Raw genomic sequence first — 57,671 nt, forward strand, 5'->3', positions numbered from 1 at the left:
CCGATTCCAAGGGCCCACAGCCAGGACGCCATCTCGGCCGGCGAAGCGCCCGCGGCGCGCGCCGCCTCAAAAACAATGGCCGCTGAACTCGTGTACCCGACCAGCACGGCAATAAAGCCGGCCGATACGTGCGCGGGCGAGAACCAGCTCGCGATGCGATTGCCCACCATTGGCTCCTCTGTTGTAATCTTCCACCGTGCGCTATGACGCACGGTGAAAGATTAGCAGATGGGCGTTATAACGCACGCTCAGGCGTTGGGAGAAGCCGTCATGACCGCAGAGCCCGCAGTGGATGACCCGCCTGGTCCGCACGAGATCGGTCGGACCGTGGCCACGCGGTTGCGTGAATTGCGCAAGCAGCGCGGCTGGAGTCTTGACCGTGCCGCGCTCCAGACCGGAGTGAGCAAGGCCATGCTCGGGCAGATTGAACGCGGGGAGTCGAGCCCAACGGTCGCGACGTTGTGGAAGATTGCGGGGGGATTTGCCTGCTCCCTGACGAGCTTTCTTGTTGACGCGGCCGAGCCCTGGGCTGACAGTCATGTGCGCAATGCCGCCGCTGCGCGCGCGAAGCCGGCCAGCGACGACATGCTCGTGGCCCCGATCTTTGCCTACGACCCGCGGTTTGCATTCGAATTGCTCGAGCTCACGTTGTTGCCCGGGTACGTCCGCCACTCCGAACCGCATACGGCTGGCGTGACGGAGCACGTGATCGTTCTGCAGGGACGCATGGATGTGATGTTTGCCGGGCAATGGACATCGCTTGCGCCCGGCGACGCCGTCCGGTTTGCCGCTGACAGGCCCCATGGCTATCGCAATCTCGGCGACTCAGCCGCTGTTTGCCTCAATCTCATCCATTACGCCGTCACCGCACCGCACCCAAGCCACGGAGGACCATCGGCGCCTGCACAACCATGAGGCCACTGCGGCGCGGCGACACGCCGGCCTGCCCAAAGGCAGATTCAGGCGTCGACCGGAGCACCCACGCCGATGCTGCAGCGGCACGGCATCAAGGTTGTGCGTGGCGCGATCAAAATTCGGTCGGGTCCACGTCGATGGCCCAGCGAACGCGCGCCTTGCTTTCCAGCAGGGATGCGCGCCACTGCGTGAGAAAACCCTGCAACGCTGCGCGGCTCGCGCCTTCCACCAGGATGTGCTGCCGGTGGACCCCGGCCACGCGGGCCAGGCTTGCAGGCACCGGCGGGTAGACCATCAGGCCCGCCGCCTGTGCCGGCGCAGCCGCCAAGTCGGTGGCCAGAAGCAGGAAGGCCTCGAGAGTCTCGGGCCGTTTGTGCTCGGCGCGCAGCAGCGCCTGGTACGAAAAAGGCGGCATCCCCGCCCGCCGGCGCTCGACCAGCTCCTGCGCAGCAAAACTGCGGTAGTCGTGAGCCCGCAGCGTCTGGTACACCATATGCTCGGGGTATGCGGTTTGCACCAGCATCTCCGCGGCGTGGACGGGCGCCGCAGCGGAACCGTCGGTGTCAGCAGTACCGGCGGTGGGCACCGTGTTTGCACCCGGCTCGCCACTGGCGCGCCCGGCTCGTCCGGCTGCCTGCATGATTTGGGCGAACAGGCGCTCTGGACCGCGCACGTCGTGGGTGAACAGACCGGCGTCGGGGTTGAGTGCGGCCACGAGGGTGACGCGCTGAAAGTCATGCCCCTTGGTAATCATCTGGGTACCCACGAGGATGTCGACCTCACCCGAATGGACCTTGGCGAATCCGCTTTGCGCAGCGCCTCTGCGCCGCACGCTGTCGGCGTCAATGCGCGCAATGCGCGCCTGGGGGAACAGCGCCACCAGCGCCTCTTCCACGCGCTGGGTCCCGCGCCCCAGGGGCTGAAGGTCAAGACTTCCGCAATCCGGACAGGCACGTGGAACCGGGGTGCGATGACCGCAGTGGTGGCAGCGCAGTGTTCGGTCGGTGCGATGGAAGACAAGGTGCGCGTCGCAATGCGGGCAATCCGATAGCCAGCCGCAATCCGGACAGCGCAGCACTGGCGCGTAGCCGCGCCGATTGATGAAAAGCAGGCATTGCTCGCCGCGCGCCAGACGCTGCAGGATGGCCTCCTGCAGTGCGGCGCCAACCAGTCCGCCAGTGCGCAGCAGCGGGTCTTGCCTCGCGTGCAGCAGGCGCACTTCGGGCAAGCGGCCCGCGGCACGCTCAGGCAGCTCCAACAAGCGGTACCGCCCCCGTTGGGCCGCGTGCCAGCTCTCAAGCGCGGGTGTGGCCGAGCCCAGCACCACGGGCACGCCGCGCTGGCGGGCACGCCAAACCGCCAAGTCGCGTGCGGAATAACGCGCGCCTTCCTGCTGCTTGTACGAGGGATCGTGCTCCTCGTCCACAATGATCAGGGCCAGGCGTGGCAGACTGGCCAGCGCCGCCAGACGGGTGCCCAGCACGATGCGCGCCTCGCCGCTGTGCGCCGCGCGCCAATGGTCGAAGCGCTCGGCCTCTGCAAGACCACTGTGCAACAAGGCGATCGACTCCTGCGGAAACCGCTCGGCCAGGCGCGTTGCCAGCGGTGGCGTCAGGTTGATTTCGGGGGTGAGCACCAAAACCTGCGTGCGTGGATCCTTCGCCAGCGCATGCGCCACGATGCGCAGATAGACCTCGGTCTTTCCGCTGCCGGTGACTCCGAAAAGCAGGAAAGGTGCGAAGCCCTGGGCCTCGCACACCGCGCTCACGGCGGCCTGCTGCGCCGCCTGCAGGACGTGAGGCGGCCTGGCCTCCGCGGGTAACCCGGGGTCATCCGGCATGCGCGCCGCCGGCGCCGGCACAGGCTCCACCCAGCCCTGGGCAGTCCAGTCGCGCAAGAGCGCCGCAGCCTTCGGATGAAGCCGGCGCGCAGCGGCGAGCGCCAGAGGCGGTGTGGCGCGTGTCTCGGCGGCGCTCGCGCCCTCCTCCAATGGTGCAAGCCCGAGCGCGGAGGTCAAGCGCGCAAGGGCGGCATGGCGGGGGACGATCGCGGCGCGCAGCCCCAGCTGCCCGGCCGGGGTCAGCCGAAAGGCTGCGCGCTCCCGGCGTGCGCGCTGTGCCGCCACGCGCGCCGCCACAGCGGCCGCACTGCGGCTGCGAAGCCAGCCGGGCAAGGCCGCCCCCATCAGCTCGCCCAGTGGCCGCTGGTAATAGCTCGCGGCAAAGCGCAGGAGGGCCAGCCAGTCCGCACCGAGCGGCGGCAACGCGTCCACAACCTCGGTCACCGCGCGCAACGTTGCCGACGCCGCGCGCGCTGGCCCGGCTGCATCCAGCACAACCCCTCCCACCGTCTGGCGCCCGAGCGGCACGCGCACCAGCGTGCCGGGTACCAAGGCTTCGGTGTGCGTGTAATCCAGGACGTCCCAAAGCGGTGCATCCACCGCGATGTGAAGCACAACCACGGGCGGATTCCCGACTGTCGGCCTTTGCGCTGGGTCAGGGTTTTCCACGAGATGGGGTCGCGAGGGAGAGAATTAAGTGAGTGTTGACTCGCACGCAGCCGCCCGATTTTTCAGGCCGTGGACAAACGGAAAAAAGTCAAGTCTGCTTGTGAATAACTTTGTGCATAGGCTGCGTCTTATGCGAAATCAAGCTTGTGGATAACAATGTGAGTATCTTTTCACGCAGTTGCACAAACCTGAGATAGGCTTTTTAAATCAAAAGGTTAGTCAGGTGAACTTCAAGTCAAGCCTGTGATTTTCATGCTGCACTGCATATCATCCCAAAATGTGCATAAGCACGCACCGTTCTTGACCTGAACGCACGTTTGTGGTGGGCTATGCGCACCGCCACGGGTCTAGACGCGCAGTGTTCGACTATGCCCGTGCACGGCCTCGACCAGCGCGGCCACATGCTCGGGCGGCGTGAATTGCGAGATGCCGTGCCCGAGATTGAAGACATGCCCCACAGCCGCGTTCGCCGTCACGGGACCAAAACTCTCAAGAACCGTGCGCGCCTGCGCCGCGATGCGGTCCGGTGGCGCGAACAGTATGGCGGGATCGAGATTGCCCTGAAGTGCCACACGGTGGCCAACCTGCGCCCGCGCGGCACCGAGATTGACCGTCCAGTCCACGCCCAAGGCGTCGGCGCCGCTATGGCTCATGGCTTCGAGCCACGGACCGCCACCCTTGGCAAACAAAATGACCGGCACCCGCCTGCCCTCATGCTCCCGCTTGAGCTGGGAAATGACGCGCTGGCTGTAACCCAGCGAAAACTCCTGAAAGGCGCCGTCCGCCAGGGCACCGCCCCAGGAGTCGAAGATCATGGCCGCCTGCGCGCCGGCATCGATCTGCGCGTTGAGGTACGCGGCAACGGCGTCGGCGTTCACGGCCAGGATGCGGTGCATCAAATCAGGGCGTGAATACAAAAGCGTCTTGGTGAGGCGCCAGTCATCGCTGCCGTGTCCCTCCACCATGTAACACGCCAATGTCCACGGGCTTCCGGAAAAGCCAATGAGCGGCACACGCTGGGTGTCGCCCTGCTGCAGCGCCCGGCGGATTTGTGCCACCGCGTCGAAGACATAGCGAAGCTGGTCAAGATCTGGCGGGCGCAACGCCAGAACGTCCGCCTCGGTGCGCAGCGGGCGCTCGAAGCGTGGCCCTTCGCCTGCCGCGAACTGCAGGCCAAGGCCCATCGCATCTGGCACGGTGAGGATGTCGGAAAACAAGATCGCCGCGTCCAGAGGGAAGCGATCCACCGGCTGCAGCGTGACCTCGGTTGCGAAATCCGGATTCTGGGCCAGGGCCAGAAAGCTGCCGGCGCGCGCGCGTGTGGCGTTGTACTCGGGCAGGTAGCGCCCGGCCTGGCGCATCAGCCACACTGGCGTGTAGTCAGTCGGCTGACGCAGAAGGGCGCGAAGAAAAGTGTCGTTCGAGAGGGCGGTCATCGGGGTATTGTCGCAAACCCCGGATGCCCGACCTCCAGCGCCCCATCCTTGCAGCGGCTAAACCTTCCGTAATCGATTGAGCTGTTGCAACTCGTATTGCACGCGCACTTTGGAAGCGTTGACCTTCGCCACCGTCTCCTCGATCCCCTTCACCGCACGTCCGGCTGTGGGCGCGTACCAAAAATGGGTGATGACCGTTGCATTGGGCGTGGCGTAGCGCCCCTGAAGGCGCAGCGTGTTGAACGTTCCCGCGGGCACCTGCACCGATTCCTCCGCTTCAACCGTCACCTGGACCTCGATGGACGCATGCAACTCCCACTCCGGTTGGCTTTGAATGATGGTCTCGCTCCAGCTCTCGCCCGGCGCCATGGGAAAGCGGAATTGCGGAAAGGCCGGGCTGTAGGTCACGGCCTCCCCCGGGACCATTTCACGCGAAACCAAGTCAAACTGGTCACTGTAGATATTCTTCAACCACGTGGCGTCCGTCTTGTCCCCGTTGTTGACCTCGATTTGAATATGCCCGCCGTCGAGCAGGGCCACGACCCGGCTGCGCATGAGCAAGCCGGCGTCCCGGTGATCGCTGTCGTCCAGCGTGCGTGTGAGGAACAGCCACTCATCGCCGACGCGAATATCGGGGCGAAGCAGCCTGCTGAAGGACTGCGCAGAAGGGGTCGAAGATGCGGTGAGCGAAGTCGTGTCCATGCGCGGTGCTCCAAGCGTGTCTTGAGCCGCAGAGCATATCCGGCATGGATATCCGGCATTGCATGCGGTGGAATATTGCGAAGGTTGCCGCGCCCGGCGACCCTGCCGCGCTGCGGAGCAGGGATGTGCAGATGGAACCAACCGAAAGCATCATCACAGCGCCCCAACGACGCCCGTGGCCGCCCGGAAGTGCCCTACCAGGAGTGGCGCGACAGCGCTTGACAGTCTATTGCAACTCAGTTGCAATAGATCCGTGATAGGAGGACGCCCGGTGGGGCTATTGACTCCGATTGGCCCCTTCTCCCTCCGATCCAGAACCCCATGCGTTCAAACCCGTTGGCTGCGCTCGGCCTATGGCTGTTTTCAGCGATATTCGCCTGCGCCCAGGCGGCGCCGGTCCCGGTCGTGGCCGCGGAAAGCACATACGGCACCATCGCCCAAGCCATTGGCGGGCCCCATGTGCGGGTCAACAGCATCATCCAAAACCCGAACGTGGATCCCCACCAATTCGAGGCCTCACCGCAGACAGCCCTCGCGGTGGCACAGGCTGCGTTGGTGATCATGAACGGTCTGGGCTATGACGACTGGATGCGCAGGATGCTGGCTGCCAACCCCAAGCCTGGCCGGGTTGTGATGATTGCAGCGCAGCTGGGGGCAGCCATCGTGATGCCCAACAAGAATCCGCACGTGTTCTACGACCCGCGCGTCGGCCTGTTGGTGGCCCAGCGATTGGCACGCCAGCTGGAGGCCCTCGACCCGGCACATGCGGACGATTTCCGGCGCAATTTGCAGGTCTTCGCACAGAGTCTGCAGCCGGTCGACGCCGCGATTGCCCAGCTTCGTGCGCAGCACCCGCATCTTGCCGTGACGGCCACGGAGCCGCTTTTCGATTACATGCTGGGCCTGCTGGACTGGAAAAGCCTTGGCGAGACTTTCCAGTTGAACGTGATGAATGGCACCGAGCCAACACCAGGGGTGGTTGTGCGCTATGAGGACAATCTTCGCCACCGCCGTGTGGCGCTCTTGATCTATAACCGGCAAGTGAGCGATCCGCTGACTCAACGCATGCGCGATATCGCGCGCGCGAGCGGCATTCCCACCGTAGGACTCGATGAATTCGCGCCACCCGGTACGGGTTACGCGCAATGGTTGCTGGCCAGCTTGCGCAACGTGCAGCTGGCGCTGCACAAGGAGGCGCAATGAGCGCTGTGCAGCGCGGCGCGACCCTTGGCGGCCGCGATCCCGGTGCTGCGGCCGCGACGCCATCAGCCTGGGCCGTCCGTGCCAATGCCCTGACGTGCAGGCGCGCGGCACGCGCGGTAATCGAAACGCTGGATCTGCGCATCGCCCCTGGCCAGTTGGTCGGCGTATTCGGGAGTAACGGATCGGGCAAGACCACACTGCTGCAAACCCTGGCCGGCATTTTGCCTGTCGGTGGGGGCGAGCTCGCATTGCTCGGAGAAGAGCCCGCGCAGGCACGCACGCGCGTTGGTTACGTTGCCCAGAGCGTCCCCGAAGGCGCATACGGTCGCGTGGCTGTGGCCAGCTTCGTCGGCGCCGCCTGGCAGGGTGAGCGCTGGGGCCTGGGCCTGGTTGGGGCGAGCAGGCGAAGCCAAGCCCTGCAGCGGGCGCTGCGCAGCGTGGATGCGCTGCACCTGGCCGCTCGGCCAATGGCAGGGCTTTCGGGCGGCGAGCGCCAGCGCGTGTGCATCGCGCAGGCGCTGGTCAATCCGGTGCGTCTTCTTCTTCTGGACGAGCCGCTGTCGAACCTCGACCCGCGCGCCCAACAAAGCGTTCTGCTGCTGGTGAACAGACTGTGCCGTGACGAAGGCCTGACGGTGTTACTGACCGCGCATGACATCAATCCCTTGCTGCCCGTGATGGATCAAGTGCTCTATCTTGCTGGCAAACGCGGTCGCATGGGCACGGTCGACGAAGTGGTCAACGCCGAGTCGCTCAGTGCGCTGTATGGCCTGCCCATGTCCGTGGCGCGGCATGACGGCTACATGTTCATTCACCCGACACATGGTTTCATGCCCGAGGTCTCACCCCATTGTGGCCATGCGCACACGCACACCGACCTCACCTCCGGGAGCCCGCCGTGATCCTCGGTTTGGACTATGGCTTCATGCGCCATGCGCTCTTGGCTGCCAGCAGCATCGCCGTGGCCAGCGCGGCGATCGGCTACTTCGTCACGCTACGGCGACAAGCCTTTGCCGCTCATGCGCTGTCGCACGTCGGCTTCACCGGCGCAGCAGGCGCCATTTTGCTGGGACTGAGCCCCTATCTCGGCCTGTTTGCCTTCACGCTGGCGGCTGCGCTGGCGCTGGGCCTGGCCGGCGGCAGGCTGCGCGAGCGCGATATCGGCATCGGCATGGTGCTGATGTTCGCGCTTGGCCTGGGCGTGCTGTTCCTTAACCTGTACACGGCCAACGCGCAGGCTGCCATGAGCATCCTGTTCGGCAGCATCGTCGGGATCACGGCGCAGCAGGCCGCCTTGTCGCTCGGCGTGGCACTCGCCTGCCTGCTGGCGCTTGCGGGCATCTACCGCCCGCTGGCTTTCGCCAGCCTCAACCCCGAGGCCGCGCGCGCGCGCGGTGTGCCGGTGCGCGCTCTGGATCTTCTGTTTATCGCCGTGGTGGCTGCGGTGGTGGCCATTGCCGTGCCGGTGATCGGCGCACTGCTGATTTTCGCTTTCCTCATCGGCCCAGCCGCTGCAGCGCAGGCGCTGACGCGCGGCATGGCGCGCGGCGTGCTGTTGGCCATGGCTCTTGCCCTCCTCCTCACCTGGGCCGGGCTCGCGGCAGCGTATTACATCGGCTATCCGTCCAGCACCTGGATTGCTTCGCTGAGTTTCGCACTCTACCTCGCAGCGCAATTCATGCGTCCCGCCGATGCGCCAGACGTCGCCTCCTGAATCCCTCGTGCGGGCCTCGGCACGAATGGAGCAATTGGCCCAGACGCTGCGCCGGCACGGATTGCGTGCCACGCCGGCCGCGCTGGCAGTCCTGCATGCGCTCGATCAAGCGGCTGCGCCACTTGCACACGATGCCATCGCAGCCCGGCTGGCCACATCGTCGCCCGTCGATCGCGTCACGCTTTACCGAATCCTCGACCGCATGACCTGCGCCGGCTTGATCCATCGCTTTCAGGGCCCGGACCGCACCTGGCGCTTCAGCTCGAATGCCAGCGGCAGCACGGCCAGCATATTTGCCTGCACGCGCTGCCACAGCGTGGCCCCGCTTCCTGCCGCTCCCGACTTACCGAAGGCGCTGGCCCAGGTGCAGGACAAACTGCGCCAGCAAGGACTGACGAGCCTGGCGACCGAAATTACCGTGCACGGACTGTGCCCGCGTTGCCAGGGTTGACCCAAGCCCGCTGCGTCAAAGGTGTGAAGCGGCGGTGCCCGCAAGCCACGACACGGCGCTGGCCAAGAGGAAAATGAGAAACTTCGTGTTGGACGCGAGCCCGATGTTCTCGAAAAGGCGTCGCAGCCACCACACCGCCACCGGGTAGGAAATGAAGGATACGGCCAAGCCAAACATGGGTCACAGCGGACAGGTTCGCGTATGGCCCGCATTATCGGCAGGGTCGCCTCGACGCACTGTGTGCGCCTGTAACAGGAAACGCCGTCACCTCCTCACGCGGAGGCTTTCGTGCCGGGCGTCGCGGAGCCCTGGGCCGTTGCCGACCAAGGCCAGAGCGTGGGATCGGCAAAACAGTCCTTCAGATAGTCCACCCACAGCCGCAGGCGCAACGGCATGTGCTTGCGTTGCGCAAATACGGCGTGAATGCCCACGGGAGGCGCGCAGAAGTCGGCAAGGACCTCCACCAAACGTCCGGCTGCCAAGTCTTCGCCCACTTCCCACATCGAGCGCCAAGCCAGGCCGTGACCCTCCAGGCACCACTGATGGAGCACCGCCCCGTCGGTGCAGTCAAGGGGACCGCTCACGCGCAAGTGCTGCAGTTCGCCATCAATTTGAAAGACCCATCCGCGGGGCTGGCTTGCCACCGAGGAATAGGCCAGGCAGCGGTGACGCGATAGATCCTGCGGCGTGTGCGGCGCCCCATGGCGGCCGATGTAGGCTGCCGAGGCCACGCAGGCACGACGGCTTTCACCCAAGCGAACGCCAATCAGCGACGAGTCAGCTAGCGCGCTCACGCGCACGGCGCAATCGTAGCCTTCGTTGACCAGGTCAACGAGGCGGTCGGTCAGGTCCAGCGACAAGGTGACGTCGGGATTGCGCTCGCGGAACGCAGGCACCAGCGGCGCGACATGCTTGCGGCCAAACCCGGCGGGTGCGGTAATGCGCAGGTGACCGCTGGCCTTGACCCCGCCGGCTGTCACGCTGGCTTCCGCGCTTTGCAGGTCGGCAAGCAGCCGCTGGCAGTCTTCCAGGAAGGACACGCCTTCGTGCGTGAGCGTGATGCGCCGGGTGGTGCGCACCAGCAACTTGACCCCCAAGCGGGCCTCCAGCCCGTCGATGCGTCGCCCAATGATTGCGGGCGCCACGCCCTCGGCATTTGCCGCGGCCGTCAGGCTTCCGCGGCTGGCTACGGCGACGAACGTTTCCATCTGCTTGAGTCGATCCATGTTGGTGGGCTTCCTGATTCGGGTGTGCAGGCGAGGGACCCTTTCAAATTTCATGGGTATCCAGACCGCGATTCGGCCTTATTACCGCCATTCATGTCAAGACTGTCTTACGCTGGCACGGCCACGGCGCGCCCCGATCGACCTACACTTTGCAGTGCAGCATAAAAAATAGCTTTCGCGCCAAGAGCGACATGTCCAATTGACGCACCGCATCATTTTTTAGTTCTGAAAAGCCGTTCACAGGAGATTCGCATGCAATCCATAGACCTGCCCCAGGGCATCAGCATCACCGCTCCCCACAACCCGGCGTTCGACGGCGTGCTTACGCCGCAGGCGCTGAGCTTCGTGGCGACGCTACACCGGGCCTTTGAGCCACGCCGCCAAGCGCTCCTGGCCGAACGCGCGGCACGCACGAAGCGGCTCGATGCAGGCGAGCGCCCTGACTTTCTCCCCGACACACTTGCCATCCGTGAGGGGAATTGGAGCATTGCCGCGCTGCCGAAGCCGCTCGTGAAGCGGCGCGTGGAGATCACCGGTCCAGTGGATCGCAAGATGGTCATCAACGCCTTCAACTCAGGCGCCGACAGTTACATGGCGGACTTCGAGGATGCGAATACCCCGAACTGGGACAATCAGATCCAGGGTCAGATCAACCTGTCGGAAGCCATACGCCGCACCATCGTGCTTGAGCAGGGCGGCAAAACCTACAAGCTGAACGACCAGATCGCCACGCTGCAGGTGCGCCCGCGTGGCTGGCATCTGGACGAGAAGCACATGCGCGTGGACGGCCAGCGCGTGAGCGGCTCCTTGTTTGATTTCGGCCTTTATCTCTTTCACAACGCGAAAGAGCTCATCGGGCGCGGCGCGGGGCCCTACTTCTATCTGCCGAAGCTGGAAAGTCATCTGGAGGCCCGCCTGTGGAATGACGTGTTTGTGATGGCCCAGGACACACTTGGCATTCCACGGGGCACCATCAAGGCCACGGTGCTGGTGGAGACGATCCTGGCCGCGTTCGAAATGGATGAAATCCTCTACGAACTTCGCGAACACAGTGCTGGCCTGAACGCAGGGCGCTGGGACTACATCTTCAGCGCCATCAAGAAGTTCAAAGTCGACCGCAACTTTTGCCTGGCCGACCGCGCGCAGATCACCATGAACGTGCCCTTCATGCGGGCCTACGCGCTCCTTCTGCTCAAAACCTGCCATCGCCGTGGCGCGCCAGCCATTGGTGGCATGAGCGCGTTAATCCCCATCAAGAATGATCCGGAGAAAAATGCCCGCGCCATGGAGGGCATCCGCGCTGACAAGCGGCGCGATGCAACCGACGGCTATGACGGCGGCTGGGTCGCCCACCCGGGGTTGGTTGCCTCCGCGATGGAGGAGTTTGTTGCCGTCCTTGGCAACAAGCCGAATCAGATCGAAAAGACGCGCGATGACGTGACCGTCACGGCTGCCGATTTGCTCAACTTCGTGCCTGAACAGCCGATTACGGAAGCGGGCGTGCGCAACAACATCAACGTCGGCATCCATTACCTCGGTGCATGGCTTTCCGGCAGCGGTGCCGTGCCCATTCACAACTTGATGGAAGACGCCGCCACGGCTGAAATCTCACGCAGCCAAGTGTGGCAGTGGATCCAGTCTCCAAAGGGCGTGCTTGACGACGGGCGCAAGGTCACGGCCGACATGGTGCGTGCGCTCATACCCGAAGAGCTTGCCCGTGTGAAGGCAACCGGCGCCCATGGGCAGTTCGACAAGGCTGCGCAGATTTTCGAGCGTATGGCCACCGGTCAGGAATTCACGGAATTCCTGACGTTGCCGCTGTATGAAGAATTGGGCTGAGCGACGCCCCCGCAGCAGTCCTTGCTGCTGCCTTGCGCGGGTTGGGTCAGGTCTTGGGCAAGGAGTCGATCTCCAGTCCATGGGCTGCGACCCCGCACTGCGCGACGGCGTGCCGCGTTTTTTCACACTGATGCTTCGCAAGAAGGGCGACGATGTCCGAAGTGCGCCCTTCCAATCCCCGATCCACGATGGCATCGATGTAACCAGCCTCACCTGGATATCCCTGGGGCGGCGGGATCCTTCAGGGAACACAGTGCGGAGATGCCCAACGGTTTGCGTGCAGGCGCCACGATCCAAGCCTAGCCCGCATCGGCAATCTTGAGTCGGTCCTGCATTGCGCCGGTCGAGCAGGGCAGGGAGATGGCGCCGGCTCGTCGGGCAATGCTGAGAGTCATCGAGGCGGCTCGACCAAATGGCTGGGTTTCGTCGCAGCAAATCCAGCACTTAGGCTGGGTGCTCGGCACACCGCACACGCACCCGTTGTCAAGCGCCGGGAAAATCAGGTGGTGGTGCCGGGGGCTGCCCCGGGCACCTCTGCAGGGCTTGGGCTATCGTTTGCAGCACTACCGCCCTGGGCATCGCCCGAAGTCGGGTGATCGTCCGGCTTGTGCGCCTTGCGCTGGAGCTTTTCCTGCTTCTTGCGCTGCTTGGCGAGTTCCTTCTGGCGTTTTTCGTAGGAGTAATTCGGCTTGGCCAATGGTTATCCTGATGAAGTGAGAAAGGGTGAAAGCACGCGGCGGCGAACCGATCGGACGCGCCGCGCCGTTTTCGCTGTGAAAGCGGCCTCGATTATTGCCCATCCAATGACGACGCGTGACTCGATTTCCACGCGAACCGCCACCGACAGCATCCACTCGACGTTGCCCGTGAAGAAATCACACCGTGAAACGGCGGTGGTTCAGCTTAGCACTTCGTCGAGCCAGCCGGGGGCGAATCAACAGGATGTGCCGATCTCGCTGTGACCCGGCGCTCTCTCACTTCGATTTTGCAGCCACTGATCCCCCGCGCGCATGCTCCCGGTCACCCGTTCGTCTGCGTGCGGATCAATCAGGCATTGCCGCGGACAGCTATGGCCATCTTCGGGCCCATGCTGCCGATCGAAGCAATTCGCTTGAGCTGCACGCAGGGCGGCGATCCGAAAAAGGGCTCGACTGGAGAGGAAGATCCTTGGGTTTCTCAGCTTATGCGTGGCCGCGTCCCACGCGGCGGATGCACTTGACCTCGCGCCCGAAATTGTTAGGACATGCATGCCTGCTGGGTCGTGCATGTTGCCCCGGAAGTCGATTGGCGCGCTCTGCGCGACCCTTGTGGTCACGCCTTGGTGCGGCAGCGTACAGACGCATGCTGTTCGCGCCACCAAAGTGCAGTGGGCCCGTTCACCTGTATCTCGATAGGAAACCATCATGGGTTACTCAACATCCGCTGTGGCGCGGCTGGAGATCTGGCGCTTGGAGCTTGTGCAGGTCCGCTGGGGCCCCAAGGCAACCCGCGCAAGACGGAAATGCACGGGATGACCGGCGATGTCGGCGTGAAGGGAACTTGAGCAAGGAGTGGCGGCACCCTCGTTGTCGTCCGACCGCCGCACGCGCCTGTCGCGCAGCAGGCGGGCGGTTTATGTGAATGCTGCGATCAGCCGCCGTGCAACACCATGTCCGAATCAGCACATCGACTCGGCCAGTCTGCAATCACTGCTTCGCGCCCAGAGAAGGTCTTGCGCACTGATCAACATCTGTTGTCCCGTTGGCTTTCGTTGCTGCCGACAACGATCGCATGAGCACGTGGCGTGTGTTGCAGCCGTTCGTCCGGCTGCGTACGGAAACCCAGAGCCATGAAAACACCCACACTTTCGACCGATTTGCTGCAGCGCATGGACGCCTACTGGCGTGCCGCCAATTACCTGGCGGTCGGCCAGATTTTCCTGTGTGACAACCCGCTGCTGAAACGACCGCTGGCGCTGGCGGACGTGAAACACATGCTGCTCGGCCACTGGGGCACCACGCCAGGGCAGAACTTTATCTACGTCCACCTGAACCGGCTCATCAAGCAATACGACCTCGACATGATCTATGTCTCCGGCCCCGGCCATGGGGGCCCGGCTGTGGTTGGCAACACCTATCTGGAAGGCACGTACAGCGAGATCTATCCCGATATCAGCCAGGACGAAGCGGGACTGCAAAAGCTGTTCAAGCAGTTTTCGTTTCCCGGCGGCATTCCCAGCCACGCCTCGCCGGAGTGCCCCGGCTCAATCCACGAAGGCGGCGAACTGGGCTACTCGCTCAGCCACTCGTTCGGCGCGGTGTTCGACAACCCCGGCCTGATCGTCGCATGTGTCATTGGCGATGGCGAAGCCGAGACGGGGGCGCTGGCCACCTCGTGGCACTCGAACAAGTTTCTCGATGCGGCGACAGACGGCGCGGTGCTGCCAATCCTGCATCTGAACGGCTACAAGATTTCCAACCCCACCGTGCTCGCGCGCATCAGTCACGAGGAGCTGGAGCAGTTGCTGCGCGGCTATGGCTGGGCGCCGATCTTCGTCGAAGGGCACGAGCCGGCGCTGATGCACGCGGCGATGGCGACCGCGCTCGACGCGGCGCTGGAGCAGATCAGGTCGATCCAGCGCGACGCCCGTGAGCATGGCAATTTCACGCGGGCGCGCTGGCCGATGATCGTTCTCAGGTCGCCCAAGGGCTGGACCGGGCCGAAGGTGGTCGATGGCCTGCAGATCGAAGGCACCTTCCGGGCGCATCAGGTGCCCATCGCGATATCGGCCTCCTCGCCGCCCGAACATCTGCAGCAGCTGGAAGCCTGGCTGAAGAGCTACCACCCCGAGGAACTGTTCGACTCCCACGGCCGCTTGCGGCCGGAGCTGGCCGAACTGGCGCCCACAGGCACGCGTCGCATGGGAGCCAATCCGCATGCCAACGGCGGCATCCTGCTGCGCGACCTGCGCATGCCCGATTTCCGCGACTACGCCGGCGCCGTGCCGCAACCGGGTGCGCCCGGTTGCGGCGATACCCACGTGCTCGGCCCATTTCTGCGCGACGTGGCGAGAAACAATGGCGCGCAGCGGAATTTCCGCGTGTTCGGCCCGGACGAGACGCTCTCCAACGGGCTGGAGTCCCTGTTCGAGGTCACAATGCGCCAGTGGGACGCAGCCACCTTGGCGAACGACGAATGGCTGGCTCCCAGCGGCCGGGTGATGGAAATGCTCAGCGAACACCAGTGCGAAGGCTGGCTGGAAGGCTATCTGCTGACAGGGCGGCACGGCCTGTTCAATTGCTACGAGGCGTTCGTTCACATCGTCGATTCGATGTTCAACCAGCACGCCAAGTGGCTGCAAGTCAGCTCGCACCTTCCCTGGCGGCACAAGATCGCCTCGCTCAATTACCTGCTGGCCTCGCATGTCTGGCAGCAAGACCACAACGGCTTCACGCACCAGGACCCGGGTTTTATCGACGTGGTCATGAACAAGAAGGCGGGGGTCGTGCGCGTCTACTTCCCGCCGGATGCCAACTGCCTGCTGTCGGTGATGGATCACTGCCTGCGCAGCCGCCACTACGTCAACGTGGTGGTCGCGGGCAAGCATCCGGCACCGCAGTGGCTGGACATGGAGGCCGCGGTCAAGCATTGCGCTGAGGGCATCGGCATCTGGCAATGGGCCAGCAACGATCAGGAGGGAGACTCGCCCGACGTCGTGATGGCCTGCTGCGGCGACGTGCCCACGAAGGAGACGCTGGCCGCGGTATCGATCCTGCGCGAGCACCTGCCCGCGCTGAAGATTCGCGTGGTCAACGTGGTCGACCTGATGCGCCTGCAACCGCAAAGCGAGCATCCGCATGGCTTGAGCGACGTCGACTTCGACGCGCTGTTCACCGCGGACAAGCCGGTCATCTTCGCCTTCCACGCCTACCCGTGGGCAATCCACCGGCTAACCTATCGCCGTACCAACCACCACAACGTCCACGTCCGTGGCTACAAGGAAGAAGGCACCATCACGACGCCGTTCGACATGACCGTGCTGAACGAGCTGGACCGTTTCCATCTGGTGATGGACGTGGTCGACCGCTTGCCGCAAACCGGCGACCGTGGCGTGTACCTGAAGCAGCAAATCCAGGACAAGCTGATCGAGCACAAACACTACATCGACCAGCATGGCGAGGACATGCCCGAAATCCGCAACTGGGCATGGGCCATCCGCAATGAACACGCCAATGTCCAAAGACGGCACAAGGAAACCGCCACGAAACCGGACGCCGACCCGGCTAAGCCTGCAGCGTAGCCCGCGGCAAAGGATGACCTGAAAACCGAGCCGCTGCCGGCGCTGGAAACGAAGCTGCGGTCCTTGCCCGAGGGCCTCACGCAAGCTGCGGTATCCAGGCGTCTGTCAGCACAAGTTCTCGCGCCGAGCCAAGAGCGGCCTGAACAAGTCCATTCTCGATCAGGGCTGGGCCGAGTTCCGCAGGCAACTGGACGACAAGCTCCAGTGGAGTGGCGGGTGGCTTGTTGCGGTGCCGCCGCACCACACCAGTCAGACCTGTCCATGCTGCGGCCACATCGCGGCCGACAATCGCCGCACGCAGGCGCAATTCAAGTGCGTGGCGTGTGGCCATGCGAACCACGCCGACCTGGTTGGCGCGATGAATATCCTGGCGCGGGGACACCGCGTTGCAGCCCGTGGAGAGGTGGCGCATTCAGGCCCCTCGATGAAGCAGGAACCCACCGAAGCGACTGCGCACGAGGTCACTCATGCCTAGCGCCGCAGGAATCCCCGTCCTTGCCGCGCAAGCGGTGGCCACTGGCCAAGGGCGGGGTGGATGTCAACGGTTCACCCATGCGCGCAACAGCCGGGCGACAACATGTGGGTGCTGCGTACGCAGATAGGCTTCTCCTGCCATTTTGATCGCCTCACCTTGCGTGGGATGCGCATGCACCACGGTGGCCAGTGCGCCCAAGCCCATTCCGGCCACCATCGCCATTGAAATGCCGTTGATCATTTCACCAGCATCCCGGGCAACAATGGTGGCTCCAAGAATGGTATCGGTCCCTTCCCGGACGTGAATTTTCACAAAGCCGTTTTCTTCGCCATCGGTGATGGCGCGGTCGTCATCATGCATCGGCACCGTAAAGGTTTTCACTGGAATATCGCGTTCGCGCGCCTGCCGCACCGACATGCCAATGTGGGCGATTTCCGGGTCGGTGTAGGTGCACCACGGAATCGTCAAGACGCTCATGCGCTTGCGTCCATAGAACAAGGCGTTTTGAACCGCGACGCACGCCGACGCCACCGCCATATTGCTGTACTTGTGCTCCAGGCAAACATCTCCAGCGGCGTAAATGCGTGGATTGCTGGTGCGCAGGAAATCATCGACGTGGACCCCTGCTTCAGGGTCGTAAGCTACGCCGGCAGCTTCCAGCCTGAGCGCACGCACTGCCGGCATGTGACCGATCCCAGTCAAAATTTCATCGACATCGACGGTGGTGAGCTGACCGTCATTGACCAGTTCGACGCGTTTGCGGCCGTGTTCCATGCGGGCGCTGAGGACATCGCTATTCAGGTGGATCTCGACGCCATCGCGGGCCAATGCGTCAGACATCATCTGCGCTGCGTCACGCTCTTCCTTGGGCAAAAACAAGGGGGCGTTGTGGGCGATGATGGTTTTCACGCCCAAGCGACTGAACGCCTGCGCCAATTCGCAGCCAAGCGGACCGCCGCCAATCACCAGCAGACTGCGCGGAGGCACCGTCAGGTTGAACACCGATTCGTTGGTCAGGTAACCCACCTCGGTCAGGCCCGGGATTTCGGGCACGATGGAGCGTGATCCGGTGGCAATCAGCGCCTTCTTGAAGCGCAGGCGCTGGCCGGCAACTTCGACCGCATCGGCGCCGACGAAGTGTGCAACCCCGAAATACAGATCGATGCCTTCAGCGATCAGTCTGGCAGCTGAGTCCACGCGGCTGATGCGGGCGCGGATGTGTCTCAACCGCTCCATCGCCATCTGGAAATCAACCTCGATTGCCCGCGGTGGAACAGCGCCAAAATTTGGGGCGTTGCGCATGTCGGCATACACGCGCGCGGTTCGAATCATCGCCTTCGAAGGCACGCAACCGTAACTCAGCGAGCCGCCGCCAAGCCGGTGGCGCTCGATCAACGCCACTTTCACGCCAAGTGCGGCTGCGGTGCGTGCGGCTGCAATGCCACCAGGGCCGGCGCCAATGATGAGCAGCTGATAAACGCCGGATGGCGTCGGGTTGACCCAGTCGGCCGGCCTGACGTTGGACAGAAGCTCTTGCTCGTGGGGATCTCCTCCCAGGCCAGCGCTTGCGTTCGTGGGGGGCGGCGTGGTTATCTGCATGGCTGCAAGGTTGCGGCGATCACAGCCACCCGCCTTTGAATCCAGCACGGCGCAAGCCGGTCTGGAGGATTCTTGACTGACGGCCCAATTCCCATAAGAGGCCGCTGCGGTAGTTTTCAATCATCAACACTGTCATGCCCTGGTCCAGCCCAAATTCGCCCTCGGAAATCCAGCATGCATCGAGCGCGTTGAAACTGGCGTTAATGCCGCTGGAACGCAAGGCCTCCCCTTGGTGAGGCGCGCCTGTGGCAAAGAGATTGCGCATGGCGGGCAGCGCAATCTCTGGCGCAAAAACCAGCGACGCCGTGATCGATGGACCCGCGATGGTGCCGTCATCAGGGCCGTACGGAACACCCCGCGCGGCATAGCCGAAGAACCGTTGTTGCTGAGCGCCGATGAGTCGCGGCTCTGCGCTTGGCCCTTCACCCGCAGAAAGGCCCCAGCAGTTATCTGCATACCCGATGAAGCTGTGCGGATTGCGAATGGCATATTCGCGCTGCACATAGGTGGCACGACGGCTGTTTTCGAAATAGTCGCTTCGCTTCTCGCGCATGAATCGATCGCGGATGCCCCGAAAGTCGATCCACGCATGGGAGAACTGGTGAATGAACAGAGGCCCCGCATAGAGAAAATCGTAGCCGTAGAGATTCTCCCATTGATAGGTCACCGTCCACGCCTCAAAGCTTGCCGCGGTGAACGGATGCGTCGGCGAACCCAGGCCCAAGGCATAAAGCAGGATGGCTTCGCTATAGCCCTCCCAACCATAGTGCAAGAAGCCACATTCGGGCTTCCAGCCTTGGGCCACGGTTGCACCCTTGTATTGCGCCCAGCGCCAATTCACCCTGCGGTACAAGCGATCGGCCAGTTCACGCATTTCCACCTCGGCAGGGGTACTCGCGTCAAAGTACGCGGCGGCGGTGAGCATTCCGGCGATCAGCAAGGCGGTGTCAATCAGCGACAGTTCGGACTGCCAGACACGGACGCCTGTTTCCATGTCGAGAAAATGAAAGTAAAAGCCTTGATAACCGGTGGCCTCAGGGCTTCCCGTCTGGTCGCTGTTCCAGAAGAACCGCATGCAGCTGAGGCAGGCTTGCACGGCAGCGTCGCGTTCGATCCAGCCATGCTCCACCGCCACCGGATAGGACGAGAGTGCAAAGCCAGCCACCGCGATGCTTGCGGGCGATCCCTGCCGTGTGGTGTCGGCGACCAAACCGTTTCGCGGGTTGCTTGCTTTCGGAAAGTAGTTGAAGGCGGCCTGCTGCAGGCTGTCGAACATGGTCGCATCGGCGTGTTTCATCGCCTCAGCCGTGATCGCCGCGTCAAGCTGGATCGACGTATGCATCATCACCATTCCAGCGGGTTTGTCGGAGTCTGAAATCAGACAAGATGCCGGCACCATTCAGCCGGTTTGGCTCGTTACTGCTGCGGCCCTCGGGGCCACTGGCGCAATGGCAGCATCCACAATGCGTTGCGCTTCTTGGAGAATGCGCTGCAAGTGCTCTGGGCCCTGAGTGCTCTCGGCATAAATTTTGTAAATGTCTTCCGTGCCCGACGGCCGCGCCGCAAACCAGCCGCTGCTGGCCACAACCTTGATGCCGCCAATCGGTGCATCGTTGCCGGGCGCCTTGTTGAGGATGTTCTCGATTTTTTCTCCAGCCAGTTCGGTTGAGGCGATCTGTTGCGGCGTCAATGCAGCCAACTGCTTTTTCTGCAGCGCTGTGGCCGGCGCTTCCACTCTGTCAGCCAGCGGAGGATTGCCGAAGGCCCTGGCCAATTCCTTATACAGGGCGCCGGGATCGTGGCCCGTGCGGGCGGTGATTTCGGCAGAAAGAAGCGCCGCCGTCAGGCCATCCTTGTCAGTGGTCCAGACCGTGCCGTCGCGGCGTAAAAATGCAGCGCCTGCGCTTTCCTCGCCTGCAAAGCCCAGCGTACCGTCCAGCAGGCCTTTGGAGAACCATTTGAACCCGACGGGCACTTCGTCGAGGGTACGACCAAGTCGGGCTGTGATCTGGTCGATCAAGCGCGTGCTGACAACGGTCTTGCCAACGGCAGCCTGCGCGCTCCATTGCGGCCGATGCCGAAACAGGTAATCGATTGCGACCGAAAGATAGTGATTCGGCATGAGCAAGCCAGCGGTGGGAGTGACGATGCCGTGGCGGTCGTGGTCGGTATCGCAGGCAAAGGCGATGTCGAAGCGGTCCTTCATCGCGAGCAAGCGTTGCATCGCGTATTTCGATGACGGGTCCATTCGAATCTGCCCGTCCCAGTCCAGAGTCATGAAGCGAAAGGTCGGGTCGACGATCTCGCTGACCACTTCCAAATCGAGCTTGTAGCGCTCCGCGATGCGGGCCCAATAGTGAGCGCCCGCGCCGCCCAGCGGGTCGACGCCCATGTGGATCTTGGCGCTGCGAATCACGTGCATATCAATGACGCTTCCAAGATCGCCGACATAGGCGCCGAGAAAATCATGCCGACGCGTGGTCGCTGCACGCAGGGCCTTGGTGTGCAGCATGCGCTTCACACCATCAAGGCTCTTTTCGAGAAGGCGGTTGGCCGCAGCGCCAATCCAGTCGGTGATGTCCTGACCGGCGGGGCCGCCATTGGGCGGGTTGTATTTAAAGCCGCCATCGCGCGGCGGGTTGTGCGACGGCGTCACCACAATCCCGTCGGCCAGCCCTGTGCTGCGGCCACGGTTGTGGGTCAGGATCGCATGCGAAATGGCCGGCGTCGGCGTGTATTCATCGTTCAATGCCAGCATCACCTCGACGCCATTGGCAGCCAGAACTTCCAGCGCACTTGCGCATGCTGGCTCGGATAACGCATGCGTGTCGATTCCCAAGAACAGCGGCCCATTGATGGCATGCGCCTTGCGGTATTGGCATATGGCCTGCGTGATGGTGAGGACATGCGCTTCGTTGAACGAAGCGTCAAAGGCCGAACCACGGTGCCCCGAAGTGCCGAAGGTCACGCGCTGCGCTGCGACCGTTGGATCGGGGATGTTGACGTAATACGCTGTCACGAGCTTTGGCACATCGACCAGCGATTCGACAGGCGCTGCCTTGCCCGCAAGCGGGCTTATGTGGGTGCTCATGGTCGTGCTCCTGACTCGGATGATGGCCGGCGCGCCAGTTGCTGCCTGGCGGCCGCCACGACATGCGCGACGTCAAAGCCAAAAAGCGCTTGGGCGATTTTGCCCGGCGCCGACAAGCCAAACGTACGCATGCCGAGAATGGCGCCGTGTTGTCCAGCATAGCGCTCCCAGCCCAGCGGCGATGCCGCCTCGACGGATACACGCGCCGTCACCGCTGGCGGCAAAACGCTATCGCGGTATGCCCCGGATTGCGCCTCGAACAGCTCCCACGATGGCATGCTGACGACGCGGGCCTGTATGCCGTCACGCATCAATTCTTCACGCGCGGCAACGCACAACGCCACTTCGCTTCCCGTCGCCAGCAGCAGTACGTCCGGCTTTCCATCAGCCGTGTCGGCCAGCACATAGGCACCTCGCGCGAGCCCGGAGGCGCTGGCGTAGCGGCTGCGGTCGAGTGTGGGAAGCGCCTGGCGTGTCAGCACCAGGCTGACCGGCCGGTCCGTCATGTGCATGATGACCTTCCACGCCTCGACCACTTCATTGGCGTCAGCCGGGCGCAGCAGCACCATGCCGGGCATCGCCCGAAACGAGGCCAGCTGCTCGACGGGCTGGTGCGTCGGTCCGTCTTCGCCCATGATGATGGAGTCGTGCGTCCAGATGTAGATCAGCGGAAGCCCCATCATCGCGCTGAGCCGAATGGAGCCCCGGCAGTAGTCGGTGAAGACAAGGAAGCTGGCGGCGAAGGCACGCAGTTTCGACAGCGACAGGCCGCTCGCCACAGCGCACATTGCATGTTCGCGAACGCCGAAATGAAGGTTGCGCCCGGCATAGGAATGCGCCCTGTCTTCATGACCAGCAGGTGGCTCGAAGTCGCCTGCAAAGTCAAAGCTCAGATGGGTTTTGGTCGATGGTGACAAGTCGGCCGCGCCCCCGAGCAGCCAAGGCATGTGCGCGGCAATGGCATTGAGCACCTTGCCCGAAGCGTCCCGCGTGGCGATGCCCGTGGAATCCGCCGCGAAACTCGGCAGCGATCTGTCCCAGCCGTCGGGTAAGGCACGCTGCTGCATGCGCTCGAATTGCAATGCCAGATCGGGATACTGACGCCGATACGCGTTGAATAACGTCGTCCAATCGGCATGGGTCCTGGCGCCACGCGTGCCGAAGTGCGCGCTGAAGTGCTCAGTCACTCCATCCGGAACCGCAAATTGCACGTCCGGGTCGAAGCCGAAAAACTCTTTGGCAAGCCGCACCTCTGCGATGCCAAGCGGTTCCCCGTGGGCTTCCTTGGTGTCTTGCTTGTGAGGCGCGCCGTAACCAATGTGGCTTTGCACGATGATCATCGTCGGGCGGTCATCGGTGTTGATGAAGCGCTGCAAGCCGTGCGTCAGCGCGTCGAGGTCGTTCGCGTCCGCCACCTGCACAACCTGCCAGCCGTAGGCTTCGAAGCGCGCGCCAACGTCCTCCGTGAAGGTGATGGCGGTCGAGCCCTCAATGCTGATGTGGTTGTCGTCGTAGATCCAGCACAAATTGGCGAGCTTCAAATGACCGGCCAGTGATGCCGCCTCGCTGCTGATGCCCTCCATCATGTCGCCGTCGCCGCACAAGGTGTAGACGTTGTGATCGAACAGCGCGAAGCCTGGGCGGTTGTAGGTGGCTGCAAGCCAAGCTGACGCCATTGCCATGCCAACGCTGGTCGCCGCGCCCTGGCCAAGCGGCCCGGTCGTGGTCTCGACGCCGGTCGCGGCACCGAATTCCGGGTGACCGGTGCAGCAACTTCCCGCTTGGCGAAAGTGCTGCAGCGCGTCCATGGTGACGGCCTTGCCGAACGGCTCGGCCTCCGTCTCGCTGCCGAGCGCGCCCTGCGGCTTCACCCGGCACAGCAACAAGAGGCTGTAGAGCAGCGCCGAGGCATGGCCCGCTGAGAGCACGAAGCGGTCGCGGTTTGGCCAGTCGGGCGCGTTCGGGTCGTAGCGCAGAAAACGCTGCCACAGGCAGTAAGCGGCGGGTGCTGCATCCAATGGCGTACCGGGGTGGCCGGAGTTTGCCCTTTGCACGGCGTCGATGGACAGCGCACGCAGCGTGTTGATACAGAGCTGATCGAGCTGCGCCGGAGTCGGCGCCTCGTTGCGATCGGCGGGGAGAGTGCTCTGCGCACGCTGGTTCATGAGGCCACTCCTGGCATGGCGCGCGCCATGCGTCCACGCTCGAAAATATCAACCCACTCGCGTAGGCGTCCGGCAATTTGTGCTGCCGCCGCCACGCGCGTCAGGGTCCCCGTGCGGTAAGCGGCAACCGCATCCCAAAAGCTGGTGCGGCCCACGGCGAATCCGATGAACCCTGGCACGCCGGCAGCCGTCGCAAGCCAACTGCGTACGCTGGCTTCGTCCGCACCACGGCCAAGCACGATGCAACTGACCGTGCTGCGCCCACCGCGCCGCACCGCGTCGACTATCCCGACGCAATCGTCACGCTCGGCGAGTCCCTCGATCTTCCACACGTCGGGCTCAATCCCGGCGTCTTGCAAGGCATGGATCGCTTCGACCATGAGCTTGGGGCGCATCGTGAGGTCATACGCTGCACGGTCGCCCTTCAGCCCGGCAAGTTGTTGCTCGGTCGCTGGCACCAGCAGTTCGAACATGAAGCGGCGCTCGTTGGCCTGGCAGACATCGGACAGTTGCTTCAGGCGTTGCGCCTGGCGCAAGTTCATCGCATGGTCGCCCTCGGGGTTGTAGCGCACCAGCACCTTGGCAAACGTCGGATCGAAGACTTCGATATGACGGGCAAAGTCGTCGCCGTATTCGAACCTGAACTCCTCCGAGCCACTGCTCTCGGTAGACAGCGCGGTGATGAAACCGCGCTGGTGCGCATCTCGCAAGATGGCGCTGCCAAATTCTTCGTCGACCAAGATGCCCGCCGCATCGCGCGGCACACCCGCCTCCAGGGCCAGCTGAAAGCCTTCATAAATGAGCTGCTTGCTGTCGCAGACGTCTGCGTGCTGCTGCGTGGTCAGGGGCGGCTTGAAGTGAAACATCCCGGTGAGGTAGGAATGTCGGTGGTCGAATGGCAGCAAATACAGCGCCTGGTCGTCGCCTGATGTCATGATGACTCCTTACGTTGGCGTTCGTAACGCCGTATGAGGGTGTTCGTCGAGCTGTCATGGGTCAGGGGGGCATGGCTGGTGTCGGCCAACTCCGTCACGATGCGCTGAGCCAGAACCTTGCCCAGTTCGACACCCCACTGGTCAAACGAATCGATATTCCAGATGACCCCTTGCGTGAAGACACTGTGTTCGTACAGCGCCACCAGGGCTCCGAGTGTGTGTGGTGTCAGTCGCTCGGCCAGCAAGGTATTGCTAGGTCGGTTGCCCTCGCACACCCGTTGCGCGACCTGTGCTTCAGTCACGCCTTCAGCCAAAAGCGCCTGCGCCGTTTTGCCAAACGCCAGGGCCTCGCTCTGCGCAAACAGATTGGCCATCAATACGTCGTGCTGGTCGCCCAGCGGGTTTTGGCTGTGGGAGAAGCCGATGAAATCACACGCCACCAGCCGGGTTCCCTGATGCAGAAGCTGGAAAAACGAGTGCTGGCCATTGGTCCCCGGTTCTCCCCAAACAATGGGCGACGTGGAGCAGCTCACGGCTTGCCCGGATGCGGTGACATGCTTGCCATTGCTTTCCATCGTCAACTGCTGCAGGTAGGCAGGAAAGCGCTTGAGATCGTGGCCGTAGGGCAGCACGGCGAGCGTCTCGGCGCCAAGGAAGTTGTTGTTCCAAATGGCCAGCAAACCAAGCAGCACGGGCATGTTGCGGGACAGCGGTGTGCTGTGAAAATGCTGGTCCATGGCGCGAAAGCCGTCCAGCATTGCTCGAAAGTGCTCTGGCCCGACGGCAACCATGGTGATGAGGCCGATGGCCGAATCCATCGAGTAGCGACCACCAACCCAGTCCCATAAGGCAAACATATGGGCGGGATCGATGCCAAACGCGGCAACCGCTTCGGCGTTCGTCGACACGGCGACAAAATGGCTGGCAATGGCGCGCTCATTCCCGAGTTGCGCCAGGTTCCAGGCGCGCGCCGCGTGTGCGTTGGTCAGCGTGTCGAAGGTTCGGAAACTCTTGGAGCAAATGATGAAGAGGGTTTCGCCGGCATCCAGACCTCGGGTCGCTGCGACCAGATCGGTGGGATCGATATTGGAGACGAAGCCCAAGTGCAAACCGGCCTGGCTGTAGTGGCGCAAGGCTTCGCAAGCCATCACCGGGCCGAGATCCGAGCCTCCAATGCCGATGTTGATCACATTGCGTATGGGCTTGCCGGTATGGCCCCGCCATTCGCCACTGCGAATGCGCCTCGCAAAATTCGCCATACGGTCGAGTACGGCGTGGACCTCGGGCACGACGTTGATGCCGTCCACGACAATGCGCTCGTCAGCTGGCGCGCGCAGCGCCGTATGCAGCGCTGCACGCTTCTCGGTCGCGTTGATCGGGTCGCCACGGAACATGGCGTCCCTGCGCTCGCGCACGCGACATTGCTCGGCCAGCTCAAGCAGCAAGGCAAGCGTTTCGTCGGTGATCCGGTTTTTGGAATAGTCGAAATAAAGCCCGGCGGCTTCGACCTGCAGGCGTTCGCCGCGCTGCGGATCATCAACGAAAAACTGGCGCAGGTGCCGCGAAGCCATGCTGCGGTGGTGATCGATGAGCGCCTGCCACGCAGGAAGCTGGCTCAGCGGTGGTGCCGATGGGTGCGGGTGCAGCAAGCTCGGCGAACGCGAAGGCTCTGTGCGGTTCATGACGTGCTGACCTGCGCAAGACGCGCTGCTTTGGTGCCGATTGCCTGCAAGAGCTGACGCCACGATGCAACAAACGCCTCAGCGCCTTCGCGCTGCAGGCGCTCGGCCAGTGCCTCGAGGTCGATGCCCTCGCGGCCGAAGTCTGCAAGCACAGCCTCTGCTGCGCCTCCATCCGGAGGCAGCATGTGCTTAACTTGGCCGTGGTCGGCGAAGGCAAGCAGCGTCTTTTCTGGTGCGGTGTTGATGGTGAGTGGCGCTGCCAGGGCCTCGACATACAGGGTGTCGGGTGCCTGCGGGTCCTTGGTGCCCGTGCTGGCCCAAAGCACGCGCTGCGCGCGGGCACCAGCCGCAGCCAACTTCTGCCAACGGGGCGTGCCGAGCAAGGCGCAATACGCTTGGTACGTTTGCATGGCCACCGCAATGCCGAGGCGGTTGCGCAACCGCGGTGGAACGGCGTCTTTCACCGCGACATCCCAGCGACTGATGAAGAGGGACGCGACCGAGCCGACATTGGGATCGCGCCCCGCCTCGATGCGCCGCTCGATGCCTCGCAAATAGGCCTCCGCCGCAGCCAGGTATTGATTGCACGAGAACAGCAGCGTGACATTGACGGGAGTGCCGGCAAAGATGCACGCTTCAAACGCCACCAAACCTTCGACGGTACCCGGAATTTTGATGAACAGGTTGGGCCGATTGGCGCGCGCATGCAGTTCGATCGCTTCCTTGATGGTGTTCGCGGCGTCATGGGCCAACAGGGGAGACACTTCCAGCGAGACCCAGCCATCCACCCCGGCGCTGGCATCGAAGGTGGGGCGGAACAAGTCGGCCGCCTGGGTCAGGTCTTCCAGCGCCAACTCAAAAAACAGGCTGCCGTCCGACTTGCCTGTGCCGGTCTGGCGGCGAATTGCGGCGTCGTAGGCCGTGGAGTGGCCGATGGCGTGCTCGAAGATGGTCGGGTTCGAGGTCAGGCCAGTCACATGCAAGTCGCGGATATAGCGTGCCAGCGTACCGCTGGCGAGCAACTCTCGCGTGATGTTGTCGAGCCATATGCTTTGGCCGAGGTCGTGCAATTCCTGTGTGGGATTCATGGCAATTCCTCTTTTGAACGACTGGTTGATTTTTGCCCCAACAACGTGGGGAGATCGATGGCCAGCAAATCACCGATGCAGTCGAGGCTGATGTCGGCCTGCGGATAATTCGCAATGTTGGTCGGGTCGGTGGCGTAATGGCCCTGGCGTGCAAATATGGTCGTCAGGCGTGCGCCGAGGCCTTGCTTCATGGCGGCAAGAATGCGCAGCTTGTCGTCCACCATGACATAGTGTTGCGCCGGGAAGCGTTCCTGCATCGGGTGGAGCATGCGTTCCTTGTGGAGATAGATGAGCACGCGGCCTTCGACGGCGCGCCACAGGCCGGAGCGCTGCACCTTGCGCGGCTGGAACACAACGTCGCCATCGGTCAGCACCACCGTCGTGCCCAATGTCTGGAGTCGCTTGATGACGCCGAGCGCCCCGGCATAGAGCCGCTCGGCGAAGGGATAGTCGATGAGAAAAGTGGACATTTCGAGAAGCCGCGGATCGCTCTGCGCATCGCTTAGCTCATCCATGCGGTAGAGCTGCAAGGCGCCCAGGTAGTCGGCATAGCCGAGTTCGCTGCGCAATTGCTCGAAGAGTGCCCAGTAGCGCTCAGCGCTGACGTGGCCGAAAGTGCGCTCCAGGTGCTGCCTGAGATCGTGGATGACACGGTCGTTGTCGAGTAGCGTGTTGTCCACGTCCAGCAAGAAAACGATATCCGAGGTCATGGCATCACCGCTTCAGGGTTGGACCAGCCGCCGTCGGCTGCAATCAAGCGGTCGGCCTGGTCTGGCCCCCAGCTGCCAGTCGGGTAGGCCAGGGCACGCGGGTGTTTGGAGAGAACCGGCTCAACCACGGCCCAGGCAGCCTCCACGGTTTCTTCGCTGGTGAACAAGGCGTTGTCGCCAGACATGGCATCGGTGAGCAGGCGCTCATAGGGCGTTTCTTCACCGGCGTCATCTTCAGCCAGGGTCAGTTCGCGTTGATCGCCCTCATAGCCCTTGCCAGGGCGTTTGACGCGGGCGGCGAGTGCGATCATCGACGTGGGCGATAGCTGGAAGCGCAGGTAATTGGTCTGCACGCCGCTTGCCACGGCGTCGGCGAACAGCGCCTGGGAAGGCGGCTGCAAACGAATCAGCACCTCGCAGCTGGTCACTGGCAGCTGCTTGCCAGCCCGCAAATACCAGGGCACGCCGGCCCAGCGTTTGGAGGCGATGTGCAGACGCATCGCGCAATAGGTCTCAACATCCGAATCCCTCGCGACCTGCGGCTCATCTCGATAACCCGCGTACTGGCCGCGCACCATGTCGGCAGGGTGCAAGGGACGCATCGCCTTGAAGATCTTGAGCTTTTCGGCGTTGACGGCCGCGAAGTCGCGCCTTGTGGGTGGCTCCATCGCCAGCAGGGCTGCAATCTGAAAGAGGTGGTTCTGGATAACGTCGCGCAGGCATCCGGCGCTCTCATAGAACTTTCCGCGTCCAAGGACGCCAAAAGCCTCGGCAAGCGTGATTTGCACACTTGCCACATGCTGGCGGTTCCAGATCGGTTCGAGAAAGGCATTGGCGAAGCGAAAATAAAGGATGTTCATGATCGCCCCCTTGCCCAGGAAGTGATCAATGCGGAAGATGGCCTCGCTGGGAAAGGCGTCGGAGGCGACACGGTTGAGTTCGCGCGCCGAGGCCAGGTCGCGGCCGAATGGCTTCTCGACGATGACACGCCCCTGCGCAGCCAGACCCGATTTGCTCAGCCCTTGTATGACCGTGGCAAACAGCGCGGGGGGAATGGCCAGATAGTGGGCTGGCCGCTGGGCGGCACCAAGTGCCTGTTTGAGTCTGGCGTAGGTGCCCGCGTCGTTGTAATCACCACTGACGTATTGAATTTGAGAGAGGGTTTGGGCCAGTGCGGGCGCATCGTCCACGGCGCCAGCGCGCTCGATGCTTTGCTTCGCATGGGCACGCAATTGCTCAAGCGTCCAGGGCGAAGAGGCCACGCCGATAACGGACCCATTCAGTGAGCCGCTCTTTCGCATGGCATAGAGCGCCGGAAAAATCATCTTGTCGGCGAGATCACCGGTGGCGCCAAACACCACCAGCGCATCCGACTGCTGGGCTGAGGCGGGAGAAGGGTCATCATGCATGTCAGGACTTCGCCTTTGGTGAATCCGGCTTGGGTTCGACGTGACCGCCGAATTCATGTCGCATGGAGGACAGCACGCGGTTGGCGAAATCCGCCTGATTGCGCGAGCTGAAACGGGCGTAGAGCGCGGCACTCAGCACCGGCGCCGGCACCGCTTCGTCAATCGCGGCCTGAATCGTCCAACGACCTTCGCCGGAGTCCGAGACATGGCCCTGAAAGCTGTGCAAGGCGGGATCGGCGGCCAACGCCGTGGCAGTGAGATCAAGCAGCCACGATCCGATCACACTGCCCCGCCGCCAGACTTCCGTGATCTCAGGCAGGTTCATGTCGAACTGGTACATGGCGGGATCGCGCAGCGGGGTGGTTTCGGCATTGACAACGTCGGCCCGTTGACCCACGTTGGCGTTGCGCAAAATATTCAGCCCCTCGGCATACGCGGCCATGACGCCGTACTCAATGCCGTTGTGAACCATCTTGACGAAATGCCCTGCGCCATGCAGCCCACAGTGCAAATAGCCCTGGTCGGCGCTGCCGGCATCGGCTCTGCGCCCCGGCGTCGGCACGGCGGTGCCGGCACCGGGGGCCAGGGCTACAAACAAGGGATCAAGGTGTTTGACGGTCGCCGCCTCACCACCAATCATCAGGCAATAGCCGCGTTCCAAGCCCGCTACGCCACCACTGGTGCCAACATCGACATAGTGCAGGCCCAACGCATGCAATGTGCTCGCGCGACGTATGTCGTCGCGGTAGTAGGAGTTGCCGCCATCGATCACGATGTCGCGCCTGTCAAGCAGCGGGGTCAGTGCGTCCAGCGTGTCGTCAACGACGGCTGCTGGCACCATCAGCCAGATGGTCCGCGGCTTGGCCAGCGCCTTGACCAACTGCCGCAGAGTCTTTGCGCCCTGAGCGCCCTCCTCCTCAAGTGGCTCCATGGCGTCTGCTCGCTTGTCGTGGACGACGCAGCTGTGGCCCGCGCGCATGAGCCGGCGGGTCATGTTCGCGCCCATGCGTCCCAGTCCAATCATGCCGATTTGCATGGTGATACTCCTTGTCTAGTGGGGTTCTTCCTGAGTTGGACATTGCACGCTGACCCTGTGTTCCAGACCATCATCAAGCAATACAAGGACTACTCCTGGTCGATCAACCCCGTCGAGGGACAACCTTGGCTCGCCTTCGCTCGCAGCCGCCTTTTTCAGCGTGATGTGATAGGTTGTTTTCAGATAGCGGTAATGCACCTTGAATGAAGTCCAGCTTTGCGGCATGCGGGGAGCGAAGCGCAGCCGGTTGCCCACGCGTTGCAGACCGAGCAGCGATTCGACGATGAAGCGGTACATCCAACCGGCCGAACCCGTGTACCAGGTCCATCCGCCACGGCCAATGTGGGGTGCGCAGGCGTAGACGTCAGAGGCCATGACATAAGGTTCTGTTTTGTAGACCGCAATGGCCTTTGGCGAGTTGGCATGCTGAATGGGATTGAGCATGTTGAACAGCTCCCAGGCCCGATCGGCATCACCAAGCGCGGCACACGCCATGGCCACCCAGACCGCGCCGTGCGTGTACTGGCCACCGTTTTCGCGCACACCGCCGACATAGCCCTGGATGTAGCCGGGGCTCGGGTCAGAGTGATTGAAGGGCGGGGCCAGCAGCTCGATCAAGGCGGCGTCGCGACGCACGAGCCGGGTATCCACAGCGTGCATGGCGCGCCGCGCGCGCGTCGCTTGCGCTGCCCCAGACAACACGGCCCAGCTTTGAGCGATGGAGTCGATCTGACACTCGGCATTGCTCGACGTGCCAAGCGGTGAGCCGTCATCGAACCAACCACGACGGTACCAGTCTCCGTCCCAGCATTGTTGTTCGATAGCATCGCGCAGACGCGTGGCCTCGCTTGCGCAATGGCTGGCGAATTTGGCGTCACCACGCCGCCGCGCGATATCGCCGAACTGTGAGAGAACGGTGTGCAGGAAGAAGCCGAGCCATACGCTTTCGCCCTTCCCACGCACGCCCACCAGATTCATCCCGTCGTTCCAGTCACCCGAGCCCATGAGCGGCAAGCCATGCTCGCCGAAGCGCGAGCCATGCTCAATGGCACGCACGCAATGGGTGTACAGACTTGCCGTTTGCTCGGACCTTGTGGGCAATGCGTAGTCGGACACCGCATCAGGCTTGAGGGCCGCGCCGTCGATGAATGGCACGATGACATCCAGCACAGCGTGGTCACCCGTGACCTCGACATAGCGACATGTCGCCAGCGGGAGCCAAAGGGCGTCATCCGAGCAGCGCGTGCGGATGCCGCGGCCTGCCGGTGGATGCCACCAGTGCTGAACATCGCCTTCGGGAAACTGCCGGGAGGCACTGCGCAGCAAGTGCTCGCGCACCAAGTCAGGGGTGGCATGAACCAAGGCCATCACATCCTGCAATTGATCACGAAAGCCGAAGGCTCCACTTGACTGATAAAACGCCGTGCGCCCCCAGAGGCGGCAAGCAAGCACCTGATAGACCAGCCAGCCGTTGACGAGGACATCCAGCGCTGGGTCGGGTGTTTCCACCTGCACGGCGCCCAGCGTCAGCGCCCAGTGCTGCTTCACCGCATCGAGCGCATCGTGCGCTGCGGCGGCTCCACGCCAGCGGTGCACAAGACTGGCGGCCACCGCATCACTCTCGGCCGCACCGAGTCGGAAAATGAGCTCGCAGGTTTGCCCCGGGGCCAATGTCTGCGGCACACGGATGGCCGCGCATGGGTCGAGCGCGAAGCCGACGGCTCCGCCGAGCAGCGGTTGTGACATGGCAGCTGGATTGCGCAGAGTGCCGTTGCGCCCGAGAAAGGCCTGGCGGTCACCACATACGGTGGCTTTGGCGATGCCGTCAACATCCAGAAATGCAACCCGGCCCGCGAAATCGGTGTTGTAGGGGTTGCGGGCGAATATCGCGCCGCTGCCAGCAGCGATTGCTGTTCCCACAAACATGCGGGTTTTCGCATGCTCATCGCCCAGCACCCACTCCACATAGGCCGTCACCGAGAGCCGTCGAACCACGGTCGATGTGTTGTGCAGCTTCAGCGCGGCGAATTTGATCGGTGCGTCGATGGCCACATACACGATGAGTTCCGAGTCGATGCCATGCTCGCTGTGCCCAAACACGCTGTAGCCGAAGCCGTGCCGTGTCACGTAGGGTGCGGCTCCTGGCGTGGGCAGCAACGTGGGGGACCAGAACTGGCCATTGTCTTCGTCGCGGATGTAATACGCCTCGGTGTTGGCATCGCCAACAGGATCGTTCGACCACGGGGTGAGGCGATATGTCTGTGCGTTCTCGCTCCAGGTGTTTGCGCTGCCGCTCTCCGAAATGAGACTGCCGAATGACGGATTCGCCAGCACATTGATCCACGGCGCGGGCGTCATCTGCCCCGGCTTGACCGTGATGACGTACTCACGCCCATCGGCGCTGAACCCGCCCAAGCCGCAGTCCATGAGCAACAGATCGTGCGCAGGCGCCGGTAGCGAAGGCTTTGTCGCGTCGTCGGCATTGCCCGCATGACGATCGGCCGCGGATGGCGCTGGAGCTTTGGTCGCACTTCGGCGGGCGAGCTGCTGCGACAAAGAGCCGTCGCCATCGTGCATCACGATGCGCGACGCCGTTTGCAAAAGGACGCGGTCTGACGGGGACACGTCTTTGGCGTCTCGCAACCATAGCCCGCCCGGTTGATTCATCAATTCAGCCGTGTTGCAAGCACTGCTCGAACGCAGGAGCAGCGCCTGCAGATCCGCCAGGCTCACGGTACCGCGGTCACTTTCACACAGAAAGACCGTGTCCACCTTCAGGCCATGCCATCGCCAATACGCATGGGCCTGAACGAACTCTCTGACCACATCACCCTGCGACGGGCACTTCACCTGCAACAGCGCGATCGGCAAATCGCCAGAAATCGAATGCGCCCATAGTGCCGATTGTCCCTGGTTGTTGCTCGCGATGATGCCCGGGCCTGCACGCATGGATGCGTTGGCATAAATCAGCGAACTGGCAAGCCCCGCATACAACTGCACATCGCCTTCGCTCATAGCCAGCCGATGCAGGGTTTCGCGTCCGCGCTTTGCCGCGTCCACAAGAATTTGGTCAGCAGCGGCTCCACTCCGATATCGCTCGATGTCTTGCAGGCAGACTTTGCGTGTTTGCGCCACGCCGCAAAGCCAACGCACGACAACGGTTTCACCAGGTTCAAGCTCAAGCGGATAACGAATCGACACGGCCGCATCGAGCACCGAGCCGGAGCGCCCCGAAAGCATTGCGGCATGGTCCATGGCTTGCGGATGCTCCACGGTGCGTCCGCGTCCGATGAAGTCCGCGCGGTCCGTGTTGTAAGACACACCCCCCAAAGCCGGTTTCGATGCCTGCAGCAGGTGAAACGCCGATGCCGGGTGGTCCCTGGCACTGCTCACCCGGCGGGTGCACAAGACGGCTTGCTGTGCAGGCAAGATTTCCGTTTCTACGAACAGCTTTTCAAATGCAGGATGCGTGGAATCCGCTGCATTCGACGTAAGCACGATTTCCGCATAACTTGTGATTTCAATCGCTCTCTTGCCGAGCGATTGGTTGCTGATCCTGATTCTGCGGAGCTCCACGTCATCGAACGGCGAGACCGCAATTTCCATTTCGATGCTTATGCCATGATCAAGCCGGCGCACGATTGCCAGCCCTTCCGAGAACACCGTTTCGTAGACATCTCCCCGTTTCAACGTCGGCTGATACGTCGTCGACCAAACCTGCCCACTCGCGAGATCGCGGATATAGCAAAACGGTCCCCAGTGATCGCTGGTTGCATCGTCGCGCCAGCGGGTAACAGCAAGATCCTTCCATCGGCTGTAGCCACCACCGGAGCTTGTGAGCATGACGTGGTATTCATCATTCGACAGCAAATGCACGTCGGGACGCAAATGACTCAAGTTGCGGCATGAACCTGGCTTGACGGTCCGAGATCTGCTCATTGACGGCCTCCACTTGGTCTCCGTGGGCGTTCTGGAAAGGCGCGCATCGTGTTGACTCGGTTCCTTCGTCGCACTGTCGGAAAGCCACGACGGCAATCCAACTGGATTGATCGTGCCTGGATTGGGTCTATCCACCTCAAGCGGCCCAACCTGATGGAACTCCGAGATGAGGTGTTTGGTATCGGTTAAGAGTTACGGCAGAACAGCCGTTCAAACAGTACGCTACCGCACACACGACATACTTATTTACGCGTGTCACATGGTGGTTTCGAAATCTTGCCGGGCGGCGGGCTTGTCCCTTGACAGCGCGTTCTGGCCTTGACGGGGCAGTGGCACGGCCCAGGCGCTCGACACTTATACCCCCGAGCCGGCGAAATGGTTTGAGCAGGCATCGAAGCATTCCCCTCGGTAGGGCTACCGGGTTCGGCTTCGCGACGCGGTGCACGACCAGGCACCGGATCAGCGTATGGACGAGGATGCGCGCAGGCGACGCCAATACAGGGAGATCTGAATCTGCACGCAACGCAAGCCAGCAACGCACTGTCAGGAATGCTGTACTTAAGTCCGAGCGCGATGGTCTTGCCTCAGCACATGCCGATGGCTGGGGGCAACACCTTCGGGGTCGCCCATAGGGTCGGGCGCATTCGCGGGCTCCGGCCGCCCGGCATTGCAAATGGCAAATGGCGCCGGTTCGCCCGCCAGGCTTTGCGCAGGGCGAACGTGCCCATGGGCTCGCAGTCGCCTCTCGCGGAGGATCGACACCATCTTCTCTTCACTGAACCCGCGCTTCCTCGCCAATCCTTCCTTGTCGGTGGGAGGCATCATCTCAAAGTTCAGACGGCCCCAAAATTCCGGGGGCAGATTACCTCCCCAGGATCGTCAAAGTGCCCCAGCGCCCGGCTGATGTCGGCGTAGCGCTGCGCATGGTCGCGCATGCGCCGAAAGCCTGACTTGGGCATGGGGAACAGAACACTGGATCACCATCCATGCACAGTCAATGCTCGGGGCCCATCCCAAGGTTCCCTGCAAACTTGAGGATCGCGATGATTTATTTCTTTGCGATCGCCTCATGGTTCGTCCTGCTACGCCTACACTTGTTCGACTGGATCCGCATTCGCGGGCTGCTATTTTGGAGGTTTATCATGCCTAAAGGTCATCAGCGCGGCAACAAAGAAGCGAAGAAGCCCAAGAAGGACAAGCCAATCGTTCTTCCCGCTGGCAGTGTCCCCCTGACACCATTGGTTCCTGAGCCGCGCAAGAAGAAGTAAGTAGGCCCATGTTGAAATCCGGCGGGCCTGGTTTTTCCTTGCCGTAGGCCGTGCCCGTTGCCATTGACCCCCTTGTTGTTTCGGACCGCCTCCACGGTGGGCTCCTGCAAGGCTGGGTTCCCGCCAACGGGCATGGACCTGTCCACGCTCCACGGCTTCTTCACCCACAAAGTGTAGGTTGGGCAGCCCAACATGACACCGGCACGCGTGTCGTGCACGGGGAGCGGTCCTGCGACTGATCCGAAAGTCGGTGGCGTGGCTCAGACCGGAGTCGGCCGCCAAGACCATAGCGCTCTGTGGCGGTATTTCGCGCTCCTATTGCCAGCGCTGAGATGAACTCTCCCGCCGCTAAACGCATGGCGTTGTCGCGCGCGAGGGGTGTCCTTCGTTGACCCGACCGTGGGGCTGCTTCCAGCGCCGCGACTGCACTTTGTCTCCGCAGGCGTGACATCGGACTGTTCCGGCCCTCGCTGTTCCTGGGGCAGGCGCATCGTGCACTTGCGATCTGGCTCCCGGTACGCGCCAGAGAAAATCCGAATCACGCCGCGCTGGGCAATCACACGGGATGCGTTGGCGTCGGCGTTGTCCGTGGCCCCGCAGCGCGCACAGACGAACACAGCCTGTGAAGGCCTGTTGTCGGTGTCAATGTGGCCGAACGCGGGTCCAATCCCACGCGAACGGCCGCATTTGTGATTTATTGATTGAACATGTGCCCGCGCATTCCCCTTCCTCGCCCGGCCCGACGCACAGCGTCGCTCAGGCGAAGCCGTCCGGGCAGGAGGGGTCAAGCGGGCGGGTTTCGCTTGTTGTTCCTCGCCATGCTGGATAAAATACCAGCATGCAACGGCGCAAAGTCACGCTCAAGCTGTATCCCAATGCCGCGCAGATGGCGCGGCTGGAGGCGTGGACGCGGCTGCACTGCGAGTTGTACAACGCGGCGCTCGAAGAACGCATCGATGCCTGGCGCAAGGCCGGCAAGCATGTCTCCTACTACGACCAACAAAACGTCCTACCGCAGATCAAGGCAGATCGGCCTGAGTTCAACGAACTCGGCAGTCATGCCTTGCAGCAGACGCTGCGCCGCCTCGACCTGGCCTTCCAGGCGTTCTTTCGCCGGGTCCAAGCCGGGCAGACGCCCGGCTTTCCGCGTTTCAAGGCAGCGAAGCGGTTCTCGGGCTTCGCGTATCCAGACCCGTCGGGATGGAAGCTCATGCAGCACGGCGGCCGTGGCGCGACGCTGCGTATCGGCAGCGGCGAGGCCGCCATGTCCATCCGGGCGCGCGGGCGTCACCGCTTCGGGCCGGATGCCAAGCCCAACGACATCACGCTGACGCGCCGCGGCGGCCAGTGGTTCGTGTCGGTGACGCTGCGCGTGCCGGACGCCGCCTGTGCACGCCAGCGCACCGAGGAGCAGCGCCGGGGTGTGGACTTCGGCGTCACCGACTGGGCCACGTTCGACGATGGACAGACCATCGCCAACCCGCGCTGGGTGCGCGAGGAACTGCCGCACCTTGCGGCATTGCAGCGCGAACGCGCCAGAAAGCGCAACGGGTCGTTGCGTTTCAAGAGGCTCGGGCGTCGGATCGCCAAGCTGCACGATCGCATCGGCAATTTGCGCCGGGACTTCGTGCACAAGGAAACGACCAGGATGGTGCAGCAATGCGCAGTGCTGGCGACGGAGCAACTGGCTCCGAAGACCATGAGTCGCAGCGCCCGAGGTACGGTGGAGACACCGGGGCGGCGCGTGAGGCAGAAGTCCGGACTCAACCGAGAAATGCTCTCGGCAGCGTTCGGCATGGCGCATCAGATGCTCGCGTACAAAGCGGAAGAAGCTGGCACGCGACTGCACCTGAGTAACACGCGCCAACTCAAACCGTCGCAGCGCTGCTCAGCCTGTTGGGAGATCGTGCCCAAGACGTTGGCGCAGCGCGAGCATGCGTGTCCGCACTGCGGTCACGTCATGCAACGCGACCAGAACAGCGCGTTGGTGGTGCTCATCGACGCAAACACGCCTGGAACGGGCGTGGCGGCGAGACCCAAACCTCTGCCACGGCAACGTGGCAAGTCCAGGTCCTTGACCCGCGAAACCCCCACTACAGCGCCGTCAGGCGCTTAGTGGCGGGAGAGTTCATCCCTCAACGTCGCTGCTCTAAGAGGGCAAGCTCGTCAAGAGCAGCGGCTTAACAACTTCGGCCACCGCATGACCAAGCGCCAAATGCTGCTCAAGGTCAAGATGCACTCCATCGACGTTGCTTGACGTGATGACGCCTCCAGCATCGAAGAAATGGCAACCGACTTCTTCGCACACCGCACGGTAGGCGGCGGCCAACCCCATGCACTTGACTTCGCCACCCGTAAATTTTGGCGCAATCGGTCCTTTCGGCGTTCGGATGGGCGGCGGTGCAATCACAAGGATTTGTGGCACGGGCATGCCTGGCTCGATTGGCGCAGTGCGGACGGCGGATACAAGCGCCAGTATGCCTTGGGAGGAATGCCATGCGTTGTGCTCGTGCATGGACTGGAAGTCGTTGGTTCCGAGCATAAGGACGACAACGTCAAGCGGCGAGTGAATCTCGATTCGTTGAGCCAACCCGGCAAGACCGTTTCGTCCAGGTTTAAACGGATCGTCCCAAACCGTGCGACGACCGTTGAGGCAGTCCTCAATGACGCGTACCTTCTTCGCGGACGAACCGAGCGAAATCTCCATGACACCTGGCCAACGCTCTTCGAAGGCGAGACGCTTTCGTGTCGTGGGAATGATGCCCCAGGACAGCGAATCGGAATAGACAAGGATATGGTGCATGGGCCCTCCTTGATATGTGCTCCAAATTGCGGTCATTCGCCAACAATTTACGCTGGGCCACGACCAATCGCCTTGGCCGACTGCAGGTTTCTCCCGACTCGACATTCAGGCACGAGGGCCGCCGTCTTGGATTCGCCTGAGATCGGCCGCCGCCGACCCGGCGGCTTCATGCCCGTACGATGCGATGTTCCCTTTGCCACGCCAGGACCCCATGCAGCCCGACACCCAGGAGAAGCCGCTCGACGCCGTCGTCGCCGCGGTACAGACGCCCGATGTGAGCGATGCCGATTTCGAGTCCTCGCTCGCCGAGCTGCGGGAACTGGCCAAGACCCTGGGCTACCGGGTCGTGCAGACTTTCATCCAGAAGCGCGCCAGCTTCGACACGACGGCGTATCTCGGCGCGGGCAAGCGCGACGAAGTGCGTGCCTATGTCGAAAGCCACGCCAACACCAGGCATGACGATCCGCCGGGCCACGCGACGAACCCGGAATTCGACGGCGTCCAGGTGCTGCTGATCGATCACGAAATCTCGCCTTCCCAGGCGCGCAATCTGGAGAAGGACGTGGGATGCGAGGTGATGGACCGGACCATGGTCATACTCGAGATCTTCCATCGCCACGCGCGCTCGCGTGCCGCCCGCGCCCAGGTCGAGATTGCGCGCCTGGGATACATGGCGCCGCGGCTTCGCGAAGCGGCCAAGCTGGCCGGGCCGCAAGGCCGGCAACGAAGCGGCACCGGCGGCCGAGGTGCCGGCGAGTCGCACACCGAGCTGGATCGGCGCAAGATCCGCGACCGCATCGCGGAGCTGCAAATGGAAATCAACGCCATGGGCACCGAGCGCCAGACCCAGCGCGCGCGCCGCCAGCAAGGCCAGGGCGTGGCAAGCGTGGCATTGGTGGGTTACACGAACGCGGGCAAATCCACGCTGATGCGCGCACTCACCGGCAGCGAGGTGCTGGTGGCCAACAAACTGTTCGCGACCCTGGACACCACGGTGCGCATGCTCCAACCCGAGAGCGTGCCGCGTGTGCTGGTCAGCGATACCGTGGGGTTCATCAAGAACCTCCCGCACGGATTGGTCGAGTCGTTCAAGTCCACGCTGGACGAAGCGCTGGACGCGTCGTTGCTGCTGCACGTGATCGACGCCAGCGATCCCGGATTCGAACGCCAGCGCCAGGTGACGGACGACGTGCTGGCCGAAATCGGTGCGCAGGACGTGCCGCGCATTCGAGTATTCAACAAGATTGACCACGTCGGCGACACGCAGGCGCAGTTGGAATTCGCACGCGAAATGCGCACCAAGTACCCCTCGTGCGTCGTGATGAGCGCGCGCTGCGCTGACGACGTTGCGAAATTGCACTCGATCATTGTGGCATTTTTCCAGACGGACCTGATCGAGGCCGAGCTGCTCGTGCCGTGGTCAGCGCAGCAACTGCGCCGAGAGATCTACGCGAACTGCGAAGTGCTGGCCGAAAGCGCAGACGAAACGGGTGCCGTGTTCCGCGTGCGCGGCGAGGAATCGACGATCCGCGCACTGCGTGAGCATGCCACCTCAGGCGTGACCGCCGAGCATGCGTCGCGCGCCGTCGAGGCCGACCCAACGTGAGCAACTTCGAGAGTCAGTGGCGGCGCCTGCCTCGCTCGAATGCACTCGACGACCCCTGCGCGACGTCCTCACGGCTCACCTCGACCATGCTGCCGACACCGAGAAGCCTCTGGCAGGACCGCCAGCCTCCATTCGTCGCATGAGACAGCGCACCTGTCACCGCATTAGCCTTGTGTGTGAGATCGATATTCCGCAACGCTTAGATGCGCGACATCGCCAGCGCGTGCGTTGCGTTGAATCAGGATGGCTTCTTGACTGCTCCCCTCCCTAAAGGGAGGAGATTCCCACTTCACAGAGTCCAGCCCATGCCGCTTTACAGCGAGACGGGACTTACAGCCTCTCCATGGGCTGACACCGCAAGTCCTGCGGCCAAGACGTTGCGCGCGGCGTTGATGTCGCGGTCGTGGGTCGTGCCACACTCTGGGCAAGCCCAGGTGCGCACGGACAGCGGCATCGTCGTCTTGGTGTGGCCGCACACGGAGCATCGCTTGCTGGATGGATACCAGCGATCGATGCCGATCAATGTGCGCCCGTACCACTGCGCTTTGTACTCGAGCTGCCTGACAAACTCCGCCCAGCTTGCGTCGCTGATCGATTTCGCCAGGCTGCGGTTGCGCTGCATGTTCGACACGGACAGCGTCTCGACGGCGATCACTTGGTTTTCGCTGATCAGTCGGGTCGAGAGCTTGTGCAGGAAGTCCCTGCGCGCGTCCGTGATGTGCGCATGCAGCGCAGCAACTTTCAACTTCAACTTCGCCCGGTTCTTCGAGCCGAGCTTGGCTCGCGCCATGCGGCGCTGCCATTTCGCAAGTCCAGATTCGTTCTTGCGAAAGGCCTTGGGGGATGCGATCTTCTCGCCATTCGAGAGGATCGCGAAGTGGGTGAGCCCCAGGTCGATGCCGACCTGGCCGGATGCGGCCTTCCTGGACGTGACCACGTCGTCGCACAGCAGCGCGGCGAAGTACCGCCCCGCAGTGTCGCGCGAGATGGTCACGGTCGTGAGCTTGGCCACCTTGGGTAAGGTGCGCGACCAGCGGATGTCCAGCGGCGTGTCCATCTTCGCCAGACGCAACTCGCGCCGGCCCGCGTCCCATCGGAATGCGCTGGTGGTGTACTCGGCCGCCTGCGGCCCGTCCTTGCGCTTGAAGGACGGGTACCGGGCTCGCTTGGCGAAGAAGTTCGAGAACGCGGTGTTCAGGTGCCGCAGCGCCTGCTGCACGGGCACGCTGCTGACTTCGTTCAGCCACGCATGCTCGGGCGTCTTCTTGAGCATGGTCAGCGCGGCGGAGGTTTCGTGGTAGCCCACGCGCTCCTGGCGCTGCATCCAGGCGTCGCTGCGCAGTCGCAGCATGTGGTTGTAAGCGAAGCGTGCGCACCCGAAGGTTCGAGCCAGTGCGTCAACTTGCTCGGGCGTCGGGTCGAAGCGAAAGCGATAGGCGCGCTTGACCTGCATGCCTCACATGCTATGCGTTTTCCGTGTAAATTGTCCACACAGCACCGATCTTTGATCGGCGCTCCTTTCCTCCCCGCCCTAAACGGCGGGGTTTCTCGGCAACGGATGAAAATACAATTTATCGTTGACATTTCATATTAAAGTAGTAAAGTGAATTCATGAACGGATCGCAAAGCCCTAGGCGGACCTATCGCAGCCCCTTGCGCCAGGAGCAGGCGGCGCGTTCCCGCGAGCGCATTTTCATGGCGGCGCAGACCTATCTGGAAAGCCACGACATCGAAACTCTGACCCTGCGTCAGGTAGCCCAGCTCGCCGGCGTATCGCCGCCGACGGTCTACGCCTATTTCCCCAGCATGGACGATCTTGTCGCCGCCTTCTTTCACTGGATGAAGGAGCGCGTCGGCCTGGATCAGCCGCTCCCCGGCGTGGCCGAGCTGCCGGACGTTCCCGGCCGGCGCTTCCCGCTCTACGAGCAGCATGCGCGGCTGCTGTGCAATCTGATGAACCGGCCCTCCTGGGACCGGGCGCGGCTCGACGATCGGACGCAGCGGCACCAGGTCTGGCTCGAGGGGCTGCGCGCCGACATGCCGGGCACATCGGACACCGCGTTGCGCCTGGGCGCGCGCGCCATCTTCGCCTTCTGGAGCCCCACCCTCTGGCGCTGGATGAAGGAGACTTGCGGCTTCACCCCCGAAGAATCCGAACGGGTCGCGCGCTGGGCGGTGCGGGCGCTGGCCGACGCGCTAAAGCGCGACCCTGCAGCGCTGGAGGCCCCTTCTTCCCCTACCCCCTCCGACGAAAGGACCAACCGATGATTCACCACGTCTCCCTTCCGGCGCGCGAGCCGAAGCGCGTCGCCGCGGTGCTGGCCGAATTGATGGGCGGCCGCGCCTATCCGTTTCGCGGACCGCTTCCCGGTGCCTTCATGGCGCTGGCCGGCGATGCCCACGGCACCTTGATCGAGGTCTATCCGGAAACCACGGTGATGCGGCCCGGCGACGAGGGGCGCCGCATCCCCTTCGCCTCCACCGCGGAGCCCGCCGCGCATGTCGGCTGGCACGTCAATCTCTCCGTGGCGCTGGAGCGCGAGGCGATCGAGTGCATCGCCGCCCGCGAAGGCTGGCAGGCCATGCTCTACGGCGCCGCTCCTCCGGGGAAGCCGGCGGCGTTCCATGTGATTCAGTTCTGGGTGGAGAACCGCACGCTGGTCGAGCTGATCACCCCGTCCATGCTCGACGACTATCTGCGCCTGGCGCGGTTCGCGACCTTCGAGCCCGCCGCCGCGCCGGAACTGTAGCGCGGGCTGGCCATTTTCAATGCATCTGCTGCGTGTCGCAGTAGATGCATTCCCACGTCCCGCTCGGCTGCACCGAGTCGCTCTGCCGGCGAGCGGGCGTCCATCCCGCCGACCCGGGAGGGGATCACGGCGGGCGGGCCGGACAGGTTCCGCAGCCGTAGCCCCAGTCGTGCCGATGGTCTCCTTGTTGATTTCCATGCAAACCTAACCCACCATTTCCATCGCGATCTGACCCCTCCTTGTTTGTGAACTTGATGCTCACGTTGTGGATAAGTTCTTGGGCGTCTTCTCCTTCTTGGTGGTCTGTGGTGGTTGCTGTGCGGAGCTGTTCTTGAACCGGAAGCTATCGTTGCCAGTTTCCAAAATATGGCAGTGATGCGTGAGCCGGTCCAGCAGTGCCGTGGTCATCTTCGCCTCCCCAAGTGCGTCCTTGCTTGTCTTTGTTTGACGCGCAATGGTAGCTAGGGCGACGCCTGCGATGTGCTTCGGTAAGTGACGATTCCAGCAGATGTAAAAAAGCCCAGCGCGGTAAGCGCAAGGCGTTTACTTAAAGTGTTGACGTTAGCGGCCTCGGACTCGAGGCTTCCCCTCTGAGCCGGCAAGGTTCAGAGGGGATTTTGTGGCAAAAATCTCTTCCGCAGATTTCCGGTTTCCGGAATCAGTGGATGGCCTCCAGGTGGACCTCTTCAAGGCCAAGCGTTGCCGAAGCTTTGGCGTGCCTGGAGACCCCTTCCGAACCAGAAGAGCTCAGGGAACTCCACCTGAGCCAGGCGACTACACGCGAGTGGGCGTCGTCGGTGCGACAGGTGCACATCCGCTAGTTGTGAGGCTTCAATAGGTGGTAACGGAGAGCTCGCGTTGCTGTTGGGCTTGCTACACGTTCCTGAATAAGGTACATTCGTACCGAAAAACGGAACACTGCTATGCAACCACTCGCCGCGTTTTTTTCTCCACCCGAGCAGCACTTGCTCGGCCTCGTCTTGACACATCCCGATAGGGAGTTCGGAACGCTTGAGTTACTCAAGCAGATGGGTAGCAGCCGAAGTTCGGGAAGTCACGTGCTGGACAGATGGGTGAAATCTGGGGTCTTGCTGGAGCGCCGCGTGGGCAACCAGCGCCGCTTGTCGGCGAATCGGGACTTCTTGCTCTTTCCAGAGTTGCGCAAGATTGCGCTGAAGACCGTGGGGTTGGCGGAGCCGCTGTGTGCGGCACTCAAGCCTATCGCGAAGTCGCTGTCCGAGGCATTCATTTTTGGCTCGGTTGCGACTGGCAGTGATACCTCGGAAAGTGACATCGATGTGGCGCTGGTGGGCAATGTCGATTTGTTTGCCGTATCTCCCTTGATTGACCATGCGGAACAGCTACTCGGACGTCGAGTTCACGTGAGCATCTACAACCAAGAAGAGTGGGCTGCGGACAACGATGCGGTTCTCTCGAAAATCAAGCATGGCCCTCGTTTGGAACTGATGGAGACGTTGCGTGGCCAGACCCGTTGAATACGACAACCTCGTCCGAACTGGCGCACTGAAGGACGCAGTATCTTCCCCGGATTCAATAGCCCAGTTCATCCGTAACGCAGACCAGATGTTGGCTGCTGCGCAGTTGGGTCTCCCTGACGCACCGCGGTTCGCACTGGGCTATGAAGGGATGTTCGAGGTTGTTATGGCAGTCTTGGAGTACTACGAGGCACGTCCGGGCGACAGCAGCGGCCACCGGGCAACCGCAATCCAGCGCGTCGCGGCTGACCTGCAACTGGGAGCTTCGCAAATTAGCGTGTTGGCGCGGCTTCATGACACTCGCAACAGAGTGACCTATCGGCAACCGATTCCGCCAGCAAGCTTCCAAAGCCTTCGCGAATCCATCCCCTACCGCGGGCCGTCGAGCCTTGATCGAGTTGGCAATGGCGACGCACGCTGGAGCCATCCAGGGCGGGGTGTTCTCGGATTCGATCGCCCGACCGATTAGCTCGACCACTTCGTCGCTCGCGGCGACCAGCGGGATGTCCGAGAAGCGGCCTTGGATCTTTGCCCAGTCATCGCGCGTGTCGATGCCAAGGCGCGCTGCGTATTGGCCAAACGACTGATGGAGGATGCCAATTACGACGACGCGTCCTGAGGTCCGGGCGGCGGCTTCTGCCAGCTCTTGAAAGAAGTAGACATCGTCCCCCGAGCCCAAGGCCGAGGCTTCCAGGAACTTGCCCATCTCGTCGATGATGATCACGACGCCGTCGTGCTTGCGGCTGTCAGCGCACTCGCAGATCTCATTGATCAGCGAGGCTCCGGAGACTTTTCGGCCATCATGGTTGAGGCCCAATGCTTTGCGGAGGCCTCTCGACAATTCGGCAATGACGCTGCCGCGCTTGCCGACGATGGGGATGGTCAGCCAGCCGTTTTTGTAGGGCAGGGCGCTATCGAACGTGGGCATGCCTTGGAGCTGAAGCGTCTCCCGAGCTTTGCGCCGCAGGCTCTTGTCGGCGCTCAGAGCACTCGCGAAAGCCACGGCGAGCGACGACTTGCCGCCGCCGAAGGGGCCGGTCCATGTGAATGCGCGTTGGTTGCTCTCCAAGAGTTGCTTGGACATGCTCTGCAAGACTGCTTGGGCAGTCCCATGGCATATGTAGCCATCTAGGGCGTCTTGCCGCCCCAAATCTATATCGATCTTTATGGAGCGTTGATAGTGGCGCGATAGCCTCGGATGCAAGTCTCGATGTCGCGCGAAATCGTCGCCATCGAGAGTTTTCGGTTGGGGTCGAGAGAGCGGGCGTATTCGGCCAAGGGGGCTTCAAGGTCCTCGCGTGAAAAGGTGGGCGAAGTCACGAAATTGAATAGCCACCGCCATGTGGTGGCGCGGTGCCCACGCCCTGCTAGCCACCAATGCGCATACCAAGCCGTCGTGGGGTTTTCCGCATAGGGGTCGAAGCCTTGGTCAGCCAAAACGGCCTTGGCGTGGTCAGTGATAACGTAAGAGCCTGCGGGGGCTCCCTCCTCGGTGATGACATTGCATGCGAGCGCCCAATGGCGGATCGATGCAACCATGTTCTTGCCGACGCCGAACTCGGCGATGGCGTCTTCATTGGTGAAGGTGGTTTTGTGGATGTAGTCGAACGAATCGGCGCGGTCGTAGACTTTTTTGAGCCACATTTGGCGCAGAGGGAACGTCTCATGCCCTGAAAAGTGGGCCGTTACGCCTTCGGATGATGTTTTTTCCCCCATTCGGTCGATTCTACTGGAGAGGATCACCAGTGGCGATGTCGTGAATTGGAGAAGTGAGTTTGTGCAGGTGTCTGCACAAACTTTTCCTATAAAAACAGATGTCTTTATCCGGGATTTCTAACGGCGATCACCAGATGCTGTATTAATATATGGGCTATCCATTTAGCTCCACAGGTCTAGCAAACCGGTTGGCGGCCGGTTCCGAGTGCACGTTGTCCCGTATGTTGGCGTAGGTCGCCGGCGTTGTTGCGGCCGATTGCTGCAACAACCGGTAGAACAACATTCCTCGTGATCTTGACGAGCGTCGGTTGAAGCGGAACGTAAATTCGTCGAGGTAGTAGTCCACGTGTCGCGGATCGACGGCTCCCTGATGGGTGCCAAGCAACCAGCGTTTGAGCAACGAAATGACGCGATGGACCCCCGGCAAGGACACGTGCGCAGGGATCTTCGAGCCGAGTTGGACGAGCGGTTCATGAGCGAATCCGCCTTCCTGAAGTGGCCCGTAGATCGCCGATCCGTCAGTGCGGATCGTTGCGCCTGGCATGACGTTTTCGCGCACGAACGGGATCAAGGCGCCGATGGTTGGACCCTGCACGCGGTGAATCCGGATGCGGCCAAAGCCCTTGGGATCGTGCACTTCAACGGCCACCGCAATGGCGACCAGATGGGACGTTTTGTGCGCCTTGGAGCGCGCCTTGCCAGACTTCACCCGGGGGCCTCTGCTCAGGGGCAGATAGGCCTCGTCAACTTCTACCGTTCCGGCAAGTTTGTCGCGTTCCGGACGAACCATCGCACGCCGGAATCGGTGCAACATCGCCCAGGCCGTCTGGTAGCTGCTCAAGCCAAGAACCCGCTGCAGTCCAAGAGCGCTGACGCCATTTTCTTGACTCGTGATGTGCCACGCCGCAGCGAACCAAACCCGCAGGGGCGTGCGGGTCTTGTCAAAGATGGTGCCCGCCGTCACACTGCTCTGGTGCGCACAAGATCTGCAGACCAATCTGCGCCGGTTCGCGCGAGCCGGTGAGTCCAGCACGCCACACGCAGGACAGCAAAATCCGCCCGGCCACCTCAATTTCTCGAGGTAGGCAACACACGCGTCTTCGGTCGCGAACCAGTCTTCAAATTGCACCCAAGTCTTCGGGTAGTCGCGACCAGAAACGGGATCGACATTAATCATTCAACCATTTTCCACTTTGTGGAGCTAAATGGATAGCCCGTATTAATATACAGCAAATTCGTGTGGGTGATTCGGATGTTTTCAGATGGACCCAAATCCTTGCGCAGACGAAGGCAACGGCTTACGTCTTGCCGTTGCTTTCTATAGCGTTGAAAGCCTTCGTGATTTTTCAGTCTATGAAAAATATTTAAAGCAGTGCGAGAAGCGCCCGCATTGAAAACCCCTATCGAACAGACAGTGCAATTAGTGAGAAAAGTTGCATCTATTTCGGGATTCGACAAATCTAGACGTCAAGATTTGCGGCGCGCAGCGCGTTGGTTTCGATAAAGTCGCGGCGCGGTTCGACATCATCACCCATAAGCATCGTGAACACGCGATCAGCCTCGATCGCGTCATCAATCTGCACGCGCAGCATTCGGCGAACCTGCGGATCCATGGTCGTCTCCCAAAGCTGGCTTGGGTTCATTTCCCCCAGACCCTTATAACGCTGGCGAGCCACGCTGGCTTCGGCCAGGCGCAGCAGCCACGTCATGGCTTCGCGGAAGTCGCTCACGCTCGCCTGCTTCGCCGCATCACCCTGGCCTTTGCTGACAACGGCTCCCTTGCCGAGAAGCCCCGTAAAAGTCTGCGCCGTCTGGGCCAACACGGCATAGTCGGCGCCGTGAGTGAAGTCAGCGGTGATCACGCTTGAACGCACATTGCCATGGTGGTGCCGCGAAATGCGCAAGATCTGTTTGTCGCTGCGCGGATCCGTCTCGGCGTGCACGCTGGGAACAACGCCATTTGCGTGCGCCTCGAGCAATGCCGCCTGCAGGCCATGCGCTGAAGCAGCGGCCTGTTCCGGCGTGTCAAGGGCAATGGTCACACCGCCGGCGATTGCGCGCAATGCCTCCTCGTCCATGAAAGCGCTAAGGCGGGCAATAACTTCCTCGGCCAGCATGTACTGGCGTGCGTATTGCTGCAGCGACTCTCCCGTCAGCGTGACTGCGTTGGGGTACGCGCTGGTGAGAACGGACGCGTCGCGCAACGCCACCTGCAGCAGGTAGGCGTCGAGTTCGTGTGCATCCTTGAGATATTGTTCATCCTTGCCATGCTTGACCTTGTACAAAGGCGGTTGGGCGATGTAGACGTGGCCTCGCTCAACCAGTTCGGCCATCTGGCGGTAAAGAAAGGTCAGCAGCAAAGTCCGGATGTGGGCACCATCCACATCCGCGTCGGTCATGATGATGATGCGGTGGTAACGCAGCTTGGCCACGTCGAAGTCATCCTTGCCAATTCCGGTGCCCAGCGCAGTAATCAGCGTCAGGATTTCGTTGCTGGTGAGGAGCTTTTCGTAGCGCGCTTTCTCAACATTGAGAATTTTGCCCCGCAGCGGCAGGATCGCTTGAAACTTGCGATCGCGTCCCTGTTTGGCGCTGCCACCGGCCGAGTCGCCCTCAACAATGTAGATCTCGCAAAGCGCCGGATCCTTCTCCTGGCAGTCGGCCAGTTTTCCCGGCAATCCCATGCCATCGAGAACTCCCTTGCGCCGCGTGAGCTCGCGTGCCTTGCGCGCCGCCTCACGCGCCCGAGCCGAGTCCACGATCTTGCTGCAGATCACCTTGGCGTCGTTCGGATTCTCCAGGAGGTAGTCATTCAGCGCCTTGGCGACAACGTCCTCCACCGGTGCGCGCACTTCACTGGATACGAGCTTGTCCTTGGTCTGGCTTGAAAATTTTGGATCCGGCACTTTGACCGACAGCACACAGGTCAGGCCCTCGCGCATATCGTCGCCCGTGACTTCCACCTTGGCCTTTTTGGCCAGCTCGTTGTCGTCGATGTACTTGTTGATGACGCGGGTCATCGCCGCACGAAGACCCGTGAGGTGCGTGCCACCATCGCGCTGCGGTATGTTGTTCGTGTAACAGAGCACGTTTTCGGCATAGCCGTCGTTCCACTGCATGGCCACCTCGGAGATGATGGGCGAGCCCTGCTCGGTCATCTTCTCGCCAGTGGCATAAAAAACATTGGGATGCAGAACGTTCTTGCCGCGATTGATGTATTCCACGAAGCCTTTGACGCCGCCTGTGTAGGCGAAGTTGTCTTCCTTGCCCTGGCGTTCGTCAAGCAAGCGGATCTTGACTCCGTTGTTGAGAAATGAGAGTTCGCGCAGGCGCTTGGCCAAGACGTCATAGTGGAAATCCACATTCTCGAATATCTCGGTGTCGGGAAGGAAATGAACCTCCGTGCCACGCTTGTCGGTCTTGCCCAGCACGCGCATGGGTGACACTTCACTGCCATCTTGCACTTCGCTAATGCGATTTTGGACCGCGCCTCGAGCAAACTCCAGCACATGCACCTGCCCGTCGCGCCGCACGGTCAGGCGCAGCCAGCGCGAGAGCGCGTTGACGCAGCTCACGCCCACGCCGTGAAGGCCACCAGATACCTTGTAGCTGTTCTGGTTGAACTTGCCCCCGGCATGCAGTTCGGTCAGTGCGATCTCGGCAGCGCTTCGCTTGGGCTCGTGCTTGTCATCGAACTTGATGCCGATGGGGATGCCGCGTCCGTTATCGGCCACGCTGATGGAATTGTCGCTGTGAATGGTCACGACGATGTCGTCGCAATAACCGGCCAGCGCTTCATCAATCGAATTATCGACCACCTCAAAGACCAGGTGGTGCAAGCCTGTCCCGTCCGACGTGTCACCAATGTACATTCCAGGCCGCTTGCGCACCGCTTCCAGGCCCTCAAGGATTTGGATCGACGATTCGCTATAGCTATTGCTGGATGGTTCACTCATGGGACAACTCGATCAGAACGTCAACTGGGCCGGCTGCGATTGCAGTGGGGTGTAGCCGGACAAAAGGCAGGAATGGAGGGTCTGGCGGCACGTCGCTTGCCCGGCGACCTTGATGCCGCCTCGATCAGATGCGCATGGGCATGACGACGTACTTGAAGGCGGCGACATCGGGTAGCGTCATCAGCACGCTACTGTTGCCGTCGAGCAAGTCAAGGCGCACGCTTTCACCAGGCAGGTTCGACAGCACATCGATGAGGTAGGCAACGTTGAAGCCGATTTCAATGGAGTCGCCACTGTAGTCCACATCGAGCTCTTCCTGGGCTTCCTCCTGCTCGGCATTGGTGGAGGAGATGCGCAGCGAGCCAGGGTCAAGATTGATGCGCACGCCTTTGAATTTATCGGTCGTCAGGATGGCCACACGCTGCAGCGCGGCCAGGAGAGCTTGTCGCGACAGGACAAGATGATTTTTGTGACCCTTGGGCACAACGCGCTGGTAGTCCGGGAACTTGCCCTCGACCAGCTTGCTGACCAGCTCCATATGGCCGAACGCCAACCGTGCCTGGTTGGAGGCAAATCGCATCTCGATCGGCTCGTCGCCGTCGCCCAACAGGCGCAGGAGTTCGATCACGGTCTTGCGCGGGAGAATCACCTCACGCTTCTCGGCAAGGCCTTCCACCGGTGCGCTGACCATGGACAGCCGATGCCCGTCCGTGGAGACAAGCGTGAGCTGACTCCCGTCGGCCACGAGTAGCAAACCATTGAGGTAGTAGCGAATGTCGTGTTGCGCCATGGCGAAATGCACAAGCGCGAGCATGCGTTTGAGCTGACCCTGGCCGATCACCAGCGGCTCGGCCGAATAGTCCGCTGCTTCCTTGACCAACGGGAAATCCTCGGGCGGCAAGGTTTGCAACGAAAAACGCGACTTTCCGCACCGCACCGTGAACTTGCCGCCGTCCCACTCCAGCGTTGCCTCGTCGAAGGCTGTTGCGCGCAGGATGTCAACGAGCTTGCGTGTATTGACCGTCGTGGGCTGCAGGTCCGCGCCAGCGCTATGCCCTTCGCCAAGAGCGGTGCGCATGTGCATCTGAATTTCCATATCGCTGGTGGTCAAGGCCAGATCAGGACCTGCAGGCTGGATCAGTACGTTGGCCAATATCGGCAAGGTCTGGCGTCGCTCCACAATGCCAGCCACAGCACCGAGCCCCTTGAGCAAGGCTTCGCGCGATACGGTCAATCTGTTCATTGTGATTCTTCCTTTTCAGAATAAGACTGGTAACAGGAGGTCCAAAAATCGGAGAACAACTTGATTGCTTGTTTTTAATCAATGGCTTGCGCCATTTTTTTGCTGGGGACAAGCGCGCAAGTTTAGGCGAGGCGTGATGAACAACTTGGCACGCGCGGCAAGAAAAGCGGGCTTGTTCAACTTTGGTTCACACACCGTCCACAGCTTTGTTCATCCTTTGAGGGTCTGCTCCAACACATGCAGCTGCTGGTTGAGTTCCTGCATGCGCGTGCGCTCCTGCGCGACTTTGCGCACGGCATGCAGAACCGTGGTGTGATCACGGCCCCCGAACAGCTCGCCAATCTCCGGAAGACTCTTTTGCGTGAGTTCCTTGGCCAGATACATGGCGATTTGCCGCGGCCTCGCGATGGACGCGGGGCGCCGTTTGGAGTACATGTCGGCAACCTTGATCTTGTAGAAATCCGCCACAGTCTTTTGGATGTTCTCCACCGAGACCTGCCTGTTTTGGAGGGACAGAAGGTCCTTCAGAGCCTCGCGCGCCAGGCCAATGGAGATGTCCTCGCCTGAAAAACGTGCGTAAGCAAGGATCTTGCGCAGGGCGCCTTCGAGTTCGCGCACGTTCGATCGCACGTTCTTGGCCACGAAAAACGCCACATCCTCGCCGAGGCTGACCATTTCGGCCTCAGCTTTGCGCAGCAGGATGGCAACGCGCATTTCGAGCTCCGGCGGCTCGAGTGCGACGGTCAGACCGGAGTCGAAACGGGAGGTCAGCCGCGCATCGATCTCTTGAAGTTCCTTCGGATAGGTGTCGCTGGTCAGGATGATCTGCGAGCGCTTGGCGGTCAGAGCTTCGAAGGTATAGAAGAACTCTTCCTGGGTTTTTTCCTTGCCTGCGAAAAATTGCACGTCGTCGATCAGGAGCAAGTCAAGCGCGTGGTAGTAGCGCTTGAACTCGTCAAAGGTCTTGCGCTGGTAGGCCTTGACCACTTCACTGACAAACTGCTCGGCCTGGAGATAACGAATGCGCGCCCCAGGGCGTGCCGCGAGCAGGGCATTGCCGACGGCCTGGACCAGATGGGTCTTGCCCAGGCCCACGCCACCGTATAGAAAAAGCGGGTTGTACGACTTGCCGGGATTTTCCGAAACCTGGAGTGCGGCAGCGCGCGCCAGTTGGTTGGCTTTACCCGGAACGAGGCTTTCGAAGGTAAGCCCCGGGTTCAGCCGGGAGCGTTCAAGGGCTTCCGTCTCCAGCCGCGCGGCTGCGGCATGGGCGTCGGGTTGTGGTGTGGCAACCCGGTCCGCAGCGTGTTCGCCGGCCAGTGGTTGGGCGTGCCCGTTTGGCATCGCGCCCGTGTCCATGTGCGCGACGGCAGCGGAGGGCTTGTTCGCTGGTTTGTGAATCGCGAATTCGAGCTGGATGGGCCGCCCGGCGGCCGTGGCAAGCGCTTGGGCGATTCGGCTGCTGTATTGGGAACGCAGCCAATCCATTTTGAACCGGTTGGGCACCGAGAGCGTGGCTGTGGAATGATCGTCGCTCCAGTTGGGGGGAGCGAGCGGCTTGATCCATGCGGTAAATTGCTGGACGGGAATTTCACTGGCAAGCTGGCTGCAACAAGCGTGCCAGATCTTTTCGAGAGACATGTGGAGTCGATTTCATGTTGTGCGTCGCCAGTGCCCGAACACCAAGGCATCGGGCACTGCGCCTGCCTCCCGAGAAGAAATCCCTCAAAAAGCCCCACAGGGGCCCATTGCTGGTGGACTCATCCCGAACGGAATAGGAGGAAGGAATTATGGCTCTCCATTTTAGTCGAAATGGGGGAGTTATCCACAGACCGCGAAGATCATTGCGCGCGCGTTTGGCCAGCCCCGGAGTTGCCCAAAACAACCGAAATGGCGTTGGCGCATTGACACACACGGCTTAATTTGTTGAAATGGCATGCTTTTCGCCTGAACGAGCCGAAGAGCACAGCTCTGGCACGGGCATGCAAAGGCCGCGATGGTTGGTTTCACGCCATGGCCACGCCGCTGCTCGGCAGCCGGCAGCATTTGCCACGTGACCCCTGTTGCAGTTTTTGATCCCGGCTTGTTGCGCCACCCATTGAGCACATCATGAAACGTACCTACCAACCGTCCAAAACCCGCCGCAAGCGCACCCACGGCTTCTTGGTGCGCATGCGCACTGCCGGTGGTCGAGCCGTCATCAATGCCCGCCGCGCCAAGGGCCGCAAGCGCCTGGCAGTCTGAGCCCAGTTGAACTGCAGCGGGCGGGTTTCCTGCCTTGTCTGCGAGCCCAGACTCAGCTGCCCGTGCAGGTGGCACTTGCCACCAGTCCATCAAACGGAAGCATGCCCGCATGGCCGACGCGCATAACCTTGGCAGGCGGGAGCTCACCATTCGGCTTGTCCCTCTGACGCGTCCCGAGTCGTTTTCGGCGAGTCTGCGTGGGCCGGGTGTGCGTGGGCCGGAATTTTATTTGCATCACCGCGCAGCTCAGGAGGCCGACGGGATCCAGCCTGGTGCCTGCACCCGTGAGTGCGTGCTCGGTTTCGTCGTTCCGAAGCGGTTGTGCAAACAAGCCGTTCGCCGCAATTTGATCCGTCGGGTGATGCGCGAAGCGTTGCGCGAGGTCATGCGCCAGGATGACCTGCGATGGTCAAGTCCGGCACCCGTTCTGGTGTTGAAGCTCACGCGCAAGTTGCCCGACTCCTTCGTCAGCGCGAGCTCGCGCAACCTGATGCGGTACGTGCGGACGCAGATCCAACAGCTGCTGCGGCAATACCACGCGCGGATCCTTCGCGAGGCGTTCACGGATGTGGCACCAGCAAGTGGTCCGAACCCCAAGATTTACGCCCCATACGGTCCGCAATGAGACAGTTGCTCATCGCGTTGGTGCGTGCATATCAGTTGCTGCTGAGCCCTTGGGTGGGCGGTCAGTGCCGCTTCACGCCGACCTGTTCGCAATATGCCATCGAGGCCCTGCGCCAGCACGGTGCCGCGCAGGGAAGTTATCTGGGCGCCATGCGCATCGCGCGTTGCCATCCTTGGTGTGAGGGCGGGCATGATCCGGTACCGATGGTATTCAGCTGGGCTGCATGGCGGCGCACACGCGGTCCAGGCGACGATGCGTTGGGCGAGGAACAGCCCGTCGTGTCGGACGATGGCGCCGTGAACCCACCGCCAACCGCAACGCGAGTTGCGCAGGCAGTCAAGCCACCTCATGTCTAATACGCCGTTTTGGTCGCGCACCTCGTTTCGGATTCTGATTTCTTAACCTCACTCCCGCAGGATTTCGCATGGACTTTCGCCGCTCCGTTTTGTGGGTGATCTTCACCGTCTCGGTGATCTTTCTGTATAACTCCTGGCTGCGCTATAACGGCGGCAGCGGGCTGTTTGGCGAGCCTCCTGCGGTGACGGCGACGGCTTCCGCACCCGCGGGTCGCGCCGGTGACGTTCCCGTACCCGTTGCCCAGAATGCCACAGCGCTCCCCGGTGCAGAAGCCCCGGGCATCGTCCCGTCGGCGCCCGCCACCGCGCCAAGTGCGACGCTGACAAGCATCCGGACCGACGTGCTGGACATGAAAGTGTCCAACGAGGGCGGCAATTTGGTGTACGCGCGGCTGCTCAAGTATGCCAGCCACTCTGACGCGAAGGACGACGTGGTGCTGTTCGACAGCAGCGCGAGCAACACCTATCTGGCGCAGAGCGGCCTGGTGGGGGGCGACTTTCCCAATCACAAGACGCCCATGGTGCTTCTGCCAGGGCCCACCTCCATGGGCTCGGCCGACACGCTGACCGTGCGCCTGCAGTCGCCCGTGGTCGGCGGCGTGCAGCTCACACGCAGCTACACCTTCAAGCGAGGCAGTTATGTGATTGCCGTGCGCAACGAAATCAGCAACAGGGGTCAGACTCCGGTTGCGCCGCAGCTTTACATGCAGCTTGTGCGCGATGGCCACGACCCGAGTACGGGCACGCACTTCTATCACACGTTCACCGGGCCCGCCGTTTACGACAGCAAGGATAAGTTTCAAAAATTCGAGTTCAAGGACATCCACGACCAGGTCAAAACCATCAAGAGCAGCGATGGCTGGCTCGCGATGGTTCAGCATTACTTCGTGTCGGCCTGGTTGCCGCAGCCGGATACGGGCAATCGCGAGTTCTATTTGCGCAAGCTGCAACCCAACCTCTACGCCGTGGGCGTGATGCTTCAGCTGCCGCAACTTGCTCCCGGCGCGCACACGGTGCAGACCGATACGCTTTACGTGGGCCCGGAGATCGAGAGCCAGCTGCAGGGCTTGGCGCCGGGCTTCGAGCTGGTCAAGGACTATGGTTGGGTGACCATCATCGCCAAGCCTTTGTTCTGGGTGTTGGAGCAGGTCCACAAGGTTCTGGGCAACTGGGGCTGGTCCATCATCGGGCTGACCATTTTGCTGAAGTTGCTGTTTTTCCCGCTCACGGCCGCCAGCTATCGCTCCATGGCGCGCATGAAGGCGGTCGCACCGCGCCTCACCGCGCTGCGTGAACGGCATAAGGACGATCAGGCGGCGATGAACGCCGCGATGGTGGAGATGTACCGCAAGGAAAAGATCAATCCGCTCGGCGGGTGTCTGCCCATCGTGATCCAGATTCCGGTATTCATCGCGCTGTACTGGGTCCTGCTGTCCAGCGTGGAATTGCGCGGCGCGCCCTGGCTGGGATGGATCCACGACCTGTCGGCCAAGGATCCGTACTACATCCTGCCGCTTATCATGACCGGAACATCGTTCCTGCAGGTCAAGCTCAACCCGACGCCGCCAGACCCGATGCAGGCGCGGTTGATGTGGATCATGCCGTTGGCGTTCTCCGTCATGTTCTTCCTGTTCCCTGCAGGGTTGGTGCTGTACTGGCTGACGAACAACATCTTCTCGATCGCGCAGCAGTGGTTCATCAACAAGAAGATGGGCGTGCCGGAATTTTCCGAGCCGAAGTAAGCGCAAGCGGGCGCCGCGGGGTGGCACGGCGATCCGTTCTGCACTTGGCTGCACGACATGGACGCGCTGGTACGCCGTAACGACCCCATCGCGGCGATCGCCACGGCCGCCGGTCGTGGCGCCGTTGGCATCGTGCGCGCTTCGGGGCGCGATCTGCGCGAGCTCATGCGAGCACTGTGCGGGCGGGAGCTGGCGCCCCGCCATGCCACGTTGCTGCCGCTGCGCGACGCGCACGCCGGCGTCATCGACACCGGCCTTGCGCTGTACTTCCCCGGACCCCACTCCTATACGGGCGAGGACGTGCTGGAGTTGCAGGTGCACGGAGGCCCGGTGGTTCTGCAGTTGCTGCTGGCGCGCATGCTCGAGCTTGGCGGCAAAGGGGGCATGCGTGCGGCCGAGCCGGGCGAGTTCACCGAGCGAGCCTTTCTCAACGGAAAACTCGACTTGGCCCAGGCCGAGGCTGTGGCCGATCTGATCGATGCGACGACTGAGGCTGCTGCGCGCAGCGCCTCGCGCGCCCTGGCGGGAGAGTTCTCACGCGGCGTGCAAGCGCTGGGCGACAGCCTTCGCGACTTGCGCGCGTTGGTGGAGGCCACGCTGGACTTTCCCGAGGAAGACATCGAGTTCATCCGCGCAGCCGGCGTTGCTGAACGCCTGCGCGGGCTGAGTGGCGACGTGGCCGATATCCTGGCGCGCGCGCGCCAGGGCGCGCTGCTTCGGGAGGGCGTACGCGTGGTGCTGGCGGGCCAGCCCAACGTGGGCAAGAGCTCTTTGCTGAACGCATTGGCCGGAGCCGAGCTTGCGATCGTGACGGATGTTCCCGGCACCACGCGGGACCGTGTCAGCCAATCCATCCAGATCGAGGGCGTGCCGCTGCACGTCGTCGACACCGCGGGCCTGCGCGAAACCCTCGACCAGGTTGAGCGCATCGGGGTTGAGCGCACCTGGGACGCGATCTCGGATGCAGACGCCGTCCTGTTTCTGCACGACCTGACCCGCGTCGGCGAAAGCCGCTATGCCGAAGACGAGGCACGGCTCGCCGAGCTGCTGGCAGCACACGCGCCACGCCACGCTGCACTGCTGCATGTGTGGAACAAAGTGGATGCACTGGACCCGGCAGAGGCGCCGGCACGCATCGCTGCGTTCGCCCGCCGGCACGGTATGGGCGGCTCGCGCAACGACCTGCTCCTTTCCGCGCGCAGCCATGCCGGCCTCGATGGACTGCGGCAGGCCTTGCTGCAAGCGTGCGGATGGCAGGCGTGGCCCGAGGGCGTGTTTATCGCGCGCACCCGGCATGTGCAGGCACTCGGGGCTTGTGCGGAGCATCTCCGGGTGGCGCAAGCCTTGCTCGCTGCAGCGAACCCCGCGCTCGATCTGTTGGCCGAAGAACTCAGACTGGCCCACCGCGAATTGATGGCCATCACCGGTGAAGTGACGGCCGATGCGCTTCTTGGCGATATTTT

The 57,671-nt window shown here is 62.3% G+C and carries 46 protein-coding genes and 2 pseudogenes (2 of these 48 only partly in view); 20 read left to right on the top strand and 28 right to left on the bottom strand.

The genetic code is table 11. The annotated features are described in order from the left end of the window. Positions 1 to 170, bottom strand: partial view of a benzoate/H(+) symporter BenE family transporter gene (locus CD04_RS0119095; protein WP_031409689.1) — the 5' end (the start) only. It extends 1,000 nt beyond the left edge of the window; the window shows 170 of its 1,170 coding nt (coding positions 1-170); it begins with the start codon at positions 168 to 170; its stop codon lies off the left edge, out of view. 100 nt (positions 171 to 270) lie between these two features. Here CD04_RS0119095 and CD04_RS0119100 point away from each other — a divergent pair, with 100 nt between their 5' ends. Then, the gene (locus CD04_RS0119100) at positions 271 to 915 is read left to right on the top strand and encodes a helix-turn-helix domain-containing protein (protein WP_051849526.1); all 645 of its coding nucleotides are present in this window, start codon (positions 271 to 273) and stop codon (positions 913 to 915) included. 112 nt (positions 916 to 1,027) lie between these two features. Here the strand turns inward: CD04_RS0119100 and priA are convergent, their stop codons facing one another. The 3 genes from priA to CD04_RS0119115 all read right to left on the bottom strand — a co-directional run bounded on the left by priA (position 1,028) and on the right by CD04_RS0119115 (position 5,562). Beyond that, entirely contained in the window at positions 1,028 to 3,376 is a 2,349-nt protein-coding gene (priA, locus tag CD04_RS0119105) for a primosomal protein N' (protein WP_038168571.1), read from the bottom strand. A 395-nt stretch (positions 3,377 to 3,771) separates the two neighbouring features. Continuing rightward, positions 3,772 to 4,860, bottom strand: a complete 1,089-nt coding sequence (hemE, locus tag CD04_RS0119110) for a uroporphyrinogen decarboxylase (protein ID WP_031409695.1) — start codon at positions 4,858 to 4,860, stop codon at positions 3,772 to 3,774. Positions 4,861 to 4,917: 57 nt separating this feature from the next. Beyond that, a complete protein-coding gene (locus CD04_RS0119115; protein WP_231480698.1) occupies positions 4,918 to 5,562 on the bottom strand; it encodes a hypothetical protein in 645 nt (214 codons plus the stop codon). Between the two features lie 321 nt (positions 5,563 to 5,883). Here CD04_RS0119115 and CD04_RS0119120 point away from each other — a divergent pair, with 321 nt between their 5' ends. The 4 genes from CD04_RS0119120 to CD04_RS0119135 are packed head-to-tail and all read left to right on the top strand — an operon-like array spanning position 5,884 to position 8,930. Continuing rightward, positions 5,884 to 6,765 (top strand): metal ABC transporter solute-binding protein, Zn/Mn family, encoded by an 882-nt coding sequence (locus CD04_RS0119120; protein WP_031409699.1) that lies wholly within the window; start codon positions 5,884 to 5,886, stop codon positions 6,763 to 6,765. Then, positions 6,762 to 7,667 (top strand): metal ABC transporter ATP-binding protein, encoded by a 906-nt coding sequence (locus CD04_RS0119125; protein WP_081858146.1) that lies wholly within the window; start codon positions 6,762 to 6,764, stop codon positions 7,665 to 7,667. Before CD04_RS0119120 ends, CD04_RS0119125 begins: the two co-directional genes overlap by 4 nt. Continuing rightward, positions 7,664 to 8,479 carry a metal ABC transporter permease gene (locus CD04_RS0119130; protein WP_051849441.1) on the top strand — a complete coding sequence of 272 codons (816 nt, stop codon included), beginning with the start codon at positions 7,664 to 7,666 and terminating at the stop codon, positions 8,477 to 8,479. Before CD04_RS0119125 ends, CD04_RS0119130 begins: the two co-directional genes overlap by 4 nt. Before the next feature lie 25 nt (positions 8,480 to 8,504). Next, the gene (locus tag CD04_RS0119135) at positions 8,505 to 8,930 is read left to right on the top strand and encodes a Fur family transcriptional regulator (RefSeq protein ID WP_051849442.1); all 426 of its coding nucleotides are present in this window, start codon (positions 8,505 to 8,507) and stop codon (positions 8,928 to 8,930) included. 15 nt (positions 8,931 to 8,945) lie between these two features. Here CD04_RS0119135 and CD04_RS24270 read toward each other — a convergent pair whose 3' ends face one another. Further along, positions 8,946 to 9,098, bottom strand: coding sequence for a hypothetical protein (locus CD04_RS24270; RefSeq protein ID WP_197033194.1), 153 nt, complete (start codon positions 9,096 to 9,098; stop codon positions 8,946 to 8,948). Positions 9,099 to 9,202: 104 nt separating this feature from the next. Next, a complete protein-coding gene (locus CD04_RS0119145) occupies positions 9,203 to 10,156 on the bottom strand; it encodes a LysR family transcriptional regulator (protein WP_051849443.1) in 954 nt (317 codons plus the stop codon). Positions 10,157 to 10,408: 252 nt separating this feature from the next. On the opposite strand from CD04_RS0119145, the gene aceB reads away from it, so the two are divergent. Then, positions 10,409 to 11,995: a malate synthase A gene (gene aceB / locus CD04_RS0119150; protein WP_031409708.1), complete on the top strand. Its 1,587-nt coding sequence runs from the start codon at positions 10,409 to 10,411 to the stop codon at positions 11,993 to 11,995. A 499-nt stretch (positions 11,996 to 12,494) separates the two neighbouring features. Here the strand turns inward: aceB and CD04_RS0119165 are convergent, their stop codons facing one another. Next, positions 12,495 to 12,692, bottom strand: coding sequence for a hypothetical protein (locus CD04_RS0119165; protein ID WP_031409710.1), 198 nt, complete (start codon positions 12,690 to 12,692; stop codon positions 12,495 to 12,497). Here CD04_RS0119165 and CD04_RS23945 point away from each other — a divergent pair. From CD04_RS23945 to CD04_RS23410, 3 genes and pseudogenes are all read left to right on the top strand, one after another. Then, positions 12,685 to 12,957, top strand: coding sequence for a hypothetical protein (locus tag CD04_RS23945; RefSeq protein WP_156030345.1), 273 nt, complete (start codon positions 12,685 to 12,687; stop codon positions 12,955 to 12,957). The two genes, CD04_RS0119165 and CD04_RS23945, sit on opposite strands and share 8 nt — an antisense overlap. An 866-nt stretch (positions 12,958 to 13,823) precedes the next feature. Then, a complete protein-coding gene (locus CD04_RS0119175) occupies positions 13,824 to 16,274 on the top strand; it encodes a phosphoketolase (RefSeq protein ID WP_051849444.1) in 2,451 nt (816 codons plus the stop codon). Positions 16,275 to 16,398: 124 nt separating this feature from the next. After that, positions 16,399 to 16,749 (top strand): annotated as a pseudogene (locus CD04_RS23410) (RNA-guided endonuclease InsQ/TnpB family protein); the annotation flags it as partial. Between the two features lie 63 nt (positions 16,750 to 16,812). Here CD04_RS23410 and CD04_RS0119185 read toward each other — a convergent pair. Genes CD04_RS0119185 through CD04_RS0119235 form a run of 11 tightly spaced genes read right to left on the bottom strand, consistent with a single transcriptional unit; the run spans position 16,813 to position 34,403 of the window. Further along, positions 16,813 to 18,348: a mercuric reductase gene (locus tag CD04_RS0119185; RefSeq protein ID WP_051849528.1), complete on the bottom strand. Its 1,536-nt coding sequence runs from the start codon at positions 18,346 to 18,348 to the stop codon at positions 16,813 to 16,815. Positions 18,349 to 18,367: 19 nt separating this feature from the next. Then, a complete protein-coding gene (locus CD04_RS0119190) occupies positions 18,368 to 19,693 on the bottom strand; it encodes a glucoamylase family protein (RefSeq protein WP_081858147.1) in 1,326 nt (441 codons plus the stop codon). A gap of 54 nt (positions 19,694 to 19,747) precedes the next feature. Continuing rightward, on the bottom strand, positions 19,748 to 21,439 hold the full coding sequence (gene pgm, locus CD04_RS0119195; RefSeq protein WP_038168573.1) for a phosphoglucomutase (alpha-D-glucose-1,6-bisphosphate-dependent): 1,692 nt from the start codon (positions 21,437 to 21,439) through the stop codon (positions 19,748 to 19,750). Further along, positions 21,436 to 23,604: a transketolase gene (gene tkt, locus CD04_RS0119200; protein ID WP_051849445.1), complete on the bottom strand. Its 2,169-nt coding sequence runs from the start codon at positions 23,602 to 23,604 to the stop codon at positions 21,436 to 21,438. The genes pgm and tkt overlap by 4 nt, the downstream gene beginning before the upstream one ends. After that, positions 23,601 to 24,539, bottom strand: coding sequence for a 2-deoxy-5-keto-D-gluconate 6-phosphate aldolase domain-containing protein (locus CD04_RS0119205; RefSeq protein ID WP_031409723.1), 939 nt, complete (start codon positions 24,537 to 24,539; stop codon positions 23,601 to 23,603). The genes tkt and CD04_RS0119205 overlap by 4 nt, the downstream gene beginning before the upstream one ends. Next, positions 24,536 to 26,221: a glucose-6-phosphate isomerase gene (gene pgi, locus CD04_RS0119210; RefSeq protein ID WP_051849446.1), complete on the bottom strand. Its 1,686-nt coding sequence runs from the start codon at positions 26,219 to 26,221 to the stop codon at positions 24,536 to 24,538. Before pgi ends, CD04_RS0119205 begins: the two co-directional genes overlap by 4 nt. Continuing rightward, on the bottom strand, positions 26,218 to 27,309 hold the full coding sequence (gene tal, locus CD04_RS0119215; RefSeq protein ID WP_031409727.1) for a transaldolase: 1,092 nt from the start codon (positions 27,307 to 27,309) through the stop codon (positions 26,218 to 26,220). Before tal ends, pgi begins: the two co-directional genes overlap by 4 nt. Further along, on the bottom strand, positions 27,306 to 28,019 hold the full coding sequence (locus CD04_RS0119220) for an HAD family hydrolase (protein WP_031409729.1): 714 nt from the start codon (positions 28,017 to 28,019) through the stop codon (positions 27,306 to 27,308). Before CD04_RS0119220 ends, tal begins: the two co-directional genes overlap by 4 nt. Further along, on the bottom strand, positions 28,016 to 29,428 hold the full coding sequence (gene zwf, locus CD04_RS0119225; RefSeq protein ID WP_031409731.1) for a glucose-6-phosphate dehydrogenase: 1,413 nt from the start codon (positions 29,426 to 29,428) through the stop codon (positions 28,016 to 28,018). Before zwf ends, CD04_RS0119220 begins: the two co-directional genes overlap by 4 nt. A gap of 1 nt (position 29,429) precedes the next feature. After that, positions 29,430 to 30,464, bottom strand: coding sequence for a phosphogluconate dehydrogenase (NAD(+)-dependent, decarboxylating) (gene gnd / locus CD04_RS0119230; RefSeq protein ID WP_031409733.1), 1,035 nt, complete (start codon positions 30,462 to 30,464; stop codon positions 29,430 to 29,432). Positions 30,465 to 30,479: 15 nt separating this feature from the next. Then, positions 30,480 to 34,403, bottom strand: a complete 3,924-nt coding sequence (locus tag CD04_RS0119235) for a GH36-type glycosyl hydrolase domain-containing protein (protein WP_081858092.1) — start codon at positions 34,401 to 34,403, stop codon at positions 30,480 to 30,482. Positions 34,404 to 35,446: 1,043 nt separating this feature from the next. Here CD04_RS0119235 and CD04_RS0119250 point away from each other — a divergent pair. Next, on the top strand, positions 35,447 to 35,671 hold the full coding sequence (locus tag CD04_RS0119250; RefSeq protein ID WP_031409739.1) for a hypothetical protein: 225 nt from the start codon (positions 35,447 to 35,449) through the stop codon (positions 35,669 to 35,671). A 260-nt stretch (positions 35,672 to 35,931) separates the two neighbouring features. Here the strand turns inward: CD04_RS0119250 and CD04_RS25380 are convergent, their stop codons facing one another. Continuing rightward, a complete protein-coding gene (locus CD04_RS25380) occupies positions 35,932 to 36,459 on the bottom strand; it encodes a zinc ribbon domain-containing protein (protein WP_369792858.1) in 528 nt (175 codons plus the stop codon). Positions 36,460 to 36,509: 50 nt separating this feature from the next. On the opposite strand from CD04_RS25380, the gene CD04_RS0119255 reads away from it, so the two are divergent. Then, entirely contained in the window at positions 36,510 to 37,787 is a 1,278-nt protein-coding gene (locus CD04_RS0119255; RefSeq protein ID WP_031409741.1) for an RNA-guided endonuclease TnpB family protein, read from the top strand. Between the two features lie 33 nt (positions 37,788 to 37,820). On the opposite strand, the gene CD04_RS0119260 is transcribed toward CD04_RS0119255, so the two are convergent. Continuing rightward, positions 37,821 to 38,474 carry an SGNH/GDSL hydrolase family protein gene (locus CD04_RS0119260; protein WP_031409743.1) on the bottom strand — a complete coding sequence of 218 codons (654 nt, stop codon included), beginning with the start codon at positions 38,472 to 38,474 and terminating at the stop codon, positions 37,821 to 37,823. Positions 38,475 to 38,685: 211 nt separating this feature from the next. Between CD04_RS0119260 and hflX the strand changes: the two genes are divergently transcribed. Next, complete coding sequence (gene hflX, locus CD04_RS0119265; RefSeq protein ID WP_051849529.1) at positions 38,686 to 40,080, top strand: GTPase HflX; 1,395 nt, start codon at positions 38,686 to 38,688, stop codon at positions 40,078 to 40,080. A gap of 313 nt (positions 40,081 to 40,393) precedes the next feature. Here hflX and CD04_RS0119270 read toward each other — a convergent pair whose 3' ends face one another. Further along, the gene (locus CD04_RS0119270) at positions 40,394 to 41,533 is read right to left on the bottom strand and encodes an RNA-guided endonuclease TnpB family protein (protein WP_031409747.1); all 1,140 of its coding nucleotides are present in this window, start codon (positions 41,531 to 41,533) and stop codon (positions 40,394 to 40,396) included. 158 nt (positions 41,534 to 41,691) lie between these two features. Here CD04_RS0119270 and CD04_RS0119275 point away from each other — a divergent pair, with 158 nt between their 5' ends. Further along, positions 41,692 to 42,348, top strand: a complete 657-nt coding sequence (locus CD04_RS0119275) for a TetR/AcrR family transcriptional regulator (protein ID WP_081858093.1) — start codon at positions 41,692 to 41,694, stop codon at positions 42,346 to 42,348. Further along, a complete protein-coding gene (locus CD04_RS0119280; RefSeq protein ID WP_038168580.1) occupies positions 42,345 to 42,830 on the top strand; it encodes a hypothetical protein in 486 nt (161 codons plus the stop codon). The genes CD04_RS0119275 and CD04_RS0119280 overlap by 4 nt, the downstream gene beginning before the upstream one ends. A 258-nt stretch (positions 42,831 to 43,088) precedes the next feature. Here CD04_RS0119280 and CD04_RS23950 read toward each other — a convergent pair. Next, positions 43,089 to 43,250, bottom strand: a pseudogene (locus CD04_RS23950) (ATP-binding protein); the annotation flags it as partial. A gap of 683 nt (positions 43,251 to 43,933) precedes the next feature. Between CD04_RS23950 and CD04_RS0119290 the strand changes: the two are divergent. Then, entirely contained in the window at positions 43,934 to 44,326 is a 393-nt protein-coding gene (locus tag CD04_RS0119290) for a nucleotidyltransferase domain-containing protein (RefSeq protein ID WP_197033172.1), read from the top strand. 55 nt (positions 44,327 to 44,381) lie between these two features. Here the strand turns inward: CD04_RS0119290 and CD04_RS22295 are convergent, their stop codons facing one another. The 6 genes from CD04_RS22295 to dnaA form a co-directional block, all read right to left on the bottom strand. Continuing rightward, the gene (locus CD04_RS22295) at positions 44,382 to 45,410 is read right to left on the bottom strand and encodes a hypothetical protein (protein ID WP_031409754.1); all 1,029 of its coding nucleotides are present in this window, start codon (positions 45,408 to 45,410) and stop codon (positions 44,382 to 44,384) included. Positions 45,411 to 45,490: 80 nt separating this feature from the next. Further along, a complete protein-coding gene (locus CD04_RS0119300) occupies positions 45,491 to 46,069 on the bottom strand; it encodes a DUF4007 family protein (RefSeq protein ID WP_231480699.1) in 579 nt (192 codons plus the stop codon). A gap of 127 nt (positions 46,070 to 46,196) precedes the next feature. Further along, positions 46,197 to 47,219, bottom strand: coding sequence for an IS1595 family transposase (locus CD04_RS0119305; RefSeq protein ID WP_051849449.1), 1,023 nt, complete (start codon positions 47,217 to 47,219; stop codon positions 46,197 to 46,199). 283 nt (positions 47,220 to 47,502) lie between these two features. Then, a complete protein-coding gene (gene gyrB, locus CD04_RS0119310; protein ID WP_031409760.1) occupies positions 47,503 to 49,998 on the bottom strand; it encodes a DNA topoisomerase (ATP-hydrolyzing) subunit B in 2,496 nt (831 codons plus the stop codon). A gap of 124 nt (positions 49,999 to 50,122) precedes the next feature. Then, complete coding sequence (gene dnaN, locus CD04_RS0119315; protein WP_031409762.1) at positions 50,123 to 51,241, bottom strand: DNA polymerase III subunit beta; 1,119 nt, start codon at positions 51,239 to 51,241, stop codon at positions 50,123 to 50,125. 210 nt (positions 51,242 to 51,451) lie between these two features. Continuing rightward, positions 51,452 to 52,882, bottom strand: coding sequence for a chromosomal replication initiator protein DnaA (dnaA, locus tag CD04_RS0119320; protein WP_031409765.1), 1,431 nt, complete (start codon positions 52,880 to 52,882; stop codon positions 51,452 to 51,454). A 468-nt stretch (positions 52,883 to 53,350) separates the two neighbouring features. Between dnaA and rpmH the strand changes: the two genes are divergently transcribed. The 5 genes from rpmH to mnmE all read left to right on the top strand — a co-directional run. Continuing rightward, complete coding sequence (gene rpmH / locus CD04_RS23420; protein ID WP_018912706.1) at positions 53,351 to 53,485, top strand: 50S ribosomal protein L34; 135 nt, start codon at positions 53,351 to 53,353, stop codon at positions 53,483 to 53,485. A 109-nt stretch (positions 53,486 to 53,594) separates the two neighbouring features. After that, on the top strand, positions 53,595 to 54,110 hold the full coding sequence (locus CD04_RS0119330) for a ribonuclease P protein component (protein ID WP_051849450.1): 516 nt from the start codon (positions 53,595 to 53,597) through the stop codon (positions 54,108 to 54,110). After that, positions 54,107 to 54,466, top strand: a complete 360-nt coding sequence (gene yidD, locus CD04_RS23425; RefSeq protein ID WP_081858095.1) for a membrane protein insertion efficiency factor YidD — start codon at positions 54,107 to 54,109, stop codon at positions 54,464 to 54,466. Before CD04_RS0119330 ends, yidD begins: the two co-directional genes overlap by 4 nt. Positions 54,467 to 54,534: 68 nt before the next feature. Continuing rightward, entirely contained in the window at positions 54,535 to 56,208 is a 1,674-nt protein-coding gene (yidC, locus tag CD04_RS0119340; protein ID WP_031409773.1) for a membrane protein insertase YidC, read from the top strand. A gap of 57 nt (positions 56,209 to 56,265) precedes the next feature. Then, positions 56,266 to 57,671 carry the 5' portion of a tRNA uridine-5-carboxymethylaminomethyl(34) synthesis GTPase MnmE gene (gene mnmE, locus CD04_RS0119345; RefSeq protein ID WP_031409775.1) on the top strand. 25 nt of this gene lie beyond the right edge of the window, so only the first 1,406 of its 1,431 coding nucleotides appear in the window; its start codon is at positions 56,266 to 56,268; its stop codon lies beyond the right edge, outside the window.

The organism is Thiomonas sp. FB-Cd, assembly GCF_000733775.1.
Classification (GTDB): Bacteria; Pseudomonadota; Gammaproteobacteria; order Burkholderiales; family Burkholderiaceae_C; genus Thiomonas_A.

What these genes read in the sequence shown, in the direction of transcription:
- CD04_RS0119115 (WP_231480698.1), bottom strand. Translation starts at nt 5,562, where the DNA reads ATGGACACGACTTCGCTCACCGCATCTTCGACCCCTTCTGCGCAGTCC.
- CD04_RS0119135 (WP_051849442.1), top strand. Translation starts at nt 8,505, where the DNA reads ATGGAGCAATTGGCCCAGACGCTGCGCCGGCACGGATTGCGTGCCACG.
- CD04_RS0119100 (WP_051849526.1), top strand. Translation starts at nt 271, where the DNA reads ATGACCGCAGAGCCCGCAGTGGATGACCCGCCTGGTCCGCACGAGATC.
- CD04_RS0119190 (WP_081858147.1), bottom strand. Translation starts at nt 19,693, where the DNA reads ATGATGCATACGTCGATCCAGCTTGACGCGGCGATCACGGCTGAGGCG.
- CD04_RS0119185 (WP_051849528.1), bottom strand. Translation starts at nt 18,348, where the DNA reads ATGCAGATAACCACGCCGCCCCCCACGAACGCAAGCGCTGGCCTGGGA.
- CD04_RS0119125 (WP_081858146.1), top strand. Translation starts at nt 6,762, where the DNA reads ATGAGCGCTGTGCAGCGCGGCGCGACCCTTGGCGGCCGCGATCCCGGT.
- CD04_RS0119120 (WP_031409699.1), top strand. Translation starts at nt 5,884, where the DNA reads ATGCGTTCAAACCCGTTGGCTGCGCTCGGCCTATGGCTGTTTTCAGCG.
- rpmH (WP_018912706.1), top strand. Translation starts at nt 53,351, where the DNA reads ATGAAACGTACCTACCAACCGTCCAAAACCCGCCGCAAGCGCACCCAC.
- CD04_RS0119175 (WP_051849444.1), top strand. Translation starts at nt 13,824, where the DNA reads ATGAAAACACCCACACTTTCGACCGATTTGCTGCAGCGCATGGACGCC.
- gnd (WP_031409733.1), bottom strand. Translation starts at nt 30,464, where the DNA reads ATGCAAATCGGCATGATTGGACTGGGACGCATGGGCGCGAACATGACC.
- gyrB (WP_031409760.1), bottom strand. Translation starts at nt 49,998, where the DNA reads ATGAGTGAACCATCCAGCAATAGCTATAGCGAATCGTCGATCCAAATC.
- CD04_RS0119275 (WP_081858093.1), top strand. Translation starts at nt 41,692, where the DNA reads ATGAACGGATCGCAAAGCCCTAGGCGGACCTATCGCAGCCCCTTGCGC.
- aceB (WP_031409708.1), top strand. Translation starts at nt 10,409, where the DNA reads ATGCAATCCATAGACCTGCCCCAGGGCATCAGCATCACCGCTCCCCAC.
- yidD (WP_081858095.1), top strand. Translation starts at nt 54,107, where the DNA reads ATGAGACAGTTGCTCATCGCGTTGGTGCGTGCATATCAGTTGCTGCTG.
- CD04_RS0119270 (WP_031409747.1), bottom strand. Translation starts at nt 41,533, where the DNA reads ATGCAGGTCAAGCGCGCCTATCGCTTTCGCTTCGACCCGACGCCCGAG.
- CD04_RS22295 (WP_031409754.1), bottom strand. Translation starts at nt 45,410, where the DNA reads ATGTCCAAGCAACTCTTGGAGAGCAACCAACGCGCATTCACATGGACC.
- hflX (WP_051849529.1), top strand. Translation starts at nt 38,686, where the DNA reads ATGCAGCCCGACACCCAGGAGAAGCCGCTCGACGCCGTCGTCGCCGCG.
- CD04_RS0119260 (WP_031409743.1), bottom strand. Translation starts at nt 38,474, where the DNA reads ATGCACCATATCCTTGTCTATTCCGATTCGCTGTCCTGGGGCATCATT.
- CD04_RS0119235 (WP_081858092.1), bottom strand. Translation starts at nt 34,403, where the DNA reads ATGAGCAGATCTCGGACCGTCAAGCCAGGTTCATGCCGCAACTTGAGT.
- hemE (WP_031409695.1), bottom strand. Translation starts at nt 4,860, where the DNA reads ATGACCGCCCTCTCGAACGACACTTTTCTTCGCGCCCTTCTGCGTCAG.
- CD04_RS0119145 (WP_051849443.1), bottom strand. Translation starts at nt 10,156, where the DNA reads ATGGATCGACTCAAGCAGATGGAAACGTTCGTCGCCGTAGCCAGCCGC.
- zwf (WP_031409731.1), bottom strand. Translation starts at nt 29,428, where the DNA reads ATGCATGATGACCCTTCTCCCGCCTCAGCCCAGCAGTCGGATGCGCTG.
- CD04_RS0119255 (WP_031409741.1), top strand. Translation starts at nt 36,510, where the DNA reads ATGCAACGGCGCAAAGTCACGCTCAAGCTGTATCCCAATGCCGCGCAG.
- yidC (WP_031409773.1), top strand. Translation starts at nt 54,535, where the DNA reads ATGGACTTTCGCCGCTCCGTTTTGTGGGTGATCTTCACCGTCTCGGTG.
- CD04_RS0119305 (WP_051849449.1), bottom strand. Translation starts at nt 47,219, where the DNA reads ATGATTAATGTCGATCCCGTTTCTGGTCGCGACTACCCGAAGACTTGG.
- pgm (WP_038168573.1), bottom strand. Translation starts at nt 21,439, where the DNA reads ATGAGCACCCACATAAGCCCGCTTGCGGGCAAGGCAGCGCCTGTCGAA.
- dnaA (WP_031409765.1), bottom strand. Translation starts at nt 52,882, where the DNA reads ATGTCTCTCGAAAAGATCTGGCACGCTTGTTGCAGCCAGCTTGCCAGT.
- CD04_RS0119250 (WP_031409739.1), top strand. Translation starts at nt 35,447, where the DNA reads ATGATTTATTTCTTTGCGATCGCCTCATGGTTCGTCCTGCTACGCCTA.
- CD04_RS0119220 (WP_031409729.1), bottom strand. Translation starts at nt 28,019, where the DNA reads ATGACCTCGGATATCGTTTTCTTGCTGGACGTGGACAACACGCTACTC.
- CD04_RS0119205 (WP_031409723.1), bottom strand. Translation starts at nt 24,539, where the DNA reads ATGACATCAGGCGACGACCAGGCGCTGTATTTGCTGCCATTCGACCAC.
- dnaN (WP_031409762.1), bottom strand. Translation starts at nt 51,241, where the DNA reads ATGAACAGATTGACCGTATCGCGCGAAGCCTTGCTCAAGGGGCTCGGT.
- pgi (WP_051849446.1), bottom strand. Translation starts at nt 26,221, where the DNA reads ATGAACCGCACAGAGCCTTCGCGTTCGCCGAGCTTGCTGCACCCGCAC.
- CD04_RS0119280 (WP_038168580.1), top strand. Translation starts at nt 42,345, where the DNA reads ATGATTCACCACGTCTCCCTTCCGGCGCGCGAGCCGAAGCGCGTCGCC.
- tkt (WP_051849445.1), bottom strand. Translation starts at nt 23,604, where the DNA reads ATGAACCAGCGTGCGCAGAGCACTCTCCCCGCCGATCGCAACGAGGCG.
- tal (WP_031409727.1), bottom strand. Translation starts at nt 27,309, where the DNA reads ATGAATCCCACACAGGAATTGCACGACCTCGGCCAAAGCATATGGCTC.
- CD04_RS0119330 (WP_051849450.1), top strand. Translation starts at nt 53,595, where the DNA reads ATGGCCGACGCGCATAACCTTGGCAGGCGGGAGCTCACCATTCGGCTT.